This window comes from Micromonospora sp. Mcm103, assembly GCF_024519755.1.
GTDB classification, from domain to species: domain Bacteria; phylum Actinomycetota; class Actinomycetes; order Mycobacteriales; family Micromonosporaceae; genus Micromonospora; species Micromonospora aurantiaca.
Genome location: NZ_JALJRJ010000029.1, coordinates 24,880 through 69,577 on the forward strand (window position 1 = coordinate 24,880; position 44,698 = coordinate 69,577).

At 73.0% G+C, this 44,698-nt stretch carries 48 protein-coding genes, 3 tRNA genes and 1 pseudogene; 29 read left to right on the forward strand and 23 right to left on the reverse strand.

What is annotated here, in order from left to right:
• The 6 genes from OC439_RS27465 to OC439_RS27490 all read left to right on the forward strand — a co-directional run.
• The coding region (locus OC439_RS27465; RefSeq protein WP_262015957.1) for a type II secretion system F family protein at positions 1-687 on the forward strand (687 nt) is incomplete at its 5' end.
• Positions 688-712: 25 nt separating this feature from the next.
• Entirely contained in the window at positions 713-922 is a 210-nt protein-coding gene (locus OC439_RS27470; protein WP_194802167.1) for a hypothetical protein, read from the forward strand.
• The gene (locus tag OC439_RS27475) at positions 922-1,404 is read left to right on the forward strand and encodes a TadE family protein (RefSeq protein WP_228532557.1); all 483 of its coding nucleotides are present in this window, start codon (positions 922-924) and stop codon (positions 1,402-1,404) included. The genes OC439_RS27470 and OC439_RS27475 overlap by 1 nt, the downstream gene beginning before the upstream one ends.
• Positions 1,401-1,874, forward strand: coding sequence for a TadE/TadG family type IV pilus assembly protein (locus OC439_RS27480; protein ID WP_262015958.1), 474 nt, complete (start codon positions 1,401-1,403; stop codon positions 1,872-1,874). The genes OC439_RS27475 and OC439_RS27480 overlap by 4 nt, the downstream gene beginning before the upstream one ends.
• Positions 1,871-2,302: a pilus assembly protein TadG-related protein gene (locus OC439_RS27485; protein ID WP_262015959.1), complete on the forward strand. Its 432-nt coding sequence runs from the start codon at positions 1,871-1,873 to the stop codon at positions 2,300-2,302. Before OC439_RS27480 ends, OC439_RS27485 begins: the two co-directional genes overlap by 4 nt.
• Before the next feature lie 15 nt (positions 2,303-2,317).
• Positions 2,318-3,334 carry a LysM peptidoglycan-binding domain-containing protein gene (locus tag OC439_RS27490; RefSeq protein ID WP_262015960.1) on the forward strand — a complete coding sequence of 339 codons (1,017 nt, stop codon included), beginning with the start codon at positions 2,318-2,320 and terminating at the stop codon, positions 3,332-3,334.
• Position 3,335: 1 nt separating this feature from the next.
• Here OC439_RS27490 and OC439_RS27495 read toward each other — a convergent pair whose 3' ends face one another.
• On the reverse strand, positions 3,336-4,187 hold the full coding sequence (locus tag OC439_RS27495; RefSeq protein WP_262015961.1) for a Rieske 2Fe-2S domain-containing protein: 852 nt from the start codon (positions 4,185-4,187) through the stop codon (positions 3,336-3,338).
• 83 nt (positions 4,188-4,270) lie between these two features.
• Here OC439_RS27495 and OC439_RS27500 point away from each other — a divergent pair, with 83 nt between their 5' ends.
• On the forward strand, positions 4,271-5,035 hold the full coding sequence (locus OC439_RS27500) for a crotonase/enoyl-CoA hydratase family protein (protein WP_262015962.1): 765 nt from the start codon (positions 4,271-4,273) through the stop codon (positions 5,033-5,035).
• Positions 5,036-5,039: 4 nt separating this feature from the next.
• On the opposite strand, the gene OC439_RS27505 is transcribed toward OC439_RS27500, so the two are convergent.
• The gene (locus OC439_RS27505; RefSeq protein WP_262015963.1) at positions 5,040-6,524 is read right to left on the reverse strand and encodes a dihydrolipoyl dehydrogenase family protein; all 1,485 of its coding nucleotides are present in this window, start codon (positions 6,522-6,524) and stop codon (positions 5,040-5,042) included.
• A 92-nt stretch (positions 6,525-6,616) separates the two neighbouring features.
• On the opposite strand from OC439_RS27505, the gene OC439_RS27510 reads away from it, so the two are divergent.
• Positions 6,617-7,717 (forward strand): serine hydrolase domain-containing protein, encoded by a 1,101-nt coding sequence (locus OC439_RS27510; RefSeq protein WP_262015964.1) that lies wholly within the window; start codon positions 6,617-6,619, stop codon positions 7,715-7,717.
• Between the two features lie 270 nt (positions 7,718-7,987).
• Here the strand turns inward: OC439_RS27510 and OC439_RS27515 are convergent.
• Both OC439_RS27515 and OC439_RS27520 read right to left on the reverse strand, forming a co-directional pair.
• Positions 7,988-9,309, reverse strand: a pseudogene (locus OC439_RS27515) (cryptochrome/photolyase family protein).
• On the reverse strand, positions 9,306-10,232 hold the full coding sequence (locus OC439_RS27520) for a phytoene/squalene synthase family protein (RefSeq protein WP_262015965.1): 927 nt from the start codon (positions 10,230-10,232) through the stop codon (positions 9,306-9,308). The pseudogene OC439_RS27515 and the gene OC439_RS27520 overlap by 4 nt, the downstream one beginning before the upstream one ends.
• Before the next feature lie 64 nt (positions 10,233-10,296).
• On the opposite strand from OC439_RS27520, the gene OC439_RS27525 reads away from it, so the two are divergent.
• The 8 genes from OC439_RS27525 (at position 10,297) to OC439_RS27560 (ending at position 15,827) form a co-directional block, all read left to right on the forward strand.
• Positions 10,297-11,451 (forward strand): polyprenyl synthetase family protein, encoded by a 1,155-nt coding sequence (locus OC439_RS27525; RefSeq protein ID WP_262015966.1) that lies wholly within the window; start codon positions 10,297-10,299, stop codon positions 11,449-11,451.
• 29 nt (positions 11,452-11,480) lie between these two features.
• Positions 11,481-12,962 (forward strand): phytoene desaturase family protein, encoded by a 1,482-nt coding sequence (gene crtI / locus OC439_RS27530; RefSeq protein ID WP_194802179.1) that lies wholly within the window; start codon positions 11,481-11,483, stop codon positions 12,960-12,962.
• Positions 12,959-13,552 (forward strand): isopentenyl-diphosphate Delta-isomerase, encoded by a 594-nt coding sequence (idi, locus tag OC439_RS27535; RefSeq protein ID WP_262015967.1) that lies wholly within the window; start codon positions 12,959-12,961, stop codon positions 13,550-13,552. Before crtI ends, idi begins: the two co-directional genes overlap by 4 nt.
• Entirely contained in the window at positions 13,542-14,489 is a 948-nt protein-coding gene (locus tag OC439_RS27540) for a MerR family transcriptional regulator (protein WP_262015968.1), read from the forward strand. The genes idi and OC439_RS27540 overlap by 11 nt, the downstream gene beginning before the upstream one ends.
• Before the next feature lie 76 nt (positions 14,490-14,565).
• Entirely contained in the window at positions 14,566-15,354 is a 789-nt protein-coding gene (locus OC439_RS27545; protein ID WP_262015969.1) for a polysaccharide deacetylase family protein, read from the forward strand.
• A 143-nt stretch (positions 15,355-15,497) separates the two neighbouring features.
• A tRNA-Glu gene (locus OC439_RS27550) sits at positions 15,498-15,570 on the forward strand.
• A 33-nt stretch (positions 15,571-15,603) separates the two neighbouring features.
• Positions 15,604-15,677: transfer RNA gene (locus OC439_RS27555), tRNA-Asp, on the forward strand.
• A gap of 76 nt (positions 15,678-15,753) precedes the next feature.
• Positions 15,754-15,827, forward strand: a tRNA-Phe gene (locus OC439_RS27560).
• A gap of 63 nt (positions 15,828-15,890) precedes the next feature.
• Here OC439_RS27560 and OC439_RS27565 read toward each other — a convergent pair.
• The gene (locus OC439_RS27565; protein WP_262015970.1) at positions 15,891-16,787 is read right to left on the reverse strand and encodes a LysR family transcriptional regulator; all 897 of its coding nucleotides are present in this window, start codon (positions 16,785-16,787) and stop codon (positions 15,891-15,893) included.
• A gap of 79 nt (positions 16,788-16,866) precedes the next feature.
• Here OC439_RS27565 and OC439_RS27570 point away from each other — a divergent pair, with 79 nt between their 5' ends.
• Together OC439_RS27570 and OC439_RS27575 are read left to right on the forward strand one after the other, a co-directional pair.
• Complete coding sequence (locus tag OC439_RS27570) at positions 16,867-17,679, forward strand: NAD(P)-dependent oxidoreductase (RefSeq protein WP_262015971.1); 813 nt, start codon at positions 16,867-16,869, stop codon at positions 17,677-17,679.
• A 10-nt stretch (positions 17,680-17,689) separates the two neighbouring features.
• Positions 17,690-18,100: a RidA family protein gene (locus OC439_RS27575; protein WP_262015972.1), complete on the forward strand. Its 411-nt coding sequence runs from the start codon at positions 17,690-17,692 to the stop codon at positions 18,098-18,100.
• 137 nt (positions 18,101-18,237) lie between these two features.
• Here the strand turns inward: OC439_RS27575 and OC439_RS27580 are convergent, their stop codons facing one another.
• Positions 18,238-18,675, reverse strand: coding sequence for an ArsI/CadI family heavy metal resistance metalloenzyme (locus tag OC439_RS27580; RefSeq protein WP_262015973.1), 438 nt, complete (start codon positions 18,673-18,675; stop codon positions 18,238-18,240).
• A gap of 191 nt (positions 18,676-18,866) precedes the next feature.
• Here OC439_RS27580 and OC439_RS27585 point away from each other — a divergent pair, with 191 nt between their 5' ends.
• Entirely contained in the window at positions 18,867-19,613 is a 747-nt protein-coding gene (locus tag OC439_RS27585; protein WP_262015974.1) for a hypothetical protein, read from the forward strand.
• A gap of 2 nt (positions 19,614-19,615) precedes the next feature.
• Positions 19,616-19,975 carry a winged helix-turn-helix domain-containing protein gene (locus tag OC439_RS27590; protein WP_262015975.1) on the forward strand — a complete coding sequence of 120 codons (360 nt, stop codon included), beginning with the start codon at positions 19,616-19,618 and terminating at the stop codon, positions 19,973-19,975.
• Positions 19,976-20,055: 80 nt separating this feature from the next.
• Here OC439_RS27590 and OC439_RS27595 read toward each other — a convergent pair whose 3' ends face one another.
• Positions 20,056-21,009: a hypothetical protein gene (locus tag OC439_RS27595; protein WP_262015976.1), complete on the reverse strand. Its 954-nt coding sequence runs from the start codon at positions 21,007-21,009 to the stop codon at positions 20,056-20,058.
• A gap of 234 nt (positions 21,010-21,243) precedes the next feature.
• Between OC439_RS27595 and OC439_RS27600 the strand changes: the two genes are divergently transcribed.
• A complete protein-coding gene (locus OC439_RS27600; protein ID WP_262015977.1) occupies positions 21,244-21,756 on the forward strand; it encodes an SRPBCC family protein in 513 nt (170 codons plus the stop codon).
• Positions 21,757-21,762: 6 nt separating this feature from the next.
• Here the strand turns inward: OC439_RS27600 and OC439_RS27605 are convergent, their stop codons facing one another.
• Together OC439_RS27605 and OC439_RS27610 are read right to left on the reverse strand one after the other, a co-directional pair.
• On the reverse strand, positions 21,763-22,467 hold the full coding sequence (locus tag OC439_RS27605; RefSeq protein WP_262015978.1) for a DUF2786 domain-containing protein: 705 nt from the start codon (positions 22,465-22,467) through the stop codon (positions 21,763-21,765).
• A 45-nt stretch (positions 22,468-22,512) separates the two neighbouring features.
• Entirely contained in the window at positions 22,513-22,902 is a 390-nt protein-coding gene (locus OC439_RS27610; RefSeq protein ID WP_260032910.1) for a hypothetical protein, read from the reverse strand.
• Positions 22,903-23,068: 166 nt separating this feature from the next.
• On the opposite strand from OC439_RS27610, the gene OC439_RS27615 reads away from it, so the two are divergent.
• Complete coding sequence (locus OC439_RS27615) at positions 23,069-24,406, forward strand: ABC transporter substrate-binding protein (protein ID WP_262015979.1); 1,338 nt, start codon at positions 23,069-23,071, stop codon at positions 24,404-24,406.
• A gap of 63 nt (positions 24,407-24,469) precedes the next feature.
• On the opposite strand, the gene OC439_RS27620 is transcribed toward OC439_RS27615, so the two are convergent.
• Both OC439_RS27620 and OC439_RS27625 read right to left on the reverse strand, forming a co-directional pair.
• Positions 24,470-25,213, reverse strand: coding sequence for an enoyl-CoA hydratase/isomerase family protein (locus OC439_RS27620; protein ID WP_262015980.1), 744 nt, complete (start codon positions 25,211-25,213; stop codon positions 24,470-24,472).
• Positions 25,210-26,067 (reverse strand): 3-hydroxyacyl-CoA dehydrogenase family protein, encoded by an 858-nt coding sequence (locus OC439_RS27625; RefSeq protein ID WP_262015981.1) that lies wholly within the window; start codon positions 26,065-26,067, stop codon positions 25,210-25,212. The genes OC439_RS27620 and OC439_RS27625 overlap by 4 nt, the downstream gene beginning before the upstream one ends.
• Positions 26,068-26,229: 162 nt before the next feature.
• Here OC439_RS27625 and OC439_RS27630 point away from each other — a divergent pair, with 162 nt between their 5' ends.
• The gene (locus OC439_RS27630; protein WP_043327533.1) at positions 26,230-26,517 is read left to right on the forward strand and encodes a hypothetical protein; all 288 of its coding nucleotides are present in this window, start codon (positions 26,230-26,232) and stop codon (positions 26,515-26,517) included.
• Between the two features lie 41 nt (positions 26,518-26,558).
• On the opposite strand, the gene OC439_RS27635 is transcribed toward OC439_RS27630, so the two are convergent.
• A complete protein-coding gene (locus OC439_RS27635; RefSeq protein WP_262015982.1) occupies positions 26,559-27,335 on the reverse strand; it encodes a class I SAM-dependent methyltransferase in 777 nt (258 codons plus the stop codon).
• A gap of 54 nt (positions 27,336-27,389) precedes the next feature.
• Between OC439_RS27635 and OC439_RS27640 the strand changes: the two genes are divergently transcribed.
• Positions 27,390-27,767, forward strand: a complete 378-nt coding sequence (locus tag OC439_RS27640) for a PPOX class F420-dependent oxidoreductase (protein WP_262015983.1) — start codon at positions 27,390-27,392, stop codon at positions 27,765-27,767.
• 76 nt (positions 27,768-27,843) lie between these two features.
• Here the strand turns inward: OC439_RS27640 and OC439_RS27645 are convergent, their stop codons facing one another.
• Both OC439_RS27645 and OC439_RS27650 read right to left on the reverse strand, forming a co-directional pair.
• Entirely contained in the window at positions 27,844-28,053 is a 210-nt protein-coding gene (locus tag OC439_RS27645) for a BldC family transcriptional regulator (protein WP_007073996.1), read from the reverse strand.
• A 256-nt stretch (positions 28,054-28,309) separates the two neighbouring features.
• Entirely contained in the window at positions 28,310-29,149 is an 840-nt protein-coding gene (locus OC439_RS27650; protein ID WP_135242753.1) for a hypothetical protein, read from the reverse strand.
• Positions 29,150-29,324: 175 nt separating this feature from the next.
• Between OC439_RS27650 and OC439_RS27655 the strand changes: the two genes are divergently transcribed.
• Both OC439_RS27655 and OC439_RS27660 read left to right on the forward strand, forming a co-directional pair.
• A complete protein-coding gene (locus tag OC439_RS27655; RefSeq protein WP_262015984.1) occupies positions 29,325-30,407 on the forward strand; it encodes a Glu/Leu/Phe/Val family dehydrogenase in 1,083 nt (360 codons plus the stop codon).
• A gap of 291 nt (positions 30,408-30,698) precedes the next feature.
• Positions 30,699-30,914: a DUF3073 domain-containing protein gene (locus OC439_RS27660; protein ID WP_013283429.1), complete on the forward strand. Its 216-nt coding sequence runs from the start codon at positions 30,699-30,701 to the stop codon at positions 30,912-30,914.
• A 151-nt stretch (positions 30,915-31,065) separates the two neighbouring features.
• On the opposite strand, the gene amcA is transcribed toward OC439_RS27660, so the two are convergent.
• From amcA to OC439_RS27685, 5 genes are all read right to left on the reverse strand, one after another.
• Positions 31,066-31,278 carry a multiple cyclophane-containing RiPP AmcA gene (gene amcA / locus OC439_RS27665; RefSeq protein WP_135242751.1) on the reverse strand — a complete coding sequence of 71 codons (213 nt, stop codon included), beginning with the start codon at positions 31,276-31,278 and terminating at the stop codon, positions 31,066-31,068.
• Positions 31,259-32,350 (reverse strand): cyclophane-forming radical SAM peptide maturase AmcB, encoded by a 1,092-nt coding sequence (gene amcB / locus OC439_RS27670; RefSeq protein WP_262015992.1) that lies wholly within the window; start codon positions 32,348-32,350, stop codon positions 31,259-31,261. Before amcB ends, amcA begins: the two co-directional genes overlap by 20 nt.
• A 127-nt stretch (positions 32,351-32,477) precedes the next feature.
• Positions 32,478-33,632, reverse strand: coding sequence for a phosphoribosylformylglycinamidine cyclo-ligase (purM, locus tag OC439_RS27675; RefSeq protein ID WP_262015985.1), 1,155 nt, complete (start codon positions 33,630-33,632; stop codon positions 32,478-32,480).
• Between the two features lie 57 nt (positions 33,633-33,689).
• A complete protein-coding gene (gene purF / locus OC439_RS27680) occupies positions 33,690-35,207 on the reverse strand; it encodes an amidophosphoribosyltransferase (protein ID WP_013283425.1) in 1,518 nt (505 codons plus the stop codon).
• 167 nt (positions 35,208-35,374) lie between these two features.
• The gene (locus OC439_RS27685) at positions 35,375-35,728 is read right to left on the reverse strand and encodes a sterol carrier family protein (RefSeq protein WP_262015986.1); all 354 of its coding nucleotides are present in this window, start codon (positions 35,726-35,728) and stop codon (positions 35,375-35,377) included.
• A gap of 160 nt (positions 35,729-35,888) precedes the next feature.
• On the opposite strand from OC439_RS27685, the gene OC439_RS27690 reads away from it, so the two are divergent.
• Positions 35,889-38,195 carry a carboxypeptidase-like regulatory domain-containing protein gene (locus tag OC439_RS27690; protein WP_262015987.1) on the forward strand — a complete coding sequence of 769 codons (2,307 nt, stop codon included), beginning with the start codon at positions 35,889-35,891 and terminating at the stop codon, positions 38,193-38,195.
• 91 nt (positions 38,196-38,286) lie between these two features.
• Here OC439_RS27690 and OC439_RS27695 read toward each other — a convergent pair whose 3' ends face one another.
• The 4 genes from OC439_RS27695 to purS form a co-directional block, all read right to left on the reverse strand.
• Positions 38,287-39,036 (reverse strand): 2-phosphosulfolactate phosphatase, encoded by a 750-nt coding sequence (locus tag OC439_RS27695; protein ID WP_194802214.1) that lies wholly within the window; start codon positions 39,034-39,036, stop codon positions 38,287-38,289.
• A gap of 10 nt (positions 39,037-39,046) precedes the next feature.
• Positions 39,047-41,758 carry a phosphoribosylformylglycinamidine synthase subunit PurL gene (gene purL, locus OC439_RS27700; RefSeq protein ID WP_262015988.1) on the reverse strand — a complete coding sequence of 904 codons (2,712 nt, stop codon included), beginning with the start codon at positions 41,756-41,758 and terminating at the stop codon, positions 39,047-39,049.
• 64 nt (positions 41,759-41,822) lie between these two features.
• Positions 41,823-42,506, reverse strand: coding sequence for a phosphoribosylformylglycinamidine synthase subunit PurQ (purQ, locus tag OC439_RS27705; RefSeq protein WP_018785472.1), 684 nt, complete (start codon positions 42,504-42,506; stop codon positions 41,823-41,825).
• Positions 42,503-42,766, reverse strand: a complete 264-nt coding sequence (purS, locus tag OC439_RS27710; RefSeq protein ID WP_013473439.1) for a phosphoribosylformylglycinamidine synthase subunit PurS — start codon at positions 42,764-42,766, stop codon at positions 42,503-42,505. The genes purQ and purS overlap by 4 nt, the downstream gene beginning before the upstream one ends.
• Before the next feature lie 470 nt (positions 42,767-43,236).
• On the opposite strand from purS, the gene OC439_RS27715 reads away from it, so the two are divergent.
• A complete protein-coding gene (locus tag OC439_RS27715) occupies positions 43,237-43,920 on the forward strand; it encodes a S1 family peptidase (RefSeq protein WP_013473438.1) in 684 nt (227 codons plus the stop codon).
• 12 nt (positions 43,921-43,932) lie between these two features.
• Positions 43,933-44,508, forward strand: coding sequence for a YbjQ family protein (locus tag OC439_RS27720; RefSeq protein WP_209310384.1), 576 nt, complete (start codon positions 43,933-43,935; stop codon positions 44,506-44,508).
• Positions 44,509-44,698: the final 190 nt, after the last annotated feature.

Sequence of the window (44,698 nt, forward strand, 5' to 3'; positions counted from 1 at the left end):
GGGGGGTTCGCCCGCTGGCTGCGCCCGCCGCACCGGCAACTCGCCCTGCTCGACCGCACCCCCGAGCAGTACGCGCTGTCGGTGCTGCTGTCCGCGCTCATCGGCTTCGCCACGCCGGCGGTCGCCTCGGCGGTGCTCTTCGTCGGCGGGGTGGCGCTGCCGGTGGCCGTACCGGTGGTGGCCAGCCTGGGCCTGGCGCTCGGTGCCGGACTGCTCGCGCACCGCGCGGTCCTCGCCAAGGCCGACGCCGCCCGGGACGAGTTCCGGCAGGCGGTCTGCACCTACCTCGACCTGGTGGCGTTGCAGTTGTCCGCCGCGCACGGCCCGGTGCAGTCGCTGGAGCGCGCGGCGGCGGTCTGCGACGGCTGGGTCTTCGACCGGATCCGGGAGGCGCTGCGGCTCGCCCAGCTTCAGATGCACTCGCCCTGGGACGAGTTGCAGGAGCTGGCCGAGCGGATCGGCATCCCGGAGCTGGGCGACGTGGGCGCCATCATGCGCTCCTCCGGCAGCGAGGGCGCCCAGGTGCACGAGACGTTGCGGTCCCGCGCCGACTCGCTGCGCGACCAGATCCGTACCGACAACCTGGCCCGGGCCGAGGGGGTCACCAGCAAGTTGGACATTCCCGGCTCGCTGCTGGTGTTCGTCCTGCTCGGCTTCGCCGTCTATCCGTTCCTCGCCCGTCTGTGAACCCACCTTCGAAAAGGAGACGACCATGCACCTCTACGCCTACCTGTACGTGGCGGTGAGCACCCGCCTCGCCGAGCTGCGCCGGGACTCCGAGCGCGGCGACAGCCCGGTGCCGACCGCGGTGATCATTTTCGGCCTGGTCGCGGTGGCCATGGCGGTCACCGGGCTCGCCCTGGCCAAGGCGAACAACTGGATGAACGCCATCCCGGACAACACGGCGCCGCAGGCCCCGTGATGCAGCGCCCCGTCCGTACGGCCCGGAGCCGGCCGGCGTCTGCCGGCCGCCCCGCCGGTCCGCCCGGTCCGGGGCGGATCGCCGCCGCCCTGCGCGCCCGCCTGGCCGAGGGCGAGCGGGGCGCCAACCCGGTCGAGCTGGCAGTGGTGATGCCGGTGATCCTGGTGATGTTGTTCGGCTCGATCCAGGTCGCCGTCTGGTTCGTGGCCCGGTCCACAGCGCTGAACGCCGCGCAGACCGCTGTGAACGCGCAGCGCACGATCGACGCCGGGCCGGACGCCGGCCGGCAGCGGGCGATCAGCTTCCTGCAACAGTCCGGGGACTGGCTGGTCGGCTGGGAGCAGACCGGCCCGACCTGCGTCGAGAGCGCCACCGGCGTCACCTGCACGGTGCAGGGACGCTCCCTGTCGGTCATCCCGGGCGTCTCGTTCGAGGTCACGCAGACCGCGCACGGCCCGGCCGAACGCTGGACCACCGGATGAGCGCCGGGCCGCGGCGGGACCGGGGTTCCGTCTCGATCGAGGTGGCGGTGCTCGCGCCCGCCTTCATCGGGCTGATGGTGCTGGCCGGGGTCGCCGGGCGGACCGCTGTCGCGGACGAGGCGGTGGAGTCGGCCGCCCACGACGCCGCCCGGGCCGCCTCGCTCGCCCGCAACGCCGACGACGGTGCGGAGGCCGCCGAGGAGGCGGCCCAGGACCAGCTCGGCTGGGCGGGACTGAACTGCACCGGCCCACCCCAGATCGATCTCGCGGGCTCGGTGGCCGGGACGACGACGAGCTTCGCCGCCGCGTACGCAAGCGCCGCAGGCGTGCCGGCGACCGTGACGGTCACGGTGACCTGCACCGTCTCCTTCGACGACCTGAGCGCGCCCGGCCTGCCCGGCGTGCCGGGTGGCAAGACCGTCTCGGCGAGGTTCACCTCGCCGCTGGACACCTACCGGAGTCGCGGATGACCGGGCGGCGCGAGGCGGAGAGCGGCCGGGTGAGCCTGTTCCTGGCCGTGGCGATGACCGGCGTACTGGCGATCATCGGCCTCGCCTACGACGGCGCGGGTCAACTGCGCACACTCCAGCGCGCGGACAACCTGGCCGCCGAGGCGGCCCGCGCCGGCGGCCAGATGATCGACCGCGCGCGGGCCATCGAGGGTGGTCCGAAGCAGATCGACCAGGTCGCCGCCCGCGCCGCTGTCGCCGCCTACCTCGACGCCGCGGGCGGCGTCCAGGACCACGACGTCGACTTCCCCGTGGTCGGCACCGAGACCCAGATCCGGGTGAGCGTGCAGATCACCTACAGCCGGGACCTGCTGAGTCTGTTCGGCGTGCAAGAGACCGCCACCGTCACCGGTGACGCCACCGCTCGGGCGCTCACCGGACCACCGTAGGAAGGGAAGGCCGCCATGGGCGCACCCCGACGCTCCCCCGTCCGCCGCGCCGGCCAGGTTCTCACCGGCCTCGGCGCCCTCGTCGTGCTCGTCGGCGTGCTGGCCGGCGGGCCGGTCGCGCTGCTGGCGTTCGCCGGCAACCCGCTCCCGGATCACCTGCCCACGCTGGCCGAGGTCGGTACGGCGTTGACCAGCCGCGACGACGGTCAACTGTTCCTGCGCGCGCTGGCGGTGGTGGGCTGGTTCGGCTGGGCCACGTTCGCGTTCTCCGTCGTGGTGGAGCTGCTCGCCGCGGCGGTACGCCGGCCGGCGCCGAAGCTGCCCGGCATGCACCGCCAGCAGAAGGCCGCAGCCGCCCTCGTCGGTTCGGTCGCGTTGATCCTGGTCGCGAGCCCGGCCGCGGCGAGTGCCGCCGCGCTGACCGCCCCACAGCCGGCGGTCGCCGCCGTCACCTCACCGGCCGTGGCCGCGAGCCAGGTCACCCCGCCGGCCCCGGTCGCGTCGAAGGCGGACGACCCGGCCGTGTACCGGGTGGCGAAGGGCGACTACCTGGGCGAGGTGGCGGATCGCTACCTGGACGACTTCGACAGGTACAAGGAGTTGGCCCGGCTGAACCGGCTCGCCGACCCGGACCGGATCCGCCCGGGTCAGCTCATCACGCTGCCGGACGGCGCGACGGATTCGGGTGCCCGGCGGCACGCCGCCGGACGGATCGTGGTCACCAAGCCGGCCGAGACGGCACCGGTGAAGCCGGGTGGCGGCGGCGCCTCGTCGACCACCCCGAAGGCGAAGCCCAATCCCACGCCGCGCGACGCGACGCCCACCGTGGAGGCGCCTGTCGGTCAGCCGCCGGCCATGTCGGCGGGCGCGTCCCGGGCCACCGCCGAGGAGGGCATCAACCGTCCGCTCGCCATCTCGGCGGTGCTGGCCGTGGCGAGCATCGTCGGCGCGCAGATCGGCGCGCTGCTCGGGTTGCGTAAGCGGCCGGTGCCGGCCCGGGCGCTGTCCAGTGGGCGGCACCGGCGGGACTGACTCAGGGCAGCCGGGCCTCGACCTGGCCGGACACCACGCGGGTGGGCAGCACGACCTGGTCGTTGGCGGCCGGGCCGTGCACCACCTCGCCGCCGTCGAGCCGGAACGCGCTGCCGTGCCAGGGGCAGACCACACAGGCGTGGCCGTCGACCTGCTCGATCGTGCCTTCGCCGAGCGGGCCGCTCTGGTGCGGGCAGCGCTCCAGCATGACTGTGACGTCGTCGCCGTCCCGGTAGAGGATCACCGAGACGTCATCGATCTTCTTGGTGACCAGTTCGTGCCGGGGCAGGCTGCTCAGGTCGCCGACCCGGTGCCAGCCGTCGCTGATCAGGTGCAGCTCGGAGACGCTCTGGCTGGCCTGGGCACCCTGCTTGTACGCCAGGTGCCCACCCAGGTACGCCCCACCGCTCGCGGCGGACAGCCCCAGGTAGGACAGCGTCCGGCCGAGGCCGTGCCGCCCGTTGAGCCGGGCCGCCAGCGAGCCGGCGAACAACGCCAGCCCGACCGTGTTGGCGGCGGCGTGCACCAGCCCGACCCGGCGCTGGTCGCGGGAGAGCGTGGCCCAGTCGTTGAGCCCGGCGACCGCCGCGGGCAGCGCGCTTACCGTACCGAGACCCACCAGGGCGGTGGCGGCGCGGCGCTGGCCGGGCAGCAGGTCCACCACGGCGGCGGAGATCCAGGCGCCGACCGGCACCTGCACCATCGCGGGGTGCAGTGGATGGCCGAGCCACACGCCGTGCAGCGCGTCGCGTACCCGCTGGGAACGCAGCGTGCCCTGGACGGCGCGCTGCAGCCGGTCACCCACCCGGTCGAGCCCGGTGGCCTGTTCGAGCTTCGTCAGTAGTTCGCGCACTCGTTCCGACTTCCCGGCAGGAGAGCCCCCAAACCGGACGCCCCGGAATTCCCTCGCATGTGCGTCGCGGGCATGCTGGGCCCATGGGGGTACGCGTCGAGCACGCCGGTGCCGTGACCACTGTGATCCTGGACCGGCCCGAGGCCCGTAACGCCGTGGACGGGCCGACCGCACGAGCGCTGGCCGACGCGTTCCGCGCGTTCGACGCCGACCCGGACGCGGCGGTCGCGGTGCTCTGGGGCGCGGGCGGCACGTTCTGCTCCGGCGCCGATCTCAAGGCCGTCGGCACGCCGCGCGGCAACCGGGTCGAGCCCGACGGCGACGGGCCGATGGGCCCCACCCGGATGCGGCTGTCCAAGCCGGTGATCGCGGCGATCTCCGGGTACGCGGTGGCCGGCGGCCTGGAGCTGGCCCTCTGGTGCGACCTGCGGGTCGCCGAGCCGGACGCCACGCTGGGCGTGTTCTGCCGCCGGTGGGGCGTACCGCTGATCGACGGCGGGACGGTCCGGCTGCCCCGGCTGATCGGGGAGAGCCGCGCGATGGACCTGATCCTCACCGGCCGTGCCGTGGGCGCCGACGAGGCGTACGCGATGGGCCTGGTCAACCGGCTGGTCGCGCCGGGTGCGGCCCGCGCGGCGGCCGAGGAGCTGGCCGCCGCTGTCGCCCGGTCTCCGCAGACGTGCCTGCGCAACGACCGGGCGGCGGTGCTGGACGGCGCGGGGCTGCCGGAGCCGGAGGCGATGGCGACCGAGCTGGCCTACGGCCTGGAGTCGCTGGCGGTGGACGGGGTACGCGGCGCCGGCCGGTTCGCCGACGGGGCCGGCCGGCACGGCGCGCCGGCCGGCTGAGGCGTCACTTCAGCGCGCGCAGCGCGTCCTCGATGGCCCTGTGGAACGTCGGGTACGCGTAGATCATGTGCCGGAGCTGGCTGATCGGCACCGCCGCGTGCACCGCCACGACGAGGGCGGAGAGCACCTCCCCGCCGGCCGGTCCGGCCGAGGTGGCGCCGACGAGGACGCCCTGGTCGGCGTCGGCGATCAGCTTGATGAATCCGGCGTTGCCAGTTTTGTGGATCCAGCCCCGGGCCGACGAGGTGAGGTCGGCGTACCCGACCTGGACGTTGACGCCGCGCTCGCGGGCCTGCTGCTCGGTGAGGCCGACCGCGCCGACCTCGGGGTCGGTGAACGTGACCCGGGGCAGCGCCCGGTAGTCGGCGACCGGGACGCTCCCGGGCGCGGCGGTCGGCCCGCCCGCGCTCATCGCGCCGCCGACCGCGCTGACCACCCCGGCCGCGCCGCCGACCACACTCGCGGTGCCGCTGGCGTCCGGGCCGCCCTTGGTACGCCGCATGTGGTCGAGCACGTCCGCCACCACGATGCCGGCCTGGTACATGGCGATGTGGGTGAACGCGCCCTCGCCGGTGAGGTCGCCGACCGCCCAGATCCCGTCGGTGACGTGCATCCGGTCGTTCACCGGCAGGTAGCGCTGCCCGGCGTCCACCCCGACCGTGTCCAGGCCCAGCTCCTCCAGGTGCGCCTTGCGGCCGGTCACCACGAGCAGCTTCTCGCCGGTGAACTCGGCGCCGTCGGCGTACACGGTGAACGTACCGCCGTCGTGGCCGACCCGGCCGGCCTTGACCCCGGTGTGGATCTCCACCCCGTCGGCGCGCAGCGCGTCGGCGGCGAGCGCTGACGCCTCCGGCTCCTCGACCGCGAGCACCCGGTCGGCCGCCTCGACGACGGTCACCCGGACGCCGAACCGGGCGAAGACCTGCGCGAGTTCCAGCCCGATCGCGCCGCCGCCGAGCACCAGCAGTGACTCGGGCAGTTCCTCCACCTCGATGGCCTGGTGATTGGTCCAGTACGGCGTGTCGGCCAGCCCGTCGATCGGCGGGACCGAGGGCCGGGTGCCGGTGCCGAGGACGATCCCGTAGCGCGCCTGGAACACCTGGTCGCCGACGCGTACCCGGTTCGGGCCGTCGAGCCGCCCGCTGCCCCTGACGAACCGGCCGCCCTTACCGGTGAACCGGTCCACCGCCACCTTGTCGTCCCAGGTGTCGGTGGCCTCGGCGCGGATCCGCTTCGCCACCGGCGCCCAGTCTGGCCGCACCTGGGCGGACCCGGCCAGCTCGTTGACCCGGTGCGCCTCGGCCAGCGCGTTCGCCGCCCGGATCATCATCTTGCTCGGCACGCATCCCCAGTAGGGGCACTCGCCGCCGACCAGGTCACGTTCGATGCCGACCACGGTGAGGCCGGCCTCGGCGAGCCGCCCGGCCACCTCCTCGCCGCCGACGCCGAGCCCGACCACTACTACGTCCACCAGTTCCGGCTCCGCCATTCCGCAAGCATTCCGCACCTTCGGGACACCGACCACCGCACCGGCCTCGAATTCCCGCGCTCGTCCCGAACGCGACCGCCTACCGTGGCCGCATGCACCCGCGCTTCACTCCGGTCCGGGACTGTTTCGACGACCTGTTCGCCACCGGCCGGGAGACGGGCGCGTCGCTGGCGGTGTGGCACGACGGCGTACCGGTGATCGATCTGGTGGGCGGCACCACCGCGCCGGTCCCGCCCGGCGTGGTCGTACCGGTTTCCGGGGCGGACCGGCCGTGGCGGCCGGACACGCTCGTCGACGTCTACTCGACCGGCAAGCCGGTGGTCGCGCTCTGCCTGCTGCTGCTCGTCGACCGGGGCCGGGTCGACCTGGACGCGCCGGTCTCGGTCTACTGGCCGGGCTTCCGCGCCCCGGCCACCGTCCGGCACGTGCTCGCCCACACCGCCGGGCTGCCCGCCTTCCCGGTGCCCCGGCCCGCCGCCGCCGTCGCCGACTGGGATCTGCTCTGCGCCGATCTGGCCGCCGCCGAGCCCGAGTGGACGCCGGGTACCGTCGCGGCCGAGCACGCCTGGACGTACGGGCACCTGGTGGGCGAGCTGGTCCGCCGGGTGGACGGACGCTCGGTGGGCCGGTTCCTGGCCGAGGAGATCGCCGGACCGTGGCGCCTGGACCTGGCCTTCGGGCTGGGCGAGGCGGACCGACGGCGGTGCGCCGACCTGTCGTACGCCGATCCGGCCTGGCCGGACGCGATGCGCGGCGAGCCGGGCTCGTTGCGGGCGCGGGCGCTGGACAACCCGCCGGGCGGGCGCGACGTGGCGATGGTGAACAGCGACCTGTGGCGGTCCGCCGAGATCCCGGCGGTGAACCTGCACGCGACCGCCGCCGGGCTCGCCCGGCTGTACGCGGGCCTGCTCGCCGGCGGCACGCTGGACGGGGTACGCCTGTTCAGCCCGGAACTGGTCGCCGAGGCGACGCGGGTGCAGTATTCCGGCCCGGACCTGCTGCTGGACCGGCCGGTGGACTGGACGCTCGGCATGCAGTGGGAGCCGGACGGCAGCTGGGGCATGGGCGGGATCGGCGGCAGCAGCGCCTGGGCCGACCCGGAACGCGGCTACACCTTCGCGTACGCGACCGCCCGGCTGGCCGACCACGACCGCGTGGAGGACCTGGTCGAGGCGTTGCACTCCTGCCTCTGACAGTCGGTCACCCTCGGTGATACCGGAGCGTCGTCACGCAGCGCATTCGGCCGGCCGGGCGACCCTGTCTTCCCTTTTCCGACTTTGCTCTGCAGCCATCGGCGCAGCACCGCACTGAGCAGTGATTTCCTCGCAGGTCCGAAAACCGCGCGAGGCCCTGGTGGTGACGTTCCGCAACCGATGCGGATATGGCTGCAGAGCAAAGGGGACCGGAGGTGGACGGTGCCGGCCCGGCACGCGATCACCGACAGTGCGCGGGCGACGCAGCGGTCAGCGGAGCCAGACCGGGTCGGCGCCCGGCACCTCCAGCGGTGGCGGGTAGTCGAGCGTGCGGCGCACCTCGTCGGGCAGCCGCCACGGCTGGTGCACCGCCTTGCCCGCCACCGATGCCAGCTCGGGCACCCAGCGCCGCACGTACGCGCCGTCGGGGTCGTAGCGCTCGGCCTGCCGTACCGGGTTGAAGCCGCGGTACGGCCGGGTGTCGTTGCCGGTGCCGGCCACCCACTGCCAGTTGCCCGAGTTGTTGACCCGGTCGCCGTCGAGCAGCCACCGGAAGAAGACCTCCAGGCCGGGCCGCCAGTCCAGCCCGAGGTGCTTGGTCAGGTACCCGGCGGTGATCAGCCGCGCCCGGTTGTGCATCCACCCATCGGCGCGCAACTGGCGCATGCCGGCGTCCACGATCGGCATGCCGGTACGTCCCTCGGACCAGGCGTCGAACGCGTGCGCGTCGTCGCGCCAGTCCTCCCGCGCGCCGCGGCGGTAGGCGACCGTGGACAGGTCGGGGAAACCGGCCACCACCTGGTGGTAGAAGTCGCGCCAGCAGAGCTGCCTGACGAACGGACCGTCCCGCTCGCCCGCCCGGTTCGCCACGGCCAGCGGCGACACGCACCCGAAGCGCAGGTACGGGCTGAGCCGCGAGGTCTCGTCGCCGGCCATGTCGTCGTGGATGTCGTCGTACCGATGGAGGGTGGGCAGCCAGGCGGTGAGCCGGCGCCTGGCGACGGCCTCGCCGCCGACGGCGGCATCCGGGCTGTCGCCCTTCGGCGGATCCGGCAGCCGGCCGGGGTCGACGCCGTCGGGCAGCCGGACCCGCTTCGGCGCGGCCAGCTCGTCCCGCCACCGGGCGCCCTGCCAGACCCGGAAGTAGGGCTGAAGACGCGGTAGTGGTCGCCGCCGCCGGGGCGTAGCGCGCCCGGCTCGACGATGGTCAGGCCGGGGAACAGGCGCAGGAACATCCGGTGCCGCTCGCACTCGGCGCGCAGCCGGCGTTCCCGGCGGTGGGCGTAGCGGCTCACGTCGGCGGAGAGCCCGATGCCCTCGGCGCTCACCTTCCGGGCCAGCTTCACCGTCTCGGCCACCGGGTCGCCACGCCTGATCACCAGGTCGCCGCCGCGCTTGCGCAGCGCCTCGCGCAGGTCGGCCAGGCTCTGGTGCAGGAAGCGGGTGCGGTTCGGCGAGAGCTTCTGCAGCGCCGGGTCGAGCACGTAGAGCGGCACCACCCGGTCGAACGCGGAGCAGGCGGCGGCAAGCGCCGGGTGGTCGTGCACCCGCAGATCACGGGTGAACAGCACCACCGCCGTACGGCCGGTCATCCGGCCAGGGCCGGTTCCAGGGCCGGGCCGGGCACCCGCACCGGCGTGCCGGGCGGCGTGAGCAGCGCCCGCGCGGCCACCGCCATCCGGCGCCGCTGCGGCACCAGGGCACGGCGCACGAAGACGTCGTAGTCCTGGGCGGCCACCTCGTCGAGGATGCCGCCGTAGAGCGCGTACGCGGTGCGCATGCACGCCTGCGAGGCCGGCTCCAGCAGCGGGATGCCCGGTGCGGCTGCCACGTAGTGGGCCTGGGCGCGGGTCACCTCGTACTCGATCAGCTCGCGGATGCGCGGCGTGGTGCGGCCGGCGGCCTTGGCGGCGAGCAGGTCGTCGCGGGTGAGGTCGAACTTGGCCATGTCCTCGTCGGGCAGGTACGTCCGGCCCCGGTCGAGGTCCTCGGAGACGTCCCGGATGAAGTTGGTGAGCTGGAACGCGAAGCCGAGCTGGCGGGCGGGCTCGCGGGCGGCGGCCGGGTCGGAGCTGCCGAGGATCGGCAGCATCATGGTGCCGATGACAGCGGCCGAGCCCTCCATGTAGTCGAGCAGGTCGTCGTAGGTCGGGTACGACATGACCGTCAGGTCCATCGCCATGCTGCGCAGGAACGACGCGAAGTCGTCGCGGTCCAGGTCGAACACGGCGATGGTGTGCAGCACCGCGGGCAGCAGCGGGTCGTCGACCGACGCACCGTGCAGCCCGGCGACGAATCGATCCGACCACTCGCGCAGCCGGGCGGCACGCTCGGCCGGCGGCAGGTCCTCGGTGCGGTCGACGATCTCGTCCGCGTACCGGGTGAAGCCGTACAAGGCGTGCACATGCCGCCGTTTCCAGGCGGGGAGCAGCCTGGTGGCGAGATAGTAGGTACGGCCGTGACGCCGGTGCAGCTCGCGGCAACGGTCATAGGCGGCGGTCAGATCCGTGTCCATCGGCCCTCCTCGGTTTCGACGCAGTAATCGACGCAACTCGTAACCCTAGGGTACGCTCGCCGACATGGCCAACGACGCAGTTGCGGGTAATGCGCTCCGCGTCGCGCCGGCTCAGCCCGGGGCGACGGACGATCCGGTCCGCGGCGTACTGGCCGCGTTCACGAAAGACCTGATCAAAGGGGTCGATGAGACGCTGGCGGCGTTCCTGGCCGCGGAAGTCGAATCGCTCACCGAGATCGACGCAGCGATGGGTGGTTTCGCCGCGACGGCACGTGACTGCGTGCTGGCCGGCGGCAAGCGGGTCCGCCCCACGTTCGCGTACTGGGGATGGCGGGGTGTGGTCGGCGGTGAGGAACCGCTGTGCTCGGTGCTCCCCGCGCTGTCCGCGCTCGAACTGCTGCACACGTTCGCGCTGGTGCACGACGACGTGATGGACGCCTCCGACACCCGGCGCGGGCTGCCGACCGCGCACCGGGCCGCCGCCGCCCGGCACCGGGCCGCCGGGCACACGGGCGACCCCGACCGGTACGGCGAAGCCGTCGCCGTCCTCATCGGCGACCTGTGCATGGTGTGGGCCGACCGGCTCATGGCACACGCGGCGGTCCCGGCGGACCGGCTGCTCGACGTGCGCCGCTGCTACGACCAGATGCGGGTCGAGACGGTCGCCGGGCAGTTCCTGGACGTGCTCGGCGAGAACGACTCGGCGAGCTGGACCGTCGACCGGGCGCTGCGGGTGGCCCGCTACAAGACCGCCAGCTACACCGTCCAGCGCCCGCTGCTGTTCGGTGCCTGCCTGGCCGGCACCGACGCGGACGACCCGCTCATCGCCGCGTACACCAGGTACGGGCTGGCCGTCGGCGAGGCGTTCCAGCTCCGCGACGACCTGCTGGGCGTCTACGGCGACCCGGAGACCACCGGCAAGCCGGCCGGGGACGACCTGCGTACCGGCAAGCCGACCGCGCTGCTGATGCTGGCCCGGCAGCTCGCCGACCCGGCGCAGCACCGCGCGTTGGAGCGGGCCGGCTCGGTCACCGCGGCACACGAGGTGGACCGGCTGGCCGACGTGGTCCGGGACACCGGCGCCACCGCCCGGGTGGAGCGGATGATCTCCGACCGGGTGACCGAGGCGCTCGCCGCGCTCGGCACCGCACCGATCGACGAGACCGCGCGCACCGCGCTGACCGGCCTCGCCTCCGCCGCCACGGCGCGGCGGGCATGATGAGCAACTTCGTGAGCAAGGGGGCCGGAATGCGTACCGTCAAGGGACGGACCGACCGGGTGGTAGTGGTCGGCGCCGGGCTGGGTGGGCTGGCGTGCGCGCTGCACCTGGCCGGCAGTGGCCGGCAGGTGACGGTGCTGGAACGCGAGCCGGTGCCGGGCGGCCGCGCCGGGCGGCTCAGCGTCGACGGGTACGAGTTCGACACCGGCCCGACCGTCCTCACCATGCCCGACCTGATCGCCGAGGCGCTCGGCGCGGTGGGTGAGGAGCTGACCGACTGGCTCGACCTGACCCCGCTCGACCCGGCGTACCGCGCCTACTACCCGGACGGGTCGACGCTCGACGTCATCACCGACACCACCCGGATGGCCGCCGAGATCGCCCGCGTCTGCGGCCCCCGCGAGGCGGACGGCTACCTGCGCTTTGTCGACTACGCCCGCAACCTCTGGCAGTGGGAACGGGCCGACTTCATCGAGCGCAACCTCGACGCGCCGACCGACCTGCTCACCGGCAACCTGCTGAAGCTGTTCGCCAGCGGTGCCTTCCGGCGGCTCCAGACGAAGATCAACCAGTTCTTCCGCGACCCGCGTACCCAGCGGATCTTCTCCTTCCAGGCCATGTACGCGGGCCTGTCCCCGCACGACGCGCTGGCGATCTACGCGGTCATCGCGTACCTCGACTCGGTGGCCGGTGTGTGCTTCCCGCGCGGCGGCATCCACGCGGTCTCCCGCGGCATGGCCGGCGCGGCCGAGAAGCACGGCGTGCAGATCCGGTACGGCACCACGGTGACCCGGGTGGAGACCGCCAACGGCCGCGCCACCGGCGTCGTCACCGCGGACGGCGACTTCATCCCCGCCGACACGGTGGTGCTCAACCCGGACCTGCCGGTCGCCTACCAGGACCTGCTGCCGCCCAGCCGGCAGCGCAAGCTCACCTACTCGCCGTCCTGCGTGGTGCTGCACATCGGTTCGACGCAGGGCTATGGCAAGATCGCCCACCACAACATCCACTTCGGGCGCTCCTGGAAGGGGACGTTCGACGAGGTGATCCGGCGAGGCGAGCTGATGACCGACCCGTCGCTGCTGGTGACGAACCCGAGCCGCACCGACCCGTCGGTGGCGCCGGCCGGGAAGCACACCTACTACGTGCTCGCACCGGTGCCGAACCTGGAGCGGGCGCCGTTCGACTGGACCGGCGACCTCACCCAGCGGTACGCCGACCAGCTCGTGAGCACGCTGGAGGAGCGCGGCTACGTCGGCTTCGGCGACGGCATCGAGGTGATGCGGGCGGTCACCCCGGCCGACTGGGCGGCGCAGGGCATGGCCGCCGGCACCCCGTTCGCCGCCTCGCACAGCCTCTTCCAGACCGGCCCGTTCCGCCCCTCCAACCTGCACCGGACGCTGGAGAACGTGGTGTTCGTCGGCTCCGGCACGCAGCCCGGTGTCGGCGTGCCGATGGTGCTGATCAGCGGCAAGATCGCCGCAGCCCGGGTCACCGGGGCGATGTCGTGAGCGAGCGGGAGACCCACCTGGTCGAGCTGGTCGACGACGACGGCCGGGTGCTCGGCGAGACCACCGTGGCGGCCGCCCACCAGCCACCCGGGCGGCTGCACCGCGCCTTCTCGGTGCTCCTGGTCGACCCCGACGGGCGGGTGCTGCTGCAGCAGCGGGCCGCGGTCAAGACGCGGTTCCCGCTGCGCTGGGCGAACTCCTGCTGCGGGCACCCGCTGCCCGGGCAGTCGCCGGCCGAGGCCGCCAATCGGCGGCTCGCCGAGGAACTCGGCGTCGACCCCGTCGACCTCACCGAGGTCGGCGTGTACCTCTACTACGCCGAGGACCCGGCTACCGGACGGGTCGAGTTCGAGTACGACCACGTGCTGCGCGCCGACGTACCCGCCGACCTGGTCACGCGGCCCGACCCGGACGAGGTGGCCGACCTGCGCTGGGTCGACCCCGGCGCGGTGGTGGCCGACCTGGACGCCCACCCCCGCGAGTACGCCCCGTGGCTCGGCGGCGTGGTCAACCGGCTGCTGCACCCCACCGACGCGTCCCGGCCGGGCGTACCGGACACCGAGGCACCGGAGCGGTCGGGTGGCCGATGAGGCGCTGAGCGCGGGGGCCGTCGCACGCCGACTGGGCGTGGCGGTCACCACGCTGCGTACCTGGCACCAGCGCTACGGCCTCGGCCCCAGCGAGCACGTGCCGGGCCACCACCGGCGGTACACGCCCGCCGACCTCGCCCGCCTGGAGATCATGCGCCGGCTGACCACCGAGGGGGTCGCGCCCGCCGAGGCCGCCCGCTGGGCCCGGCAGGCGCCGGCCGTGCCGCCCCCGGAGCGGCTCGGCCTCAAGGCGAGGGCCTCGACGGTACGCGACGGCGGCGGCACCACCATCCCGGTCGGCCGGGCCGGGCCGGCCGCGCGTGGGCTGGCCCGTGCCGCCATGCGACTGGACTCGGTGACCATCAGCCGGACCATCGCCGACGCGCTGGCCACCGACGGGGTGGTGGCGACCTGGGAGGGGCTGCTGCGGCCGGTGCTCGCCGGCATCGGGGAGCGGCACGCCGCCACCTCCGCACTGATCGAGGTGGAACACCTCATGTCCCGGTGCGTCTCCGAGGCGTTCGCCACGGTGGCGTGGGCCCACCCCACCTCCGGGCCGCCCCGGATCCTGCTCTCCTGCGCCGACGAGGAGCAGCACTCGCTGCCGCTGGAGGCGCTCGCCGCCGCGCTGGCCGAGGTCGGTGTGAGTTATCGCATGCTCGGTGCCCGCGTACCGGTGCCGGCCCTGGTCGAGGCGGTCAACCGGACCGGTCCGGCGGCGGTGGTGCTCTGGTCGCACATCCGCGCGACGGCCGACCCGTGCCAGCTCACCGCGCTGCTGGCGGTGCCGCGCCGGCCGCTGCTGGTGCTCGCCGCCGGGCCCGGCTGGCGGGCCGACTCGCTGCCGGCCGGGGTGGTCCGGCCGGTGGACCTGGCCGAGGCGTTGTCGCTGGCCGTGGCCGTGCGGGACTCGCTGGACCAGTCGACGACAAGCTGAGCCCCTCTCCCGTTCCGGGTCGGCGTCCACTACGGTCGGAAAGTCCGTCTGACCCCGACCCCTCCGGGAGCGACGAATGCGTCCACGCGCCCTGTCGGCGCTCGCCCTGGGCCTGGTGCTCCTCGTCACCGGCTGCGGCGACGCCGGCAAGTCACCCGAGAAGGCCGCCGCACCGGCGTCGGCCTCGGCGTCGCCGTCCCCGACGCCGGTGACGAAGCCCTCACCGACCCACACCACCCCCGCGAAGCCCAAGCTGCGCCCGCTGCCGAAGAAGCTGCCGGCGGGCCTGCACCGGGCCAGCGGGAGCACCGGCGTGGCGCTCACCTTCGACGACGGGCCGGATCCCCGGTACACCCCGCAGATCCTGGCCCAGCTCCGGACGGCCCGGGTGAAGGCCACCTTCTGCGTCGTCGGCAAGCAGGCCAAGCGCTACCCGGAGCTGGTGGCCCGGATCGTCCGGGAGGGTCACCAGCTCTGCAATCACAGCTGGCACCACGACGTGAACCTGGGGCGGCGCTCCGCCGCCGAGATCCGATCCGACCTGGAACGGACGAACGAGGCCATCCACGCCGCCGCGCCCAAGGCGCCGATCACCTGGTTCCGGCAGCCCGGCGGCCGCTGGACGGCCGAGGAGGTCGTGATCGCCAAGCAGATGGGCCTGCGCCCGCTGCACTGGAGCGTGGACCCGCAGGACTGGGACCACCCACCGGCCAAGACGATCATCAAGCGGGTGAAGGGCGCCACCCGGCACGGTTCGGTGGTGCTGATGCACGACGCAGGCGGCGACCGGGCCCAGACGATGGCCGCGTGCCGGCACCTGATCCCGGACATCAAGCGGCGGTACGGCATCGCCCTGCCCCGCTGACCTGCGGTTCTACCCGGCACCACGGCCATCCCGATACCGGTTTTGTCGTCCGCGCAGGCATGACATATGCTTCTCCTGCCTCCGGCGGGGCCGGATGGGAGCAAGTCCGCTTGAAGTTGCGAGTGTGCAATGATGGCGGGGCCGCCCTCATCGTCTAGCGGCCCAGGACGCCGCCCTTTCAAGGCGGTAGCACGGGTTCGAATCCCGTTGGGGGCACGGTCCGGCTCACGCCGGATGCAACACCAGCCAGGTCCTGTGGAGCAGTTGGAGTGCTCGCCGCCCTGTCAAGGCGGAGGTCGCGGGTTCAAGTCCCGTCAGGACCGCAAGCGCTGACGCCGCGCAGCTCGATGCGCGGCGTTCTGCGTATCGGCCCGTGCGGTAGCATGTGCCGAGCACCACGGCCAGGTAGCTCAGTTGGTACGAGCGTCCGACTGAAAATCGGAAGGTCGGCGGTTCGACCCCGCCCCTGGCCACATAGCCTTTCGCCGGGCTACAGGAGCGCCGACCAGCGGGAACGCAGGTCGGCGTTCTGCTTTTCACCCCAGGTGGGCCGCCTCCACCCGCAGATGCTCGAGAAAGTGCGTGACAGCCGGCGGCGGCGTCCTGCCGCGTACGGTCGCCGCGAATATCTGCCGTACCGACTCGTCGTCCGGATGCAGGCGTAGCAGGGCGATGTCCGGCGGGGTTCCGCGTACCGCCAGGGCCGGAACCAGAGCCACCCCCAACCCGGCGGCGACGCATCCCAGCTTGCCGGTCCACTCGGCCGCGACGATGTCGATGCGTGGCGAGAAGCCGCTGGGCAGGCTTGCGCGGAGCAGGCTGTTCTCCGCGGTGGCCGAGCCCACGACGAACGCCTCCTGAGCGAGGTCCGCCAGGCGCACCGAGCAGCGGCGCGCGAGCCGGTGGTCGCGCGCGACCGCGACCAGGAGCCGCTCGTCGAGCAGATGTCGCAGGTCGAATCGGTCGCGGTCCAGCTCGCCCGTGGGCGAGGTGCTGACCACTGCCACATCCGCCTCCTCCGCGAGCAGGCGCTCCAGCAGTTGCGGCGTCACGCCCTCGACCAGCGACAGCGAGATCTCCGGGTAGGCCGAGCGGAACGACGCCATCGCCCGGGGTACGAGAGCCGCGACAGCGGTCGGGAAGGCGCCCACACGCAGCCGCCCTCGGCCGAGCCCGCGCAGGTCGTCGAGGTCACGCCGGGCCGCGGCGAGCCGGTCGAGGACCGCCTCGGCGTGCGGGAGCAGCTCTCGCCCCTCCTCGGTGAGGGCGACGCCGCGGGGCAGCCGGTCGAAGAGCCGAGCGCCGATGTCGGCCTCCAGCGCGGCGATCTGCCGGGAGACAGCCGACTGGGTGAAGCTGAGGGCGCGGGCGGCGGTCGTGATCGAGCCGTGCTGCGCGACGGTGCGGAACACCTCCAGCAGCTGAGTCTCCATGGCAGGCATGTTAGTCACGCATGGCATCTATGCGAGACATTCGTTGGCCGCATTGCTTCCATCGGCCTAGCGTTACCGCGTGAAGATCATTGCGGTCCTCGGGACCGGACACATGGGTACGCCGATCGCGCGCCGCCTCCTGGCCGGCGGCAACCGGGTCAGTGTGTGGAACCGCAGCCCGGAGCGTTCGGAGCCGCTCGCCGCGGTCGGCGCGACGGTGGCCGCGAGCCCGTCCGCCGCGGTCGACGGAGCCGACGTCGTCGTCGTCATGCTCACCGACGCCGCCGCGGTCGAGACGGTGCTGTTCGGGCCGGACGGCGCCGCCACCGCGCTCCGGCCCGGGACGGTCGTGGTGCAGATGTCGACGATCGGGCCGGACGAAGTCCGAGCAGTGGCCGGTCGGCTTCCCGCGGGCGTCTCACTCCTCGACGCCCCCGTCGGCGGCAGCGTCGACGCCGCCCGGGGCGGCACGCTGGCGATCTTCGCGGGCGGCCCCGCCGATACCGTGAAGAGGGCGGCTCCGGTGCTGGAACAGCTCGGTTCTGTCCGTCACTGCGGCCCGATCGGGGCGGGCGCTGCCGTCAAGCTCGTCGCGAACACGGGCCTGGTGACGGCGGTCGCCGCGCTGCACGACGCGCTCGCTGTCGCCGCGGCGCTCGGTGTCGACAGGCAGACCGCCCTCGACGTGCTCGGCCGTGGGGCCCTCGCCGGCGCGGTCGGACGGGTCACCGCGCCGAGCGCCTCGTTCGCAGTCGCGTTGGCGGCGAAGGATGCGCGCCTGGCGCTGCGCCTCCCGGGGGCGGCTCCCCTGCTCGATGCCGCCCTGGACCTGATGCAGGCCGCGCCCGACCAGGACGCGGATCTCTCCTCCCTCGTCTCAGCCGACTCGTGAAGGGATGCTGATGCGCCTCACCCTGGACAACCCCGCATCCGTCGCGGCCCCGTTCGGCGACCGCTTCGCGCACGTCGCCCGGATCGATGTCGGCGGCGGCGCGCTGCTGATGCTCGCCGGACAGGTCGCCGTCGACGACGACGGCGAGGTGGTGGCCCCCGGAGACCCCGGCACCCAGGCCGAACGGATCTTCGAGATCGTGGGCGGCGTGCTCGCGGCGCACGGCGCGTCCTTCGACGACGTGCTGCACATCCGCACGTTCATGACGGACCTGGCTGACCTGCCCGCGTACGCGGCCGTCCGGCGCCGGCTCTTCCCGGGCACACCGCCGCCGGCGAGCACGACGGTCGAGGTCAGCAAGCTCTTCCTGCCGGGCGCTGTACTCGAGGTCGAGGTCACGGCCGTGGTCCGGTCCCGCTAGGGCTCGACACTCACGCGGCACAGAACTCGTGTGGGCCTCATGCCGGACGGTTGCGCTACTCCCGGTTCTTCCCCGCAACGGCGGATCCCCACCGGCGGGAGGGATCCCCGCCGGTGGGGATCCCTCCCGTATCCGGGTCAGACCGCGGCGGGCTGCTCCGCCGCGGCCGAGGTGCAGCAGGCGCTCTCGGTCACCTTCTCCAGCTGCGGCGAGTCGGCCTTGACCGTGTAGACCTCCCACGGCTCGTCGCCGGGGCCGCGCACCCAGACCTTGTCCTGGAGCGCGTAGCAGCACTCGGTGTCGTTCTCCTCCAGCGTGATCAGGCCGGACTCGGTGAGCCGGCTGGTCGCGGCGTTCACCTCGTCGGTGGTGGCCACCTCGACCCCGAGGTGGTCCATCACCGTCGGCAGGCCGGGCTCACCTTCGAGGAGTACGAGCTTCAGCGGCGGGTTCTCCACCGCGAAGTTGGCGTAGCCGGGGCGGCGCTTGGCCGGCTCGACGCCGAACAGCTTGCTGTAGAAGGCCACGGAGCCTTCGAGGTCGGAGACGCGCAGGGCGAGCTGGACGCGGGACATGACTGACTCCCTGTCTCGATGTTTATCGAAGCAGCCTCCACCCTGCCTTCTATTTAGAAGTCTGTCAACCTAGAGGAATATCGAAACAAGCGCTCACCGGTGGTGGGGCCGACAGTCGAGCCCTCCTTGCGCCATTAGGTTTGCAATGCAAACCTATTTGAGTCACAGCACATCGGCTGCCGGGAGGAACCATGCCGTCCGAGTCACCCCGCGAGGACAGTGCCCAGGAACTGCTCGCCTCGATGACCAACCTCCGCCGGCAGGCCCGGGCGGCTCGTCAGGCGTACTGGCTTCCGCTCCTGCTCTTCGGGGTGCTCATCGCGGCGGCCGCGCCGCTGTACGTCGAGTCGACGGAACCAGCCCCGCTGCGCGCCGGGACCGACGGCCCTGCCCTGAGCGGTCTCGGCGGCGGCTTCCTGGAGAAGTCGACCGCGCTCGGCTGGTACTGGCTGGCCGCGCTCGTCGGCGGCTACCTGGCCGGCCTGACGTGGTACCGCTGGCACGGCCGGCGAGCCGGCGTCCAGACCCCGACCCGGGCGTACGTCATCGCCGGCCTCGCGGGCACTCTCGTCGGCCTCGCCCTTCCGGTCGTCCTGGAGTTCCTGCTGTTTAACACCAGCGGGCCGGTGTGGGGCGGCACCAGTCGGCTGACCGGTCCGCTGCTCGGCCTCGCCAACCGGGGCATGCTGCCGCACCTCGTGATCGCCGTCGGCCTGGCGGTCCTCGCTCGCCTGGAACGCAGCCGGAGCCTGTGGGTCGTGGTCGGTCTCTACACCGTCGTGCTGGTAGCCGTGAACGCCTGGTTCCAGCTCTCCGACCTGCAACCGGGTGATCTGACCCGGTTCAGCTTCATGCTGGCGGCCGTGCTCCCGGCACCGGTCCTGCTGATCGGCGGGGGTGTGGCGCTCGCCGCCGCCAAGAAGCAGCACAATCGGTAGTCGTGAGCACCGTGGACGACCCTCGCGCGAGCGGGCCATTCCCGACGAACGGCCTCGACGACACGGTCCACCAGCGGCACCGGCTCGGCATCCTGACCATCGCCGCTGAAGGCGAGCGGGTGGAGGTGGCCTATCTCCGCCAGGCCCTCGAACTCACCGCGGGCAACCTGTCCCGGCACCTCACCGTGCTGGAGGAGGCACGCCTGATCGAGGTGGAGAAGGGCTACCACGGCCGTCGTCCGCGGACGTGGATCCGGATCACCCGGGAGGGCCGTCAGGCCCTGCACTCCGAGATCACCGCACTCCAGGAGCTGCTCCACCGCCACCAGCAGACCGCGCCGGACGACTCCCCACCCCCGTAACGCCCTCTCCTGCACGACGGCCCCGGCCTCGCCCGTTGGGCGGGCGGCGGGCCCGGGAGTGCCGGGAGCGGGTGGGACAGTCAGGTTTGTGGGGGGCGGCGGTTCTGGGTGGGGCTGCCCTGGATCGCCTCCCAGACGCTTCGGCCGGCCTGCCGCAGTGCCTGCCCGGCCTGTCCCGCCAGTTGTGCCGCCTCGGCGGCTGCGCTCGCCGGCTGGCCGGAGCGCTCCGGGCCGCGCTTCTTCTCGGCGGGACGTTCCGCCGACGGGCCCGCCCCGGCGCCCTGCCCCGATCCGGCGGCACGCTCGGACTCCGCCTTCCCCTCCCGCCCGGCACCCGACGCCGGTGACGGCTCGGCCTGCCCGGAACCGGGCGGCGGCTCGGTCCGCCCGGTACTACTTCGCCGAGGACTACCACCAGCAGTACCTGGCGCCGACGACGAATCCGGACGGCTTGGTGGTGGCGGCTGCGTTCGCGCCGGGGGCCGGGGCGGTTCGGGGGCCTCGACCGGGCCGGACACGGCCGGCCCCGTCCGATCGGCCACCGCCGGGGCGGCCCGGTCGACCACCGCCGGCCCGGTGCGCTCGACCACCTCGCCGGCCGCGGCCACCGTACGCCCGGTCTGGTCGACCACCGGCGCGGCGAGCCGGTGCACGTCGTCCAGGGTGACGCCGGCCGAGCGCGCCAGCGCGTCGATCAGCTGCGGATTGCGGTCGATGGTGGTCAGCGCCCGGTCCAGGATCTGCACCAGCTTCTCCAGCCGTACCTTGAGCATCGCCTCGGCGCTCACCCCGGTGATGTCCAGCTCGACGCCCTCCAGGTGCACCCGGACGCCGGCGTCGAGCTGGAGCAGGTTCGCCAGCCGGGCGCGCAGCGACAGGTCGGCGTCGAGCCCGTCCACCGCGAGCCGGATCTCGTCGACGGTCAGCTCCGGCACGTCGAGCAGGACGTCCGGCTCCGGCTCGGGAGCGGCCGGCGAGCCGGTCAGGTCGTCACCGGGGTCCGGCACTGGTGCGGTGGCTCGGCTGTCGGTCATGCTGCCCGCTCTCCCATCGGTCCGGTCGGCGGCGCTTACCCGCATTCCGGTACGGCATCCGTCACCCACCAGCACCTCGCGGAAGCCCGCCTGACCTCCCGGAAGCGCCGCCCGCGCCTTGCGCAGAGCGCCTGTCCCACCACTCAGCGCTGTCGGGAACCGGTGTTCCCGGTGTCCGGAAGCGGGCGGAACGGAAGCTGCACACCGAGACATGAGCCGGTATGGTCCGGACCTATGGGACAGGAGATGGCCGATCCGGATGAGGTCCGGCAGGAATCCGATCGCTTCTCCCTCCGCAGCAGCCTGCTCGTCCCGGCGTCCGCCGAGCGGGCGTACGCCGTCTTCACCGGCGCGCTCGCCGACTGGTGGGTGCGTGAATACACCTGGTCCGGCCCGGAGGCGCTCGCTGCGCTCGGCATCGAGCCCCGGGCCGGCGGCATGCTCTACGAGATCGGCCCGTACGGCTTCCGCAACGACTGGGGCCGCGTGCTGACCTGGGATCCGCCGCGGCGCCTGGTGTTCACCTGGCAGATCGGCCCGGACCGGGTGCCGGTGCCGGACCCGGCGCGGGCCAGCGAGGTGGAGGTCCTGTTCCACGCCGACGGTCCGGAGCAGACCCGGGTGGACGTCGAGCACCGCTACTTCGACAGGCACGGCACGGCGGCCGAGGGCTACCGCGAGGCGCTCACCGCGGGCTGGCACGAACTGCTCTGCCGCTATCTGGCAACGGTCGCCCGTACCGCCTGAGATCGGTCAGCCGGCGATACCGGGCGCCGCGCCGGTGCCGGCCACGCCGGTGCCACCGAGGTCGGCCCGGCGGCCGGCGTCCGCGCCGGAACCGAAGCCACCGCCCGCCAGCCGCCGTCGCGGGGCGGTGCGCAACCGGGGGTACGCCTCGGCGACCCGGCGCTGGACCCGATCGGAGCGGTCGGCGAGCACCAGAGCCGTGGAGGGTCCACCCGACTCCGCCACCGCCTTGCTCTCGGCAGCGCGCAGTCGTTCCGCGACGACGTACGCGAACCCGGCCAGCCAGGTGCGCCGGAACGCGGCCGGATGTTCCCCGGCCGGTACGACGGCACCGGCGAGCCCGTGCGCGGCCTGCACGAGCAGCGAGGTGAACAGCAGCTCGACCCGTTCCAGGTCGCTGGCGAAGCCGAACAGGTGCATGACGAAACCGTTGCCGTGCCGGCGGCGTACGCATCGGCACCGCAACGGTTCGGCGACCGCCGCGAGCAGACCGGCCTTGTCCCGGGCGTACGGCGCGATCACCTCGACGGTCCGGTCACCGACCGGGTCGGCAGCCGGGTCGCGGGCGGCGAGCAGCGCCCGGTCGACGCCGTAGCGGGCGATCAGTTCGGTGGCCTTCGCCATGAAGGCGGACGACTCGGCGGGTGTGCAGGCCGGGTCCTCCGCCTGGGCGAGGAGCTTGCGCACCTTGCTGAGCATCGCCTCGGACATGCACCCAGAGCTACCACAGCCGGGGTGCCGGGCCGCGCGCCGGGCTCAGTCCGAGCGGCTGCGCAGCGTGGCGATTGTCGACCCGGCGAGGGTGAGCAGGCAGTCGGGCAGCAGGCCGTCGGCGGCCGCCGCCCCGAACAGCGCCTCGCCGGTGTCCGCGTCGTCGTTGGCGCACGCGCTGACGAAACGGGCCACCCAGCGGGTGTCGTAGTCGGCCTGGTCGATGCCGGGGAAGTCGAGGGCGGCGCCGCCGCCCGGGGCGTCGTCGCCGAGCATGGTGGCGGCGAGGCACCACGCCACTCCGTACGCCCCGGCGAGGCCGGAGCGGTCCACCACCGCGTCGAACGTGCCCACCACGCCGGCGCCGTCGCCGGCGAGGGCGGAACGGAGCACGGCGGTCGCGTCGTCGAGCGTCTGCTGTGCTTCGTCGTTCACCCGCGGAACAGTATCGCCGGGGGTCAAGCGGTGACCCGGAAACGGCTCGTCGACCACGCAGAGTGATACCCGCAGTCGGGGTGCCGACGGAGCCGACTCCACAGTCCCGCGTGCCGCGTGAGCACGCTAAGGTGCGCAGCGGACCTTCGCCGGAGGAAGGACGACCATGCTGAGAACACGCACGTCGCGCGCGGCCCTGTCCATGGCCTGCGCGGCGCTTCTGCTCGCCACGAGCGCCTGCGGGAGCGACGAGCCGGAGGAGACGCCTGCCACCCAGGTACGCCTCTACGGCACCGACGGCAACATGCTCAATTCGTACGCCGCGGAACTCAAGGACCGGGCGGACCTGGTGAACGGGATGAAGGGCACCACGCCCCTCACTCCGCTTGCCGAGAGCTTCAAGGAACGACTACTCGCCGTAGACCCGAAGCTTGGTGACTTCCTCTACTCCGCCGAGTCGTACGACGCGGTGGTGATCAGCGCGCTGGCCGCCCAGCTCGCCGGCACCACCGCTCCGGCCGAGATCGCCAAGCAGATCGTCGGGGTGACCACCGGCGGTGAACGCTGCGACGACGTGGCGGCCTGCCTGGAGCTCGCCCGTGCGGGCCGGGACATCGAGTACCGGGGCGTGTCGCTGACCCGCGCCGGGTTCACCGACACCGGCGAGCCGGCCACCGCGAGCTACGGCACCATGCACTTCGACAACCAGAAGATCGACGACAGCAAGACCGAGTTCGTCGGCGCCGGTGAGGAGTCGGGGGCCAGCACGAAGGCCCCGCCGCGTGGGCGCAAGCTGCGCGACGGGAAGGCGAAGGACGCCCCGCTGGTCCTCGGCGGGCTGCTGCCGAAGACCGGTGACCTGGCGCTGGCGAACCCGCCGCTGGCGGCCGGCGCGGCGCTCGCGATCCGTGAGGTGAACGCCGCCGGTGGTGTGCTCGGCGAGCCGGTGAAGTGGATCGAGGGCGACGACGGCACCAACCCGGCGGTCGCCAAGGCCACCGTCGCCTCGCACGTCAGCAAGGGCGTGCAGGTCATCATCGGCGCGGGCGGCTCCGGCATCTCCCGGGCCGTGCTGCCGGACGTGGTCGCCGCCGGGCGGATCCTGTTCTCCCCGTCGAACACCGACGCGGGCCTGAGCGCCGTGGACGACAACGGCCTCTACTTCCGTACCGCGCCGCCGGACAGCCTGCAGGGCCGTGCGCTGGCCGACGTGATGCTCCGGGACGGGCCGCGCAAGATCGCGATCCTGGCCCGTAAGGACTCGTACGGTGAGGGCCTCCAGGAGAACGTCCGCTCGGAGCTGGAGAAGGCCGGCATCGGCGCGGACCGGATCAAGCTGCTGACCTACGAGCCGCCGGCCGACCCGAAGACGCCTGTCGACTTCGGCGGCACCGCCAAGGAGATCAAGGCGTTCGGACCGGAGGCGCTGCTGCTCATCGGCTTCGCCGAGTCCGCGCCGGCGATCACCGCGCTGGACGACGCGGGAGTCGACATCAAGCACTGACGCGTACCGACGCGTAGGGCCGCACCGGATTCACCGGTGCGGCCCTCGTCGTCTCTCCCGGGCTCAGCGGGCCCGGCGCCGGTCCAGGAACTCGGTCATCCGCCGGTGCTTCTCCTCGTCCTCGAAGAGCACCGCCTGGCTCAGCAGGTCGAGCTGCGGGTGCGCGGCCGCCGGGGCGTCCACCGCCATCTTGGTCAGCCGCAGCGCCAGCGCGGAACCCTTCGCCATCTCGTCGAGCAGGCCGTGCGCGGTGGGCAGCAGCTCTTCCGGGTCGGCCACCACCCGGTTCACCAGCCCGATCCGCAGCGCCTCCTCGGCGTCCACCCGCCGGCCGGTGAACAGCAGCTCCTTGGCCCGGGCCTCACCGATCAGCGCCGGCAGCCGGTAGGTCGCGCCCGCGCCGGCCAGGATGCCCAGCCGCACCTCGGGCTGGCCGAACACCGCGCGGTCCGTGCACACCCGGAGATCGCAGGCGTACGCCAGCTCGGCGCCACCGCCCAGCGCCGGGCCGTCGACTGCGGCCACGGTGGGCATCGGCAGTGCCCGGATGCGGGCGAAGACGCCCTGGTTGATGGCGGCCAGCGCGTCCAGCCGGCCGCGCTCGCGGAGCTGGGCGATGTCGGCGCCACCGGCGAAGATGCCCGCCGTCCCGCCGGTGAGCAGCAGCAGCCGGGGACGCGCCTCCAGGTCGGCGCAGACCGCGTGCAGCTCGCCCACCAGGTCGGCGTCGATGGCGTTGCGCTTCTCCGGCCGGTCCAGGGTGACCACGAGCCGGTCCGGCAGCTCCTCGATCCGCAGCCCACTCATTTCTTCTGGCCGTCCTTCCACGTGTAGAAGCCCTGCCCCGACTTCTTGCCCAGCCTCCCGGCGGCCACCATCTCGACGAGCAGCGGCGGCGGCGCGAAGCGGTCGCCGTACGCGGCCTGGAGCGTGCGCGCGATGTCGAGCCGCACGTCCAGCCCGACCAGGTCGGTCAGCTCCAGCGGGCCGATCGGGTGCCGGTAGCCGAGCACCATCGCCTTGTCGATGTCGGCCGGGCTCGCCACCTCGTCGGCCACCATCCGGATCGCCTCCAGGCCGAGCGTGACGCCGAGGCGGGAGGTGGCGAAGCCGGGCATGTCGCGTACGACGACGGGGTCCTTGCCCAGCCGGGCGGCGAGCGCGACGGCCGCCTCGGTGGTCTCCGGCGCGGTGGCCGGGCCGACCACGACCTCGAGCAGCGCCATCGCCCACACCGGATTGAAGAAGTGCAACCCGACGAAGTCGGCGGGCCGGTCCAGCCCGGCGGCCAGTTCGGCGATCGGGATGCTGGACGTGTTGCTGCCCAGCAGCGCGGGCCGGCGGCTCTCCGCCTCGCGCAGGACGGCGCGCTTGAGGTCGAGCCGCTCGGGCACCGCCTCCACGATCACGTCGGCGCCCTCGGCCACCTCGGCGAGCCCGGCCCGGAGCGTGACGCGCTCACGGTTGGCGGTGGCGGCCTCCTCGGTCAGCTTGCCGCGCTGCACCCCTCGGTCCCACAGCTCGCCGAGCCGGTGCACGGCCTCGGCGCCCCGGGTGGGGTCGACCTCGACCAGTTCGACCGCGTACCCGGCGCCGGCCGCCACGTACGCGATGCCGAGGCCCATGGTGCCGGCCCCGACGACCACAAAACGACCACTCATCGGTGTCCCCTCGCCGCGGCGGGGGCGCGCGGGGTCTCCGCCGCCGGGCCCGTCCGCTCGCTCGTTCCTGCATGCGACCCTATGCAGGGCCGGGCCGCCGGGATGCGTGGGGGCGGAGCGGACGGGGTAAGGACGGCCGTCAACGCCGAAGGAAGGAACGAGATGAGCCAGGCACCGGAGAGCGCGGAGAACACCGAGACGGTCGAGACCCGCGGCGACGAGCGGGTGGACCTGCTCCGCGCGGACACCAACAACGACGGCAAGACCGACGTGTGGGTGGTGGACACCGACGGCGACGGCAAGGCCGACCTGTTCCAGTTCGACACCGACGGTGACGGCAAGGTGGACATCACCATGGTGGACATCGACGAGGACGGCACGCCGGACGAGGTGGTCGACGGCGACGGCGGGCTGCCCCCGGAGCAGACCACCCCCACCGTCCAGGTCTGAGTGGTGCGGGGGGAGCCGCCGGATCCCGGCGGCTCCCCCGCTCACCGCAGCGTCAGTGTGGCGAGGTAGTAGGGGTGGTCGGTGTCGTCCACGTCGGCCAGTCGCCAGGGTGAACCGTGGACCAGCTCGGCGAACTCCTCCGGCGAGCAGACCAGGTAGTCGAACCAGTCGGTGCCGAGCAGCCGGTAGCGCAGCCGCAGCCGCAGTTGCCCGCCGATCCGGCCCCGCTGCCGGTTGCGCTCGTGGTAGGCGGTGTGTACCGGGTCGGTGGTCCCGTACGGGTCGGTGCCGTGGGCGATCACCCGGGCACCGGGGCGGGCCAGCGCGGCGAGCGCGGCGAGCATCGCCGGGGCGCGTTCCCGCCCCTCGAACAGTCCCAGGTTGTTGCCGAGCAGCAGGAACGTGTCGTACCGGTGGCCGTCGGCGGCGTGCTCGTCGACGGTGCCGTGCACCAGGTCGCGTACGCCCCGGTGCCGGCTGACCCGCAGCGCGCCGAGCGACGTGTCCAGCCCGGTGACCGGCACGCCGCGCTCCTGGAGGTGCAGCGCGATCCGGCCGGCGCCGACGCCGACGTCGAGCACGCGTCCGCGTACCCGGTCCACGGCCCGGTGGTCGTGCGGCTGCCACCGCTGCGGCGGGTCCAGGTAGTGCCCGGCGGGCGCGCCGTTGATCAGCCCGTCGTCGCGCTCGATGATCTCGATGACCGGGCGCGGGAGGCGGCCGCCGGCCATCGGGCGCGGGCCGATCCCGGTGGCGACCGCGTACGCGTCGCGGATCATCTCGCCGAACACGTCGCCGATCTCGGGTTCCCCGGTCATGAGAGCACGCTATCCGGCGGTCGGCGGCACCCTGACCGCCGTATCCTTGGCGGCGTGACCGACCTGGACCGCCTGGCTGCGGAGAAGTACGTCCTGCTCACCACGTTCCGCAAGGACGGCCGGGCGGTGCCGACGCCGGTGTGGGCGGTACGCGACGGCGACGGGCTCGCGGTGTGGACGGTGGCCGACTCCGGCAAGGTGAAGCGCATCCGGCGCGACGGCCGGGTCACCGTGGCGCCGTGCGACGTGCGCGGCCGGCCGCACGGTGAGGCGGTGCCGGGCCACGCGACGATCGCCGACCCGGAGAGCACGAACCGGGTGCGAGGGCTGCTCAAGCAGAAGTACCGGCTGATCGGGCGGCTGAGCCTGCTCGGTAGCCGGCTGCGCCGGGGTGAGCGTGGCACGGTGGGGCTGCGGATCGTGCTGGACTGAGCGGCCCCCGGACGCGATAAAGGGCGGCGCCGCGACGGCACCGCCCTTGATCGGAACGCCGGAGAACGCCGGTTCGTCAGTCTCCCTGGCGCTGCTGGGGGATCTGTCCCTGCAGCAGGGCCCGAACCTCCGACTCGCGGTAGCGGCGGTGACCGCCGAGGGTCCGGATGGCGCTGAGCTTGCCAGCCTTGGCCCACCGGGTCACCGTTTTCGGGTCGACACGGAACATCGACGCCACCTCGGCCGGTGTGAGTAGCGGCTCAGGTTCGTGCGTTCGCGATGCCATCGGGGTCACTCCTCCACATGTATAGACATCGGCCGGGGTCCCGCCGGCCGACGCGTCTCCCATGGTCCGGCTAGTCCCCGATGTCCGACATGGGCCGAACGGCTGAAGGTCCCTAGACGGACGGATGAACCATGCCCGATTTTTACGACTTTTATGCCGCAGAAAGTACCTTATTCGGACTCATGATCACGGTTCGTGACGCATCAGTTACGAGACACTCTCGTGTCCAAGGCCACTTAACAGGGCAAACCGGGCGTCAGTTGCACCGTTCGAGCAGCTGCACCGCGCGCCAGCGGGCGACCAGTTTGTCGTACGCGGCGGACGCCTCCTCGGCCTCGCCCCGGCCCAGTCCGGACAGTCCGGCGGCCACCAGATCGGTCGAGTCGTCGGCTTCGAGCGTCTCGTCCGGCAGCAGTTGCACCAGTCCGCCGTAGTCCAGCTCGACCACCGAGCGCGGGTGGAACTCCTCCAGCCACCGGGCCGCCTCCTCGACCGCCTCGGTGATCGGCGCCTCGCCGATCGACTTGCGCAGCACCGACAGCGCGCGGGACGCCCGGCGGCGCGCCTTCGAGATCTCGGTGCGGTAGCGCAGCGCCCGCCGCCCCGGATCGGTGACCAGGTGCCGCTCGCCGGCCTCGAACAGCACGAACCAGCGCAGCGGCACGCCCCAGGTGGCGATCTGCTCGTGCACCCGGGGCACCCCGTGCTCCAGCACCCGGGCGCCGCTGCGCCAGTCCTCCACCACGGCCTTGGCCTGCCCGGCGAGCACCGGCGGCACGAACGCGTCGGCGAGCACCGAGGGCACGCCGTCGCGGGCGCTCAGCGCCGCCTCGGCGACCCGGATACGCAGGTTCCACGGGCAGACCAGCAGCGCGTCGTCGGACTCCAGGACGTACGCCTCGTCGGGCAGGTCGGGCAACCGGGTCCAGCCGGCGCCGAGCGCCTCGATCACCGCGGTCCGCTGCCGTACCGGCCCCTCCAGCGGAGCTATCGCACGGCCCTCGCTGACGTACCGGCGCCAGTACGACTGCCGATCCCGGTCGAAGGCGGTGAGCGGCTCGTACACGCGCAGGTATGAAGCGAAGAGCGACGGCACGGCGCGATCCTCCCACGAGACGGGACCGCCCGTCGCCGCCCTCGGGCCCGCGGCGTGACATGCGCGACAGTACGGTTCGGGCCGATATTAGGCTCAACGACACCGGCAGCATCCCGCCGGCGTGCCACCCGGGTTCCGCGCCCCACAAGGGCGCACACCGACACAGGAGTCAGCCATGGGCGTATTCGCCAGTACCGACGACCCCGTCTCCACGGGGCATGAGCAGGTCGTGTTCTGCCAGGACAAGCAGTCCGGCCTGAAGGCGATCATCGGGATCTACTCGACCGCGCTGGGCCCCGCTCTCGGCGGCACCCGGTTCTACCCGTACGCCAGCGAGGACGAGGCCCTCGCCGACGTGCTCGACCTCTCGCGCGGCATGGCCTACAAGAACGCCCTGGCGAACCTCGACCTCGGTGGCGGCAAGGCGGTCATCTGGGGTGACCCCGACCAGACCAAGAGCGAGGCGCTGCTGCGCGCGTACGGCCGCTTCGTCGAGTCGCTCAACGGCCGCTACTACACCGCCTGCGACGTGGGCACCTACGTGGCGGACATGGACGTGATCGCCCGGGAGACCCGCTACGTGACCGGCCGCAGCGTGGAGCACGGCGGCGCGGGCGACTCCTCGATCCTCACCGCCTGGGGCGTGTTCCAGGGCATGCGGGCCGCCGCCGAGCACGTCTGGGGCAGCCCGACGCTCGCGGGCCGCCGGGTCGGCGTGGCCGGGCTGGGCAAGGTCGGCAAGTACCTGACCGCCCACCTGCTCGACGACGGCGCCGAGGTCGTGGCGACCGACGTCAGCCCGCGCGCCCTGGAGTGGGCGCGCACCACCCACCCGCAGGTCACCCTGGTCGACGACACCGCGGCGCTCGTCGCCTCCGACATCGACGTGTACGCCCCGTGCGCGCTCGGCGGCGCGCTGAACGACGACACCGTGCCGGTGCTGCGGGCGAAGGTGGTCACCGGGGCGGCGAACAACCAGCTCGCCCACCCGGGCATCGAGAAGGTGCTCGCCGACCGGGGCATCCTCTACACGCCGGACTACGTGGTCAACGCCGGCGGCGTGATCCAGGTGGCCGACGAGATCGAGGGCTTCAACTTCGACCGCGCCAAGCTGCGCGCGACCCGGATCTTCGACACGACCCGGCAGATCCTCCAGCTCGCCGACGACGAGGGCGTGCCGCCGGCGGTCGCCGCGGACCGGCTCGCCGAGCGGCGGATGGCCGACGTCGGCCGGCTGCGGACGATCCATCTGCGGTGAAGCTCACCTCCGGGGGCGGGGCGACGCTCCTCCCCCGGAGGCGGTGCGCGTTAAGCTGATCCTCGGGCTTGTTCGTACCGGTATGTCCGGTGTCACGGCCAGCCCCGGGGCTTACCCCTTACCCGGTACACTTTGTGACAGCTGGACCACCGCGACGCGCAGGTCCGGTCGACGGTGACCCGAGGTGCCGAACGATGGCATCCCCATGTACCGTAAGAGCCACGAGAGATGCCTGACGTCATCGGGGCCCGCCTTCGGGCTGCCCCGCATTCTGTGCGAGGGGGTCGAGCCATGGGGCGCGGCCGTGCTAAGGCCAAGCAGACGAAGGTGGCCCGGGAGTTGAAGTACCACTCCCCGAACACCGACCTAACCGCCTTGCAGCGCGAACTGGCGGGTAGTGGAAAGTCTGAGCACAACTTCGACGACGACTACAAAGAGTATGTCGACGACGATGACGAGGACCACGCGGACGACGACCCGGACACCTGGGCTCGTCCGACCCGCTGACCTCCGGTCACATCTGAGCACGCGGTAACCCCCGCGTGCTCACGCATGTGCTCTGCTGAGCCGGCGTACGACCGACGATCAGGGACCTGCCGGCGCTCCGGGGCGCCCCGCTCCGACGCGCCGGCAGGTCCTTGATCGCGGAACCGTCCCCTCAGCGCGGCCGGTTGTTCCAGTTGTAGAACGTCGGGATGTTCTCGAAGTGGTTCCACGCGCAGACCGCGTCGGCGCCGTCACCACCCGACACCTCCGCCCGCAGCAGCCGCGCCGCCTCCGCCTCGTGGAGCAGAGCGGTAAGCCCCGCAGCGGCGTCCCGCACCCGGTCGGCGACCGCCTCCCGGTCGGTGTCACTGATGGTCTCGGGCATGCTCCAACACTCCCTCCAGTAGGCGGATCTTGCTGTTACGGCAGTGCTCGGTCTCCGTACCGTCGAAACGCCCCAGCTCGAAGTAACGGTTGGCGGCGTGCCCACCGCCGCAGAACCCGAAGTACGGGCAGGACGCCCGGCACGCCTCAACGCCGGCGAGGAACTCGCCCACCCACGGCGTACCGGCCGCGCCGGCGAGGATGTCCCCCAGCGGCGTGGTGAGCACGTTCCCGCTGGCGAAGTCGCCGTACCGGGGGTCGGTGAAGCCGGCCAGCTCCGGCGAGAGCACCACCACCGAGCCGTCGTGCCCGACCGTCGGGATCGGGTCGAGGCTGCGGGGCAGCAGGTCGTCGGCGGTGCCGGCCAGGACCGCGCCCGCGTACCGCAGCGACCACTCCACCTCACGCAGGTGGATCCGGGGATCCCGGCGCCAGGCCGCCACCAGCTCGGCCCAGAACCCGGTGACCGCGCCCTCGTCGCGCGCGTTCGTCCGGGTGTTGACGCCCTCGGTCTCCTCGATGTTGACGCCGAGCACGTCGCAGCCCAGGTCGAGGAAGTAGTCGTACAGCTCGGTCGCCAGGCCCGGCTCCGGCCGCGACACCACCGCGAGCGCCGAGAACGGCAGGCCGTGGCGGCGCAGCGCCGCCACACCCGCCACGATCCGGTCGTACGCGGGCCGCCCGCCCCGGGTGACCCGCTCGCCGTTGCGCGCCCGCGGCCCGTCCACGCTGACGCTGACCCGCACCCGGTGTTCGGCGAAGAACGCGCACCACGCGTCGTCGATCAGCGTGGCGTTCGTCTGCACGTGGTGCTCGACGTCCGGCCCGAACGGCGCCAGCAGCGCGGCCAGGTGCTCCCGGCCGGCCGCGAGCGGCTCGCCCCCGTGCCAGACCACGGAGAAGCGACCGCCCGCCGCCCACGGGTTCACCGACGCCGCCACCGCCTCGGCGACCGCCACCGGCATCCGCCTGTCGACCGCCCGGAAGGGCAGGTAGCAGTAGGCGCAGTCGAGGTTGCACAGCGTCGTCGGCTGCATCACCACGTACGACGGGACGGCGGCGATGCCCCGCATCCCTTCGGGTGTGCGCGCAGCCATCAGCACCTCCCCCGCCTGCCTGAAAACCGAACCTCCAGGCTAGGCCGCGGCGACCGCTCGGGTGAACCCCCGATAAAGTGCCCGGCCGATCGGCGCAGGGTGATCAGCCTCGGGTGTGCTGTCCGACCATCTGCACGTTGCCGGACCCCTCGATGATCTCGCCGGCCTGCCAGGCGTCCACGCCCCGGCCGGTCAGGGTGGCCAGCGCGCGGTCGGCGTCCTCGGCGGAGACGATCGCGAACATGCCGACGCCCATGTTGAACGTGGCCTCCATCTCCGGGTCCTCGATCCGGCCCTTGGACTGGATCAGGTCGAAGATCGGCTGCGGCTTCCAGGTGGAGCGGTTCACCACGGCGTCGACGTGCTCGGGCAGCACCCGGACCAGGTTGCCGGGGATGCCGCCGCCGGTGACGTGGGCCAGCGCCCGCACCTCGGCCTCGGCGATCAGCTTGAGGCAGTCCTGGGCGTAGATCTTGGTCGGCGTGAGCAGTTCCTCGCCCAGCGTCCGCTGACGGCCGAAGTCGTCGATCACCACGTCCAGCCGCATCCGGCCGGCGCCGAGCAGCACGTGCCGGACCAGGGAGTAGCCGTTGGAGTGCAGGCCGGACGAGCGCATGGCGATCACCACGTCGCCCACCTCGACCCGCTCCGGGCTGAGGATCTCGCTCTCCTCCACCACGCCGACGCCGGTGGCCGAGATGTCGTACTCGTCGGGGCGCAGCACGCCCGGGTGCTCGGCGGTCTCGCCACCAAGCAGCGCGCAGCCGGCGTACCGGCAGCCGTCCGCGATGCCGGCGCCGATCTCGGCGACCTTGTCCGGCACGACCTCACCGGTGGCGATGTAGTCGAGCAGGAACAGCGGCTCGGCGCCGCAGGCCACCAGGTCGTCGACGACCATCGCGACCAGGTCGATGCCGACCGTGTCGTGGATGTCGAGCTGCTGGGCGATCACCAGCTTGGTGCCCACGCCGTCGGTCGAGGACGCCAGGATCGGGTTCTTGTACTTCTTCGTGTCCAGCCGGAACAGGCCGGCGAAGCCGCCCAGGTCACCCATGACCTCGGGACGCCGGGTCTCCTTGACCTTGGACTTGAGCAGCTCGACAGCGCGGTCGCCCGCCTCGATCGACACCCCGGCGTCGGCGTACGAGACCGAGCGTTTGCGCTGCGTCCGGCTGGACCCCGCCGACCAGGGCTGGCGGTCGCCGCCGGCGCCCGTCGGGCTGGATCCTGCGCCGCTGCGCTCGGACACGTGCGTCACGGTTCTCCCCTTTGTGGTTCCCGCGAGCCCGGAGCGGCCGGACCCGCGTCGGTGGTGCTACGGGTGATGGGTCGGTGTGGCGACGAGCGGACCGGTCGGCCCGGCCGCCTCGGCGGCGACCCGGCGTCCCACTCCTTCGAGCACGTGCTTGCCGATCAGGTTCCCGGCCGGCAGTTCGATCGGGTACTCCCCATCGAAGCACGCCCGGCAGAGCCGGCTCTTCGGCTGCTCGGTCGCGGCGATGAGACCGGGCAGCGATACGTAACCGAGCGAGTCGGCGCCGATGGACCGCCGGATGCCGTCGTTGTCGAGCCCGTTCGCGAGCAGCTCGGCGCGGGTGGCGAAGTCGATGCCGTAGAAGCAGGGCCAGCTCACCGGCGGCGAGGAGATCCGGACGTGGACCTCCAGCGCGCCCGCCTCGCGCAGCAGCCGGACGATCGCCCGCTGGGTGGTGCCCCGCACGATCGAGTCGTCCACCACGACCAGGCGCTTGCCGCGGACGTTCTGCCGCAGCGGGTTCAGCTTCAGCCGGACTCCGAGCGCGCGCAGCGTCTGCGAGGGCTGGATGAACGTGCGCCCGACGTACGGGTTCTTCATCAGGCCCTGGCCGTAGGTGATGCCGGATTCCTCGGCGTAGCCGATCGCGGCCGGCGTGCCGGACTCCGGCACCGGGATCACCAGGTCGGCCTCGACCGGGTGCTCCTTGGCGAGCTGGCGGCCGATCTGCACCCGCGCGGCGTGCACGTTGCGGCCGGCGATGGTGGCGTCCGGCCGGGCGATGTACACGTACTCGAAGAGACAGCCCTTGGGCTCGGGCGAGGCGAACCGGCTGGACCGCAGCCCGTTCTCGTCGATGGCGATCAGCTCGCCCGGCTCGACCTCGCGGACCACGCTCGCGCCGACGATGTCCAGCGCGGCGGTCTCGCTCGCCACCACCCAGCCGCGTTCGAGCCGGCCGAGCACCAGCGGGCGTACGCCGTGCGCGTCACGCGCCGCGTAGAGCGTCGACTCGTCCATGAAGACGAAGCTGAACGCGCCGCGCAGCTGCGGCAGCACCTCCAGCGCGGCCGCCTCGACCGACAGGTCGGGCCGACTCGCCAGCAGCATGGTGACCAGCGAGGTGTCGTTCGTCGAGCCGTCCGAGTCGAGCCCCCGCACGGCGGCCTCGCGCTGCAACTCGGCGGTGTTGACCAGGTTGCCGTTGTGCGCCAGCGCGATGGTGGTGCCGGCGGTCGTGGCGCGGATGGTCGGCTGGGCGTTCTCCCAGGTCGAGCCGCCGGTGGTGGAGTAGCGCGCGTGCCCGATCGCGACGTGCCCGCGCAGGCTCGCCAGCGTCGGCTCGTCGAACACCTGGGCGACCAGGCCGAGGTCCTTGTAGACCACGACGCCGGAGCCGTCACTCACCGCGATGCCCGCGGCCTCCTGACCGCGGTGCTGGAGGGCGTAGAGCCCGAAGTAGGTGAGGTTGGCGACCTCTTCACCCGGCGCCCAGACGCCGAAGACGCCACACGCGTCCTGTGGGCCGGGTCGCTGGGGGTCAAGGTCGTGGCTCAGCCGGCCATCGCCTCGGGGCACCTGCCGCTCCCTCGCAGTGGGGTCTGGACTGGCCTGGCGGAGTCAGGGGGCAGCTCCGCACGCATGGGCCGGGACCGTCGTCGGATCTCAGTGTACGCGACCAGCAGTCGACACCGACAGTCACGGAGTCTACGCTCAGCGTGAGCAGGGTTTCCGCTGGCCGGCGTTCAAATCGGGAGGTACGGGGAGAGGTCAGCCCGGTTTCCGGAAACCCGGATGCGACCCTCAGTGACCGTTTCCGCCCACCCCCGGCGTCCGGTGGCGACCGCCAGCCAGGTCGCCGGATCCATCTCCACCACGTTCGGCGGCGTACCGCGGGTGTGTCGTGGACCACTCACGCACTGCACCGCACCGTAGGGTGGGACGCGCACCTCCACCGATCGGCCGGGGGCGCGATCCGCGAGGGCAGCCAAGAGGGTCCGGACCGCCTCCCGGAGCACCGGCCGTTCGGGCGTACGCCCCTCGTCCAGCGCCGCCAGGGCGGCGAGTACCGCTTCGGAATAAGCGTGCGGAGAGGACACGACGGGACGATACGACCCGGCAGAAGGCCGCCCGACGGCGGCCCTGGGTAGAGATGATCCGGTCAGACAAGGCATAGTTGCCGACGGCGTTATTCGTACCGTGAGTGATCAACCTCGGCCGAACGGCCGGCGGGGCGATCAGACCCGGAAGGCGGTGGACGTGTCAACACACCGACGTGCCTGGAAGCAGCGGGCCGGTGTGGTCGTAGCGCTGGTCTTCGGCGCCCTGCTCACCGTCCCCGCAGCTCCCGCCTTCGCCGCCAACGTCAGCGTCTCCCCGGGGTCGATTACGGTCAATGCCGGTAGCGACGCGACCGTGAGCGTCCAGGTCACTCCCGGCGACGGCGACGAGAGCGCGGAGATCGGCCTGACCGGCCTGCCGTCCGGCGTCAGCTGTGCCTCGGGCTGCGGTCAGATCAACTTCCCGCCCGGGAACAACAGGCCGCGGACGCAACTGCTCACCATCCGCGCCAACGACAACGCGCAGGACGCCAACGCCTCGGTCACGGTGCAGGTCCGGCCCAACAATTCCGACCCGGCCACCGGCAACTTCCAGCTCGCGGTCAAGGGCAAGGTCGAGGCGCCGCAGCAGCCGCAGACGGTCAAGACGGTGTCCGGCAAGGTGGTCAACGCCGACGGCGATCCGATCGAGGGCGCCCTCGTCATGCTCCGCGACAGCGCGGGCAAGGAACGCCGCACCAACACCAGCGGCAACGGCAACTTCAGCTTCAGCGGCTCCGAGTCCAACCCGATCGCACCGGGCCGGATCGACCTCGGCGCCTCCACCGACGGTGCCTCGCCGGTCGCCCGGTCGATAAACGCGAACGCCGGCCAGTCGGTGACCGGCGTCCGGCTCAGCATCCAGCTGAAGGCGTCGGCGAGCCCGAGCGCCACCCCGTCGGCGAGTGAATCCGCCCCGCCGTCCGAGGAGCCGCTCGACGAGGAGGCCACCGACACCCCGTCGGCCGAGGCGCCCGCCGCGCAGCAGCCGGCCGCGAACGAGGACTCCGGCGGCTTCGGCTCCTGGCTGCTCATCCTGCTCGGCGGCCTGTTCGTCGCCGTCGGCGTGGGCACCATCGTGCTGCTCTACATGCGTCGCAAGAACGAGGGCGACGACGGTGACGGCGACGGTCCTGGTGGGCCGGCCGGTCCGGGTGGGCCCGGCGGGGCCGGTGCGATCCCGGCAGCCCGGGGCGCCTACCACGGCACCGACGACCAGACCCGGGTGGTGAACGGGATGGGCGCCGGGCCGGCCGCGACGATGGTCGGCGGCCCCTCGATCAGCGACGCCCCCACCATGCTCCAGCGGCCGGTCGTGGACGACGTCCCGCCGGACCCGTACGGCGCGCCGCCCGGCCCGGCGTACGGCGCAGGCGGCGGCCAGGGTGGCTACGGCTACGGCGACGACGCAGCGGGCCAGGCCGGTTACGGCGGCGCGGGCGGCTACGGCAACGCGCCCTCCTCGGGCGGCGGCTACGGTAACGGCCCGTCCTCCGGTGCCGGCTACGGCAGCCCGGACTACGCGGCAGGTGCGGCGGCGGGCGCGGCCGGATACGCGGCCCAGGGCGGCGGCTACGGCAACGAGCGCTTCGACGAGCCCACCGGCCGCTACACCGGTGACAGCACGCAGTACGCGCCGGCGGCCGACCCGTACCCGACCAGCACCTACCAGCCGGAGCAGGACCGCGGCTACGACCAGGCCGGCACGGCCCCGTACGGCCGTGGCCCGGAGCAGGGCGACGGTTACGGCGCGACCGGTGGCTACGGCGGCGCGTACGACAACGGCGCGACCGGCGGTTACGACAGCACCCGCCCGCAGGGCGGATACGGCGAGCCGACCGGCGCCTACGGCAACGCCGCGGGCGGTGGCTACGGCGACAACCCGGCCGGCGGGTACGGCGACGCCCCGGCCTACGGCGGCGGTCGCGCGGCCGGCGGCGGCTACGGCGACGCGCCGACCGGCGGCTACGACAACGCCCCCGCCGGTGGCTACGGCGACGCCCCGGCCGGCGGCTACGACAGCACCCGGCAGCAGGGCGGATACGGCGACGCGCCCGCAGGCGGCTACGACAACCCCGCCGGTGGCTACGACAGCCGGTCGCCGGGCGGCTACGACAAGGGCGCCGGGGGTTACGACAGCGGCGCGACAGGTGGCTACGACAGCACCCGGCAGCAGGGCGGATACGGCGACGCGCCGGCCGGCGGCTACGGCAACACCGGTGGCGGTTACGACGGCGGTCACCAGCCCGGCGGCTACGGCCAGCAGGCCAGCGGGTACGGCGACGGCTACGGTCAGGCCCCGCAGGGTGGCTACGGCCAGCAGGGTGGTTACGGCCAGGAGCCGCCGCAGCAGCGCGGGGGCGGCTACGACAACGGCTACCCCAACGACCCGGCCCAGGCAGGTCGCGCCCGCCCGGACGGTCAGGCGGACCGGAGCGGACGACGCCTCGACTGGCTGGACGACTGACAGACAGCAGATGTGAGAACTGTGGCCGCCCGCGAACAGCGGGCGGCCACAGTCGTCAGCGGGCCCCGCAGGACGGGAGCGGAAGCGGTGCTCAGGCGGGGGCGAAGTAGCCCTGGCGGAGCACCGGCACCACGTCGGAGACGCCCACCTCGGTCGCGACCGTGACGTCCTCGGCGAAGCCGCCCTCGGCGAGTTCCCGCCCGGAGACGCAGCCCCGGACCGCCGCCGGCACGTCCGGCGTGCTCGCCAGCGCGGCGAGCGCCATCGCGGCCTCCACCGAGAGCCCGCCCGGCACCCCGGCGAGCGCGTCGAGCACGCAGGCCGCACCGAGCTGGTCCTCCACGCACGGCCGGAGCGACCCGTCGGGCCAGCGCTCCCCGGCCGCCACCACGCCCACGGGTGCGTCCTTCGAGCCGTACCCCTCGGCCAGGAGCCAGCGCCCGACGGCGGGTGCGTTACGCAGGCACGCCGCGACCACCGGCACTCCGGTGGCGCTGGCGGCGGCGCTGATCGCCGAGCCGTTCGGTGACGGCAGCACCAGGTCGGCGACGACCGGCGCGGCCCGCAGCGCCGCCGGGGACAGCGACCACTGGTGCTCCGCAGTCGTCTTCCGGCGGCCCACGGCGGCCACGGCCCCCACCCGGCGCGCGTAGTCGGCGGCCTGCTCACCCCACGGGAACGGGTGCACCCGCATGCCGCGGCTCACCGCCACCTCCACGGCGGTGGTGAACGACAACACGTCCACCACCACCAGGGCGGCACAGACCCGGCCGAGTTCCGCCGCCCCGGTCAGTCCCCAGTCGAACCGGGCACCGGAGCCGGGTTGGGCGAAGACGGCCAAGGCCAGCGCCTCAGCGCTGACCCGGCGCCGGCTCACCGGGAGCCGGACCGTCGGACCCGTCGGCGGGCGCCGACTCGTCCCGGTCCGGGGTTCCGTCGACTGCCGGCGTCGCCGTACCGTCGGCCGGCTCGGCCTCGTCGGACGCCGCAGCGGGCGCCTCGGGCTCCGTCGCGGCGGCGGGTGCGGACGCCTCGGCGTCGGCCGCCGGGATGTCCCGGCCGGCCTCGGCGATCGGCTCGGCGTCGACAGCGGCCGGGTCCACGCCGACCGGCTGCTCGGCGGTGGCCGGAAGCACAGTGGTGGTCCCGGTACGGGTCGCCTCCACCTCCACCCGGGCCGCCTCGGCGGTGCCGAACAGGCGCGGGAGCGTACCGGTGTGCGCCTCGCGCAGCTCGTCCAGGCCGATCCGGAACTGGCCGTGCACCTCCAGCGCGCCGGAGGCAGGGTCGGTGACGCCGATGAACTCCCACGGCACGCCGCGCTCGGCGCACAGGGCGGTGAACGCCTTCTCGTGGCCGCGCGGCACCGACACCAGCACGCGGCCGGCAGACTCGCTGAACAGGAAGACGAACGGCATCGAGCCACCGGCGAAGTGCTCCGGCACCACGACCCGGGCGCCCACGCCACGGCGCAGGGCCGACTCGACGAGGCTCTGCGCCAGACCGCCGTCGGACAGGTCGTGCGCGGAGCTGAGGTGCCCGACCCGGGCCGCCTCGGCCATCAGCTCGGCGAGCTGCCGCTCACGGGCCAGGTCGACCTGCGGCGGGATGCCGCCCAGGTGCTCGTGCGTCACCCAGGCCCACTCCGAGCCGGACAGCTCGACGTGCGTCTCGCCCAGCAGGAACAGCTGGTCGTGGTCGCCGGCCGGACGCGGCACGAAACCCATCGGCACCCGGTCGGCGACGTCGTCGAGCACGCCCAGCACACCGACCACAGGGGTCGGGTGGATGGCGGCGGCGCCGGTCTGGTTGTAGAAGCTGACGTTGCCGCCGGTCACCGGGATGCCCAGCTCCAGGCAGCCGTCCGCCAGGCCGCGCACGGCCTCGGCGAACTGCCACATCACGCCCGGGTCCTCCGGCGAGCCGAAGTTCAGGCAGTTGGTCACCGCGATCGGCTTCGCGCCGGTCACCGCCACGTTCCGGTACGCCTCGGCCAGCGCCAGCTTCGTCCCGTGGTACGGGTCGAGGCGGGCGTACCGGCCGTTGCCGTCGACGGAGAGCGCGACACCGAGGCCGCTGCGCTCGTCGATCCGGATCACGCCGGAGTCCTCCGGCTGGGCGAGCACGGTGTTGCCGAGCACGTACCTGTCGTACTGCTCGGTCACCCAGGTCTTGTCGGCCAGGTTCGGCGACGCGATCATGCGCAGCACGGTCTCCCGGAGCGCCTCCGGGGTGCTCGGCCGGGGCAGCGTCTCGGCGCGGTCGGCCTGGAGCAGGATCAGGTCAGCCGGCTCGCGCATCGGCCGGGCGTACACCGGACCGTCGTCGACGAGCGAGCCCGGCGGCACGTCCACCACGAGCTGGTCGCGCCAGGTGATGACCAGGCGGCCCGGCTGGCCGTCCGCGGACGGCGCGGTGACCTCGCCGATGGCGGTGGCCCAGACGCCCCACTTCTCGGCGGTCTTCAGCACCGCGTCGAGCTTGTCCGGCGAGACGACGAGCAGCATCCGCTCCTGGGACTCGCTGGCCAGGATCTCGTGCGGCTCCATCGACGGCTCGCGCAGCGGCACGCGCTCCAGCCAGACCCGCATGCCGGTGCCCGCGGAGGCGGCGGTCTCGGTGAGGGCGCAGGTCAGGCCGGCGCCGCCGAGGTCCTGGATGCCGACGACCAGTTCGGCGTCGTACAGCTCCAGGCACGCCTCGATGAGCAGCTTCTCCATGAAGGGGTCGCCCACCTGCACGGACGGGCGGCGCTGCTCGCTGCCCTCGTCGAAGGTGGCGCTGGCGAGCACCGACACGCCGCCGATGCCGTCGCGGCCGGTCTTGGCGCCCATCAGCACCACGATGTTGCCGGGGCCGGTGGCGTCCTTCTTCTGCAGCCGGTCGACCGGCAGCACGCCCAGGCAGAGCGCGTTTACGAGCGGGTTGCCCTGGTAGCAGGGGTCGAAGACGACCTCGCCGCCGATGTTGGGCAGGCCCAGGCAGTTGCCGTAGCCGCCGACGCCGGCGACCACGCCGGGCAGCACCCGGGCGGTGTCCGGGTGGTCGGCCGCGCCGAAGCGCAGCGGGTCCATCACGGCCACCGGGCGGGCGCCCATGGCGAGGATGTCGCGGACGATGCCGCCGACGCCGGTCGCCGCGCCCTGGTACGGCTCGACGAAGCTCGGGTGGTTGTGCGACTCGACCTTGAAGGTCACCGCCAGCTCGTCGGAGACCCGGACCACGCCGGCGTTCTCGCCGATGCCGGCGAGCAGCCGGTCACTCGGCGGCGCCTTCTCGCCGAACTGGCGCAGGTGCACCTTGCTCGACTTGTAGGAGCAGTGCTCGCTCCACATGATCGAGTACATGGCCAGCTCGGCCTGGGTCGGACGGCGGCCGAGGATGTGCCGGATCCGGTCGTACTCGTCGTCGCGGAGGCCCAGCTCGGCGTACGGCTGAAGCTCCTCCGGCGAGTCGGCGGCCCGGGGAACGGTGTCCACGCCCAGCGCCCAGTCGTCGTTCGGGCCGGCCTGCGGCACCACGCCCTGCGCCTCGCGCAGGGCCGGGTCCGGATGGGTGGTCATGACGTCTCCTTGCTGCGCTCGCCGCCGGTGCGGCGGGTGAGCCGCCCGATGTTCCCGGCCACCATCACGCCGGCGCTCCCACCAGATGCTTGAGCACCGAGGTGAAGAAGCCGAGGCCGTCCAGGGAGGGGCCGGTGAGCGCCTCCACCGCGTGCTCGGGGTGCGGCATGATGCCGACGACGTTGCCGGCCTCGTTGGTGATCGCCGCGATGTCGCGCTGCGATCCGTTGGGGTTGCCGCCGACGTAGCGGGCGACGACGCGGCCCTCGCCCTCCAGCCGGTCGAGCGTCGCGGGGTCGGCGACGTAGCAGCCCTCGCCGTTCTTGACCGGGATGAGCACCTCCTGGCCCGGCTGGAACGCGTTCGTCCAGGCGGTGCCGGTGCTCTCGATCCGCAGGACCTGGTCCCGGTTGCGGAAGTGCAGGTGCTGGTTGCGGGTGAGCGCACCGGGCAACAGATGGGCCTCGCAGAGGATCTGGAAGCCGTTGCAGATGCCGAGCACCGGCAGGCCACCGCGCGCGGCCTGGACGATCGTCTCCATCACCGGGGCGAACCGGGCGATGGCGCCGCAGCGCAGGTAGTCGCCGTAGGAGAAGCCGCCGGGCAGGACGACAGCGTCCACCCCGTGCAGGTCCGGGTCGCCGTGCCAGAGCCGGACCGCCTCGGCGCCGGCGATCCGTACGGCCCGGGCCGCGTCCCCGTCGTCGAGCGAGCCGGGGAAGGTGACCACACCGACCCGGGCGGTCACGACTGCGCGCCCGCGGTCTCGTCGGCGGTGACCACGCGGACGGTGAAGTCCTCGATGACCGGGTTGGCCAGCAGCTTGTCGGCGATCTCCCGGGCCCGGTCCAGGTCCGGTTCGCCGGTGAACTCGATCTCGATCCGCCTGCCGATCCGAACCGAGGCGACGTCACTGACGCCGAGGCGGGGCAGCGCGTTTGCGACGGCCTGGCCCTGCGGATCGAGGATCTCGGGCTTGAGCATGACGTCGACTACGACGCGAGGCACTGGGCACTCCTGACTGTGTACGCAGTTGGGTGCCGGCCCAACAATCGGGCGAGCGCAGCCAGCCTACCTGGCAGATACCGCCCGGCCCGCACCGGCCGGGGGCAGTTCCGGCACTGATCGGCCCCGCCGGCGGCACCGGACGGGCACCGTTGCCCGTTCGTTGCGGCGTCGATGCGAATTCGTTGCGCTGCGTGCTCGCCGGCGCCCTTCGACAACGCCTCCCAGCAGGCATTCTGCCGCGAAACACCCCACCTTGGACCGGTATCCGACAGCACCCCCGCACGGCACGCGGCGCGCGTCACGCCATCGGTGTGATTCGATCCGCACCTTGTGACAGAGGGTGTCGCGGCCGTAGCATGCATCGTCAGATGTCGATGAGTGAGATCGATGTCCCTCGCCGGCCCACCCCACCCGGCGGGTGTCACCCCCTGCCCGGCAACCCCGGGCGTCCGCGCAGAAGGAGCCCCGACATGCGCCTCCGTCCCCTGCTCGCCGTGCTGACCACCGCGCTGGCCGGCGTCCTGGCCACCGCCTCCGGCGCCACCGCCGCGCCGGCCGGCCCCCAGCCGATCATCGGCGGCGGCACCGTCTCGTCCGCGCCGTGGGCCGCCGCCGTCTTCAGCAACGGCTCGTTCACCTGCTCCGGCAGCGTGATCGCGCCCCAGTGGGTGCTCACCGCCCGGCACTGCGTCAGCGGCACCATGTCCGTCCGGGTCGGCAGCGTCTACTACGCCTCGGGCGGCGTGACCCGCACCGTGAGCGCCTCCTACACCCGCTACGACCTGGCCCTGCTGCGCCTGTCCAGCACGGTCAGCACCTCCGCCGTCTCGCTCGCCAGCAGCAACCCGCCGGTCGGCTCGACGAACACGATCTACGGCTGGGGCATGACCTGCTACAGCGGCTGCGGCGCGTCGCCCCAGCTCAAGACCGCGAGCGTACGGGTGACCAGCACCAGCGTCACCGACGCGTACGGCGGCCAGGCGATCCGGAGCACCCGGGTCAACGGCAACGCGTGGCGGGGCGACTCGGGCGGCCCGCAGTTCTACAACGGCCGGCAGGTCGGCGTCGCCTCCACCGCCGACGGCCAGAGCATCCAGAACTACGGCAGTGTTGCGTACAACCGGGCCTGGATCACCTCGACGGCCGGTGTCTGACGGTTGATGCCGATGCGGCGCGGATCGGTCGGGTGCGGCCCGACCGTCCGCGCCGCGCCGTTTTTCAGCATCCGATCAGCTGAACACGGCTCGCGAACCACCCGGCCGAGGACTGACAGCATCGGAAGTGTGCTGGTCGTGACGACGGATCAACTGCCCGGCTACGAGATCCGCCAGATCCTCGGCGAAGTGGTCTCCTCGATGGCGAGGACCCGCAACCCGTACCGCGAGGGGGTCAAGAACCTGCGCGGTGGCGCCTACGACCCGATGGCGCCGGACAACCTGACCCGGTGGCGTACCGACTCGGTGGCCCGCCTCGGCGAGGAGGCGCGCCGCCTGGGCGCGAACGCGGTGATCGGCATGCGCTTCGACAGCCGGGACTGCGGCGAGATGTGGATGGAGATCTGTGCGTACGGCACGGCGGTGATCGTCGCGCCGAAGATGCCGGACGTCATGCCGCCGGACCAGCCGGCGATCGCGGCCGAGACCGCCCACGACCCGGAGATCGCCTCCGCCCCAGGCGGTATCGCCGAACCGGCATCCGCCCCCAACCTGAGCTCCGCAGCCGAAACCCCCACCGGCCCCTGACCCCCGCTGCCCGCCCTCTCTGCCTGCCCTCTCTGCCCGCCGCCTCTGCCCGCCCTCTCTGCCGCGTCGATCATGAAGTTGACGGCAGGAATGATCTCCTTGAGTGCCGCCAACTTCATGATCGACCGGAAGAAGGGGATGCTCCTATAGAAGTCAAGGGGTGTTGAGGGTGGTGAAGTCAGCGAGGAGG

Bases quoted from the DNA above. Each gene is read 5' to 3' on its own strand.
- OC439_RS27470 (WP_194802167.1), top strand. From the start codon at position 713: ATGCACCTCTACGCCTACCTGTACGTGGCGGTGAGCACCCGCCTCGCC.
- OC439_RS27475 (WP_228532557.1), top strand. From the start codon at position 922: ATGCAGCGCCCCGTCCGTACGGCCCGGAGCCGGCCGGCGTCTGCCGGC.
- OC439_RS27480 (WP_262015958.1), top strand. From the start codon at position 1,401: ATGAGCGCCGGGCCGCGGCGGGACCGGGGTTCCGTCTCGATCGAGGTG.
- OC439_RS27485 (WP_262015959.1), top strand. From the start codon at position 1,871: ATGACCGGGCGGCGCGAGGCGGAGAGCGGCCGGGTGAGCCTGTTCCTG.
- OC439_RS27490 (WP_262015960.1), top strand. From the start codon at position 2,318: ATGGGCGCACCCCGACGCTCCCCCGTCCGCCGCGCCGGCCAGGTTCTC.
- OC439_RS27500 (WP_262015962.1), top strand. From the start codon at position 4,271: ATGGGGGTACGCGTCGAGCACGCCGGTGCCGTGACCACTGTGATCCTG.
- OC439_RS27505 (WP_262015963.1), bottom strand. From the start codon at position 6,524: ATGGCGGAGCCGGAACTGGTGGACGTAGTAGTGGTCGGGCTCGGCGTC.
- OC439_RS27510 (WP_262015964.1), top strand. From the start codon at position 6,617: ATGCACCCGCGCTTCACTCCGGTCCGGGACTGTTTCGACGACCTGTTC.
- OC439_RS27520 (WP_262015965.1), bottom strand. From the start codon at position 10,232: ATGGACACGGATCTGACCGCCGCCTATGACCGTTGCCGCGAGCTGCAC.
- OC439_RS27525 (WP_262015966.1), top strand. From the start codon at position 10,297: ATGGCCAACGACGCAGTTGCGGGTAATGCGCTCCGCGTCGCGCCGGCT.
- crtI (WP_194802179.1), top strand. From the start codon at position 11,481: ATGCGTACCGTCAAGGGACGGACCGACCGGGTGGTAGTGGTCGGCGCC.
- OC439_RS27545 (WP_262015969.1), top strand. From the start codon at position 14,566: ATGCGTCCACGCGCCCTGTCGGCGCTCGCCCTGGGCCTGGTGCTCCTC.
- OC439_RS27565 (WP_262015970.1), bottom strand. From the start codon at position 16,787: ATGGAGACTCAGCTGCTGGAGGTGTTCCGCACCGTCGCGCAGCACGGC.
- OC439_RS27575 (WP_262015972.1), top strand. From the start codon at position 17,690: ATGCGCCTCACCCTGGACAACCCCGCATCCGTCGCGGCCCCGTTCGGC.
- OC439_RS27580 (WP_262015973.1), bottom strand. From the start codon at position 18,675: ATGTCCCGCGTCCAGCTCGCCCTGCGCGTCTCCGACCTCGAAGGCTCC.
- OC439_RS27585 (WP_262015974.1), top strand. From the start codon at position 18,867: ATGCCGTCCGAGTCACCCCGCGAGGACAGTGCCCAGGAACTGCTCGCC.
- OC439_RS27595 (WP_262015976.1), bottom strand. From the start codon at position 21,009: ATGACCGACAGCCGAGCCACCGCACCAGTGCCGGACCCCGGTGACGAC.
- OC439_RS27600 (WP_262015977.1), top strand. From the start codon at position 21,244: ATGGGACAGGAGATGGCCGATCCGGATGAGGTCCGGCAGGAATCCGAT.
- OC439_RS27605 (WP_262015978.1), bottom strand. From the start codon at position 22,467: ATGTCCGAGGCGATGCTCAGCAAGGTGCGCAAGCTCCTCGCCCAGGCG.
- OC439_RS27615 (WP_262015979.1), top strand. From the start codon at position 23,069: ATGCTGAGAACACGCACGTCGCGCGCGGCCCTGTCCATGGCCTGCGCG.
- OC439_RS27620 (WP_262015980.1), bottom strand. From the start codon at position 25,213: ATGAGTGGGCTGCGGATCGAGGAGCTGCCGGACCGGCTCGTGGTCACC.
- OC439_RS27625 (WP_262015981.1), bottom strand. From the start codon at position 26,067: ATGAGTGGTCGTTTTGTGGTCGTCGGGGCCGGCACCATGGGCCTCGGC.
- OC439_RS27630 (WP_043327533.1), top strand. From the start codon at position 26,230: ATGAGCCAGGCACCGGAGAGCGCGGAGAACACCGAGACGGTCGAGACC.
- OC439_RS27635 (WP_262015982.1), bottom strand. From the start codon at position 27,335: ATGACCGGGGAACCCGAGATCGGCGACGTGTTCGGCGAGATGATCCGC.
- OC439_RS27645 (WP_007073996.1), bottom strand. From the start codon at position 28,053: ATGGCATCGCGAACGCACGAACCTGAGCCGCTACTCACACCGGCCGAG.
- OC439_RS27655 (WP_262015984.1), top strand. From the start codon at position 29,325: ATGGGCGTATTCGCCAGTACCGACGACCCCGTCTCCACGGGGCATGAG.
- OC439_RS27660 (WP_013283429.1), top strand. From the start codon at position 30,699: ATGGGGCGCGGCCGTGCTAAGGCCAAGCAGACGAAGGTGGCCCGGGAG.
- amcA (WP_135242751.1), bottom strand. From the start codon at position 31,278: ATGCCCGAGACCATCAGTGACACCGACCGGGAGGCGGTCGCCGACCGG.
- amcB (WP_262015992.1), bottom strand. From the start codon at position 32,350: ATGCGGGGCATCGCCGCCGTCCCGTCGTACGTGGTGATGCAGCCGACG.
- purL (WP_262015988.1), bottom strand. From the start codon at position 41,758: ATGACCACCCATCCGGACCCGGCCCTGCGCGAGGCGCAGGGCGTGGTG.
- OC439_RS27715 (WP_013473438.1), top strand. From the start codon at position 43,237: ATGCGCCTCCGTCCCCTGCTCGCCGTGCTGACCACCGCGCTGGCCGGC.
- OC439_RS27720 (WP_209310384.1), top strand. From the start codon at position 43,933: ATGCGGCGCGGATCGGTCGGGTGCGGCCCGACCGTCCGCGCCGCGCCG.